This is a genomic window from Luteimonas galliterrae (genome assembly GCF_023374055.1).
Classification (GTDB): domain Bacteria; phylum Pseudomonadota; class Gammaproteobacteria; order Xanthomonadales; family Xanthomonadaceae; genus Luteimonas_C; species Luteimonas_C galliterrae.
The window spans coordinates 113234-170904 of sequence record NZ_JAMBEP010000001.1 but is presented as its reverse complement, the minus strand read 5'-3'; the positions used below and the strand labels follow the sequence as shown (position 1 = coordinate 170904).

At 67.0% G+C, this 57671-nt stretch carries 47 protein-coding genes (2 of these 47 running past the window's edge); 30 read left to right on the top strand and 17 right to left on the bottom strand.

Annotated features, from left to right (window positions below; translation table 11 throughout):
* Window positions 1-146, top strand: the 3' portion of a protein-coding gene (locus M2650_RS00740) for a thiopurine S-methyltransferase (protein ID WP_249469979.1). Its footprint begins 514 nt before the window's first position; only the last 146 of its 660 coding nucleotides appear in the window; its start codon lies beyond the left edge, outside the window; the stop codon is at window positions 144-146.
* Window positions 147-177: 31 nt separating this feature from the next.
* Window positions 178-2592: a penicillin acylase family protein gene (locus M2650_RS00735; protein ID WP_249469977.1), complete on the top strand. Its 2415-nt coding sequence runs from the start codon at window positions 178-180 to the stop codon at window positions 2590-2592.
* A gap of 94 nt (window positions 2593-2686) precedes the next feature.
* Here the strand turns inward: M2650_RS00735 and asnB are convergent, their stop codons facing one another.
* The 6 genes from asnB to map all read right to left on the bottom strand — a co-directional run bounded on the left by asnB (window position 2687) and on the right by map (window position 10655).
* On the bottom strand, window positions 2687-4375 hold the full coding sequence (asnB, locus tag M2650_RS00730) for an asparagine synthase B (RefSeq protein WP_249469975.1): 1689 nt from the start codon (window positions 4373-4375) through the stop codon (window positions 2687-2689).
* Between the two features lie 448 nt (window positions 4376-4823).
* Entirely contained in the window at window positions 4824-5951 is a 1128-nt protein-coding gene (gene dapE, locus M2650_RS00725) for a succinyl-diaminopimelate desuccinylase (RefSeq protein WP_249469973.1), read from the bottom strand.
* Window positions 5948-6307 (bottom strand): Spx/MgsR family RNA polymerase-binding regulatory protein, encoded by a 360-nt coding sequence (locus M2650_RS00720; RefSeq protein ID WP_249469971.1) that lies wholly within the window; start codon window positions 6305-6307, stop codon window positions 5948-5950. Before M2650_RS00720 ends, dapE begins: the two co-directional genes overlap by 4 nt.
* A 66-nt stretch (window positions 6308-6373) precedes the next feature.
* Window positions 6374-7252, bottom strand: coding sequence for a 2,3,4,5-tetrahydropyridine-2,6-dicarboxylate N-succinyltransferase (gene dapD, locus M2650_RS00715; protein WP_249469969.1), 879 nt, complete (start codon window positions 7250-7252; stop codon window positions 6374-6376).
* Window positions 7249-9882, bottom strand: a complete 2634-nt coding sequence (gene glnD, locus M2650_RS00710) for a [protein-PII] uridylyltransferase (protein WP_425602490.1) — start codon at window positions 9880-9882, stop codon at window positions 7249-7251. Before glnD ends, dapD begins: the two co-directional genes overlap by 4 nt.
* Entirely contained in the window at window positions 9879-10655 is a 777-nt protein-coding gene (gene map, locus M2650_RS00705; protein WP_249474103.1) for a type I methionyl aminopeptidase, read from the bottom strand. Before map ends, glnD begins: the two co-directional genes overlap by 4 nt.
* A 326-nt stretch (window positions 10656-10981) precedes the next feature.
* Here map and rpsB point away from each other — a divergent pair, with 326 nt between their 5' ends.
* Window positions 10982-11890, top strand: a complete 909-nt coding sequence (rpsB, locus tag M2650_RS00700) for a 30S ribosomal protein S2 (RefSeq protein WP_249469967.1) — start codon at window positions 10982-10984, stop codon at window positions 11888-11890.
* A gap of 167 nt (window positions 11891-12057) precedes the next feature.
* Window positions 12058-12930, top strand: coding sequence for a translation elongation factor Ts (gene tsf, locus M2650_RS00695; RefSeq protein WP_249469965.1), 873 nt, complete (start codon window positions 12058-12060; stop codon window positions 12928-12930).
* Window positions 12931-13754: 824 nt separating this feature from the next.
* Here the strand turns inward: tsf and M2650_RS00690 are convergent.
* Entirely contained in the window at window positions 13755-14450 is a 696-nt protein-coding gene (locus M2650_RS00690; protein ID WP_249469963.1) for an AIM24 family protein, read from the bottom strand.
* A gap of 115 nt (window positions 14451-14565) precedes the next feature.
* On the opposite strand from M2650_RS00690, the gene pyrH reads away from it, so the two are divergent.
* The 21 genes from pyrH (at window position 14566) to M2650_RS00585 (ending at window position 40698) form a co-directional block, all read left to right on the top strand.
* A complete protein-coding gene (gene pyrH, locus M2650_RS00685) occupies window positions 14566-15288 on the top strand; it encodes a UMP kinase (protein WP_249469960.1) in 723 nt (240 codons plus the stop codon).
* Between the two features lie 148 nt (window positions 15289-15436).
* Window positions 15437-16339: a cation diffusion facilitator family transporter gene (locus M2650_RS00680; protein WP_249469958.1), complete on the top strand. Its 903-nt coding sequence runs from the start codon at window positions 15437-15439 to the stop codon at window positions 16337-16339.
* A gap of 147 nt (window positions 16340-16486) precedes the next feature.
* A complete protein-coding gene (gene frr / locus M2650_RS00675; RefSeq protein WP_249469956.1) occupies window positions 16487-17044 on the top strand; it encodes a ribosome recycling factor in 558 nt (185 codons plus the stop codon).
* A 135-nt stretch (window positions 17045-17179) separates the two neighbouring features.
* Window positions 17180-17911: a polyprenyl diphosphate synthase gene (uppS, locus tag M2650_RS00670; RefSeq protein WP_425602523.1), complete on the top strand. Its 732-nt coding sequence runs from the start codon at window positions 17180-17182 to the stop codon at window positions 17909-17911.
* Window positions 17908-18744: a phosphatidate cytidylyltransferase gene (locus M2650_RS00665; RefSeq protein WP_249469954.1), complete on the top strand. Its 837-nt coding sequence runs from the start codon at window positions 17908-17910 to the stop codon at window positions 18742-18744. The genes uppS and M2650_RS00665 overlap by 4 nt, the downstream gene beginning before the upstream one ends.
* A gap of 9 nt (window positions 18745-18753) precedes the next feature.
* Window positions 18754-19950: a 1-deoxy-D-xylulose-5-phosphate reductoisomerase gene (locus M2650_RS00660; protein WP_249469952.1), complete on the top strand. Its 1197-nt coding sequence runs from the start codon at window positions 18754-18756 to the stop codon at window positions 19948-19950.
* Entirely contained in the window at window positions 19947-21305 is a 1359-nt protein-coding gene (rseP, locus tag M2650_RS00655; protein WP_249469950.1) for an RIP metalloprotease RseP, read from the top strand. Before M2650_RS00660 ends, rseP begins: the two co-directional genes overlap by 4 nt.
* A gap of 82 nt (window positions 21306-21387) precedes the next feature.
* On the top strand, window positions 21388-23817 hold the full coding sequence (gene bamA, locus M2650_RS00650) for an outer membrane protein assembly factor BamA (RefSeq protein WP_249469948.1): 2430 nt from the start codon (window positions 21388-21390) through the stop codon (window positions 23815-23817).
* 89 nt (window positions 23818-23906) lie between these two features.
* Window positions 23907-24923, top strand: a complete 1017-nt coding sequence (gene lpxD / locus M2650_RS00645; protein WP_249469946.1) for a UDP-3-O-(3-hydroxymyristoyl)glucosamine N-acyltransferase — start codon at window positions 23907-23909, stop codon at window positions 24921-24923.
* On the top strand, window positions 24920-25375 hold the full coding sequence (fabZ, locus tag M2650_RS00640) for a 3-hydroxyacyl-ACP dehydratase FabZ (protein ID WP_249469944.1): 456 nt from the start codon (window positions 24920-24922) through the stop codon (window positions 25373-25375). The genes lpxD and fabZ overlap by 4 nt, the downstream gene beginning before the upstream one ends.
* A 1-nt stretch (window position 25376) precedes the next feature.
* A complete protein-coding gene (lpxA, locus tag M2650_RS00635; protein WP_249469942.1) occupies window positions 25377-26162 on the top strand; it encodes an acyl-ACP--UDP-N-acetylglucosamine O-acyltransferase in 786 nt (261 codons plus the stop codon).
* Window positions 26163-26354: 192 nt separating this feature from the next.
* Window positions 26355-27587 carry a lipid-A-disaccharide synthase gene (gene lpxB, locus M2650_RS00630; RefSeq protein WP_249469940.1) on the top strand — a complete coding sequence of 411 codons (1233 nt, stop codon included), beginning with the start codon at window positions 26355-26357 and terminating at the stop codon, window positions 27585-27587.
* Complete coding sequence (locus M2650_RS00625; protein ID WP_249469938.1) at window positions 27584-28219, top strand: ribonuclease HII; 636 nt, start codon at window positions 27584-27586, stop codon at window positions 28217-28219. Before lpxB ends, M2650_RS00625 begins: the two co-directional genes overlap by 4 nt.
* A 161-nt stretch (window positions 28220-28380) precedes the next feature.
* Window positions 28381-29007, top strand: coding sequence for a YkvA family protein (locus tag M2650_RS00620; RefSeq protein ID WP_249469936.1), 627 nt, complete (start codon window positions 28381-28383; stop codon window positions 29005-29007).
* Window positions 29008-29253: 246 nt separating this feature from the next.
* The gene (gene dnaE / locus M2650_RS00615; RefSeq protein WP_249469933.1) at window positions 29254-32784 is read left to right on the top strand and encodes a DNA polymerase III subunit alpha; all 3531 of its coding nucleotides are present in this window, start codon (window positions 29254-29256) and stop codon (window positions 32782-32784) included.
* Window positions 32785-33054: 270 nt separating this feature from the next.
* Window positions 33055-34014, top strand: a complete 960-nt coding sequence (locus M2650_RS00610) for an acetyl-CoA carboxylase carboxyltransferase subunit alpha (RefSeq protein WP_249469931.1) — start codon at window positions 33055-33057, stop codon at window positions 34012-34014.
* An 80-nt stretch (window positions 34015-34094) separates the two neighbouring features.
* Entirely contained in the window at window positions 34095-35408 is a 1314-nt protein-coding gene (tilS, locus tag M2650_RS00605) for a tRNA lysidine(34) synthetase TilS (protein WP_249469928.1), read from the top strand.
* Window positions 35409-36327: 919 nt separating this feature from the next.
* Complete coding sequence (locus tag M2650_RS00600) at window positions 36328-36579, top strand: exodeoxyribonuclease VII small subunit (protein WP_249469926.1); 252 nt, start codon at window positions 36328-36330, stop codon at window positions 36577-36579.
* Window positions 36572-37450 (top strand): polyprenyl synthetase family protein, encoded by an 879-nt coding sequence (locus tag M2650_RS00595; RefSeq protein WP_249469923.1) that lies wholly within the window; start codon window positions 36572-36574, stop codon window positions 37448-37450. Before M2650_RS00600 ends, M2650_RS00595 begins: the two co-directional genes overlap by 8 nt.
* 90 nt (window positions 37451-37540) lie before the next feature.
* Complete coding sequence (locus M2650_RS00590) at window positions 37541-39367, top strand: CHASE2 domain-containing protein (RefSeq protein WP_249469921.1); 1827 nt, start codon at window positions 37541-37543, stop codon at window positions 39365-39367.
* 8 nt (window positions 39368-39375) lie between these two features.
* Window positions 39376-40698, top strand: coding sequence for a M48 family metalloprotease (locus M2650_RS00585; protein WP_249469919.1), 1323 nt, complete (start codon window positions 39376-39378; stop codon window positions 40696-40698).
* Between the two features lie 70 nt (window positions 40699-40768).
* On the opposite strand, the gene M2650_RS00580 is transcribed toward M2650_RS00585, so the two are convergent.
* The 5 genes from M2650_RS00580 to pmbA form a co-directional block, all read right to left on the bottom strand.
* Window positions 40769-41167: a DUF4870 domain-containing protein gene (locus M2650_RS00580; protein WP_249469915.1), complete on the bottom strand. Its 399-nt coding sequence runs from the start codon at window positions 41165-41167 to the stop codon at window positions 40769-40771.
* A gap of 265 nt (window positions 41168-41432) precedes the next feature.
* Window positions 41433-42581 carry a DUF1501 domain-containing protein gene (locus M2650_RS00575; protein WP_249469911.1) on the bottom strand — a complete coding sequence of 383 codons (1149 nt, stop codon included), beginning with the start codon at window positions 42579-42581 and terminating at the stop codon, window positions 41433-41435.
* A gap of 1 nt (window position 42582) precedes the next feature.
* Window positions 42583-44058 carry a DUF1800 domain-containing protein gene (locus M2650_RS00570; RefSeq protein WP_249469909.1) on the bottom strand — a complete coding sequence of 492 codons (1476 nt, stop codon included), beginning with the start codon at window positions 44056-44058 and terminating at the stop codon, window positions 42583-42585.
* Between the two features lie 100 nt (window positions 44059-44158).
* The gene (locus tag M2650_RS00565) at window positions 44159-44584 is read right to left on the bottom strand and encodes a DUF4870 domain-containing protein (protein ID WP_249469907.1); all 426 of its coding nucleotides are present in this window, start codon (window positions 44582-44584) and stop codon (window positions 44159-44161) included.
* 89 nt (window positions 44585-44673) lie between these two features.
* Window positions 44674-46035, bottom strand: coding sequence for a metalloprotease PmbA (gene pmbA, locus M2650_RS00560; RefSeq protein ID WP_249469903.1), 1362 nt, complete (start codon window positions 46033-46035; stop codon window positions 44674-44676).
* Window positions 46036-46052: 17 nt separating this feature from the next.
* Here pmbA and yjgA point away from each other — a divergent pair, with 17 nt between their 5' ends.
* A complete protein-coding gene (yjgA, locus tag M2650_RS00555) occupies window positions 46053-46601 on the top strand; it encodes a ribosome biogenesis factor YjgA (protein WP_249469899.1) in 549 nt (182 codons plus the stop codon).
* A gap of 158 nt (window positions 46602-46759) precedes the next feature.
* On the opposite strand, the gene tldD is transcribed toward yjgA, so the two are convergent.
* From tldD to M2650_RS00535, 4 genes are all read right to left on the bottom strand, one after another.
* Window positions 46760-48202 carry a metalloprotease TldD gene (tldD, locus tag M2650_RS00550; RefSeq protein WP_249469895.1) on the bottom strand — a complete coding sequence of 481 codons (1443 nt, stop codon included), beginning with the start codon at window positions 48200-48202 and terminating at the stop codon, window positions 46760-46762.
* A 133-nt stretch (window positions 48203-48335) separates the two neighbouring features.
* Window positions 48336-52175, bottom strand: coding sequence for a YhdP family protein (locus tag M2650_RS00545; RefSeq protein WP_249469886.1), 3840 nt, complete (start codon window positions 52173-52175; stop codon window positions 48336-48338).
* Between the two features lie 144 nt (window positions 52176-52319).
* Window positions 52320-53918: an Rne/Rng family ribonuclease gene (locus tag M2650_RS00540; RefSeq protein ID WP_249469883.1), complete on the bottom strand. Its 1599-nt coding sequence runs from the start codon at window positions 53916-53918 to the stop codon at window positions 52320-52322.
* An 82-nt stretch (window positions 53919-54000) separates the two neighbouring features.
* A complete protein-coding gene (locus tag M2650_RS00535; RefSeq protein WP_249469881.1) occupies window positions 54001-54603 on the bottom strand; it encodes a Maf family protein in 603 nt (200 codons plus the stop codon).
* 112 nt (window positions 54604-54715) lie between these two features.
* Here M2650_RS00535 and M2650_RS00530 point away from each other — a divergent pair, with 112 nt between their 5' ends.
* The 3 genes from M2650_RS00530 to M2650_RS00520 all read left to right on the top strand — a co-directional run bounded on the left by M2650_RS00530 (window position 54716) and on the right by M2650_RS00520 (window position 56856).
* Window positions 54716-55465 carry an SIMPL domain-containing protein gene (locus M2650_RS00530; RefSeq protein WP_249469876.1) on the top strand — a complete coding sequence of 250 codons (750 nt, stop codon included), beginning with the start codon at window positions 54716-54718 and terminating at the stop codon, window positions 55463-55465.
* Window positions 55465-55653, top strand: coding sequence for a hypothetical protein (locus tag M2650_RS00525; protein WP_249469874.1), 189 nt, complete (start codon window positions 55465-55467; stop codon window positions 55651-55653). The genes M2650_RS00530 and M2650_RS00525 overlap by 1 nt, the downstream gene beginning before the upstream one ends.
* Window positions 55654-56169: 516 nt before the next feature.
* Window positions 56170-56856, top strand: a complete 687-nt coding sequence (locus tag M2650_RS00520; RefSeq protein WP_249469872.1) for an energy transducer TonB — start codon at window positions 56170-56172, stop codon at window positions 56854-56856.
* Window positions 56857-56969: 113 nt separating this feature from the next.
* On the opposite strand, the gene rlmH is transcribed toward M2650_RS00520, so the two are convergent.
* Window positions 56970-57440 carry a 23S rRNA (pseudouridine(1915)-N(3))-methyltransferase RlmH gene (gene rlmH, locus M2650_RS00515; RefSeq protein WP_249469870.1) on the bottom strand — a complete coding sequence of 157 codons (471 nt, stop codon included), beginning with the start codon at window positions 57438-57440 and terminating at the stop codon, window positions 56970-56972.
* A gap of 199 nt (window positions 57441-57639) precedes the next feature.
* Between rlmH and M2650_RS00510 the strand changes: the two genes are divergently transcribed.
* On the top strand, window positions 57640-57671 hold the beginning of the coding sequence (locus tag M2650_RS00510) for an alkaline phosphatase PhoX (protein WP_249469868.1). The gene runs 1522 nt beyond the window's last position; only the first 32 of its 1554 coding nucleotides appear in the window; its start codon is at window positions 57640-57642; its stop codon lies beyond the right edge, outside the window.

Below are 57671 nucleotides of genomic sequence, written 5' to 3'. Positions count from 1 at the left end.
AGGACGAGGTGCGCGCCCTCTACCAACCTGATTGGGGTGTCGAAACGCTCGAGCGCCGCGATATCCTCGCAGCGCAGCCGAGCTTCGTCGCCGAGGGCGTGACGGCTCTGCACACCTCGGTTTACCGGATCGTCCGAAAGACCTGACCGCGGCACCACGACATCGCAGGGGAGAACCATGGCGAAGTGGCTCAAACGCATCGGCTTGATGCTGCTCGTCCTGATCCTGTTGAGCGCGCTCGTCGCTTGGTGGCTGTTGCGCGGCAGCTTGCCGAAACTCGACGGCGAACTCGCATTGCGCGGCCTCTCCGCACCGGCGACGATCCGGCGCGATGAGCTCGGCGTCGTCACCATCGACGCCGCCAACGAAATGGACGCCATGCGCGCGCTCGGCTACGTGCATGCGCAAGAGCGCTATTTCGAGATGGATCTGCTGCGGCGCACCGCCGCAGGCGAACTGTCCGAGCTGTTCGGGCCGATCGCGATCGAAACCGACAAACGCCATCGCCTGCACCGGTTCCGCGCTCGTCTGAAGGAACACCTGGATGCCTTCGCCGGCAACAAAGCGCCGGTGCTGCAGGCGTACACGGACGGCGTCAACGCCGGCCTGCAAGACCTGGATGCGCGCCCGTGGCCCTATCTGCTGCTCGGCCAGGAACCCAAGCCGTGGACTCCGTCGGATTCCGCGCTCACCGGTTACGCCATGTACTTCGACCTGCAGGAATCGGACGGCAAGCGCGAAATGGCGCGCTGGCGCATCAAGCAATACGTTCCGGACGCGTTGTACGGGCTGATCTTTCGCGAAGGCACTTCCTGGGACGCGCCGCTCGTGGGCGAACCGCGAGGCGATGCCGTGCTGCCGCCGGCGACGGAGATCGACCTGCGCAAGCTGCCGGCGCCACGACGCACGCGCGATTTCGTCACCGACGAAAAGCCTTTCGACGGCAGCAACAATTTCGCCGTTTCCGGCAAGCTGACCGCGGATGGACGCGCGATCGTCGCCGACGACATGCACCTGGGCCTGCGCGCGCCCGGCATCTGGTTCCGCGCACGGCTGCGTTACGCCGATCCGCGCGCCGCGGGCGGCAAGGTCGACGTGTCGGGCTTCACGCTGCCTGGATTGCCGGCCGTCGTCGTCGGCAGCAACGGCCACGTGGCTTGGGCATTCACCAACAGCTACACGCGCACGTCGGCGGTCGCGCGATTGAGGGCCTGCGACAAGATCGGGCCTGAGGCGGGCTTGCTGGCGCCGCCCGCTTGCGCCACGTCCCACGCGGAGACAGAAACCATCCTCGTTGCCGGTGCGGACCCGGTTCGTTTCCGGGTCGAAGAAACCCAATGGGGCCCGGTTTTCTTCCGCACCGCCAGCGGCACCCGCTTCGCCCTGAAATGGACCGCGCACGAGCCCGGCAATCTCAACATGCATCTGTCGGAATTGGCGACTGCGACCGATGCGGCGGACGCCACGAGAATCGCATCGCGCGCCCGCATCCCGGCGCAGAATTTCGTGGTCGGCGACCGCAGCGGCAACATCGCATGGACACTGATCGGACGTCCCTTGCAGGCCGATTTCCTCTCTGGGCAACCCGCATTGGACTATCCGCTGTTCTATCGCGAGGCACGCATCGCCCACACATCGAGCACGGATTTCTCGGTCAGCGGGGCGATCATGGCCGACGATCCCGCCCTGCAACCGATCGTGCAGGATCGCCTTTGGACCGCCAACGCCAGGACCCTCGACGGCGAACTCCTCGCGCAAGCCGGAGACGGCGGCTACGACCTCGGCGCCCGCGCGAAACAGATACGCGACGGCCTGTTCGCCAAGGACCGCTTCACCGAGCGCGATCTGCTGGCGATCCAGCTCGACGACCGCGCGCTCTTTCTGCAACGTTGGCACGCACTGCTGCAGGCGCAATCGGCTCGCGCACGCACGCCCGCATTGCGCGAACTCGCCGCCGCCGCCGCGCAATGGCAGGGCCGGGCCAGTGCGGATTCGGCGAGCTATCGTATCGTCCGCGCCTGGCGCCTGGCCGTGCTGGCGCGCATCGCCGACGGCCTGACCGCGCCTGCTCAGGCTGCGTTGGGCGATCTGTTCGAGATGCCTTCGATGCCGCAGCTCGAAGGCACGGCGTGGCCGCTGGTCACGCAGCGCCCGGTTCATTTGCTGTCGCGCCGATATGCGTCGTGGGATGCCTTGCTCGAAGATGCAGCCAAGGAAGTCCGCGATGGGCTGCAGGCGCAGGGGCCGCTTTCCGGACGCACGTGGGGCGAACGCAATACCGCGGCGATCTGTCACCCGCTAGCCAGAGCGATTCCGTTGCTCGGCGAGAAGTTGTTGTGCATGCCACCCGACCCGCTGCCCGGCGACAGCGCGATGCCGCGCGTGCAGGGCCCGACGTTCGGCGCCTCGGAACGGATGGTGGTGTCGCCCGGGCACGAAGCGGATGGCATCGTGCACATGCCGGGCGGCCAGAGCGGACATTTTCTGTCGCCGTTCTGGGGGGCAGGCCATGAGAACTGGGTGCATGGGCGGCCGACGCCGTTCTTGCCGGGCGAGGCGGAATACACGTTGAAACTCGAACCTGCGCGCTGATCCCTCCCCTGTCATCCCGAACCGAAGGTGAGGGATCTGCTTTCCGTGAGAGTAGATCCCTCACTGTGTTCGGGATGACAGCCCAAAAGAAAACTCAGAGCGCGGCGTTGTGCACGCCGGCTATCGCGCGCCCGGATGGATCTGCCGCAGCGGCGAAACTCGCGTCCCAAGCAATCGCAGCCGGCGACGAGCAAGCGATCGACTTGCCGCCCGGCACCGTCTCCGCGCAAGCCGTGCCGGGAAACGCCTGATCGAACAGGCTGCGGTAGTAGTAGGCTTCCTTGGTCTGCGGCGGATTGATCGGAAAGCGCTTGTCGGCGGCTGCGAGCTCGCGATCGCTCACCTGTTTTTCCGCATGCGCCTTCAAGCCGTCGATCCAGCCGTAGCCGACGCCGTCGCTGAACTGCTCTTTTTGCCGCCACAGGATCGAATCGGGCAAATAGCCTTCGAAGGCTTCGCGCAACACGGCCTTTTCTATGCCTCGTTTGCCCGGGCTGGCCTTGTCTACCATCTTCGCCTGCGCATCCATCCTCATCGCCACATCGAGGAATTCCACGTCCAGGAACGGCACTCGCGGTTCCACGCCCCAGGCCATCATCGACTTGTTGGCGCGCAGGCAGTCGTAGTTGTGGAGCGCATCGAGCTTGCGCACCAGTTCCTCGTGGAATTCGCGCGCGTTCGGCGCCTTGTGGAAGTAGAGGTAGCCGCCGAAGATCTCGTCCGAACCCTCCCCCGACAGCACCATCTTCACGCCCATCGCCTTGATCCGCCGCGCCAGCAGATACATCGGCGTGGAAGCGCGGATGGTGGTGACGTCGTAGGTTTCGATGTGGCGGATCACTTCCGGCAACGCGTCCAGGCCTTCGTCGAAACTGTACTTGAAGCCGTGGTGAACGGTTCCGAGCGCCGCCGCGGCGACTTCGGCCGCCGCCAGGTCGGGCGAGCCTTCCAGTCCGATCGCGAACGAATGCAGCCGCGGCCACCAGGCTTCGGACACGTCGTCCTCTTCCACGCGATTGCGCGCGAAACGCGCGGCGCAAGCGGCGACCAGCGACGAGTCCAAGCCGCCCGACAGCAGCACGCCGTAGGGCACATCGGTCATCAGTTGCCGGTGCACGGCGCGCTCGAAGGCCTCGCGCAATTCCTGTGCCGACACCTGCACGCCCCGGGTGGCGTCGTAATCGCGCCACGGCTTCACGTAGTACTTCTGCAGCTTGCCGCTGGCGCTGTCGTACCAGTGGCCGGGCGGGAATTGGGCGACGTCGGCGCAGATGCCGGACAGGGCTTTCATTTCCGATGCGACGCACAACCGCCCTTCGCGGTCGTGGCCCCAGTACAGCGGGCAGACGCCGATCGGGTCGCGCGCGACGACCACCCGCTGCCGCGCCCTATCCCACAGCGCGAACGCGAAGATGCCGTTGAGGCGGTTGAGGAAGGACCCCGGCTCGTCCTCGCGATACAACGCGTTGATCACTTCGCAATCAGAGCCGGTCTGGAAGGCATACGGCTGCGCCAGTTCCTTCTTCAGCTCGCGGTGGTTGTAGATCTCGCCGTTGACCGCCAGCACCAGCTCGCCGTCGGACGAACGCAACGGCTGCGAACCGCCGGCGGGATCGACGATGGCCAGGCGCTCGTGCACCAGGATCGCGCCCTCGTCCAGATGGACGCCGCTCCAGTCCGGGCCGCGGTGGCGCTGTTTCTGCGAAAGCTCCAGCGCCTGCCGGCGCAGCGCGCCGACGTCGTCGCCCGGCTGCAGGCCGAAGATACCGAGGATGGAACACATGTCTGACTCCTGATTTCGCGAAAGTTCGGGATGGCCTGCCGGTTTGTTCTCTGACGCTGTTCGCAACAAAAAAACCCGCGCTTGCGGCGCGGGTTTTGGACGTTGGGCTTGGTGTTGCCTTGCCTAGTCGCAGACCCGCAGCGGCCGCGCACGATTATTCGCGCGCAGATTATTGCGGTTATTGGAATTGCGGTCGGCGTTGGCGGACGGACGATGCATGGCTGCAACCTAACCTGTTTCCCCGCGGGCTGGCAAGCCCTGTTTTCTGTCCAACGCAGACCGGCCCCAGATCCGGCCATGCAGCCTTCTTCCTCCTTGAAAAAGGGACCGAGGTTGCTCTTGATCCGCTTTTCGTAGGAGCGGCTTTAGCCGCGAGCTCTTGCTTTCGCCAAGATCAAGAGCTCGCGGCTAAAGCCCCTCCTACGAAAGCTCAGGGCAAACCCCGCTGCTAAAGCAGCAAACGCTCGACCAAGGCCAGGTAAAGGTCCGGCAAGGCTTCCAGGTCGGCCACCGCCACATGTTCGTCCACTTTATGGATGCTGGCATTGACCGGGCCGATCTCGACGCACTGCGCGCCCAGTGGCGCGATGAAGCGCGCGTCGGACGTGCCGCCGCCGGTGCTTTCCTCGGGCGGACCGCCTGCGAACCGCGCCAGCACGTCGCGGGCGGCCGCGCGCAACGGGCCTTCGGGCGTATAGAACGGCTCGCCGCCACGGTGCCAATGCACGGCGTACTCGAGCTCGTGCGCGCGCAGCACCGCTTCGCACTTCTGCTCGAGCTGCTCGGCGCGCCAGTGCGGGTTGTAGCGCAGGTTGAACAGCACCTGCAGCTCGCCCGGGATCACGTTGTTGGCGCCGGTGCCGGCATGCACGTTGCTGATCTGCAGGCTGGTGGGCGGGAAAGTTTCGTACCCCTCGTCCCAGCGTTGCGCGGCGAGTTCGGCCAGGGCCGGCATCGCCTGATGGATGGGGTTTCGCGCTTTTTCCGGATAAGCGACGTGGCCTTGCACGCCCTTGACGGTCAATGTCGCGGACAGGGTGCCGCGGCGGCCGACGCGGAGCAGATCGCCGAGCTTCCGTTGCGACGAGGGCTCGCCGGTAATGCACCAGTCGATCTTCTGTCCGCGTTCGCGAAAAACGTCGGCGACGCGGCGCACGCCGTCGATGGCATCGCCCTCTTCGTCCGAAGTCAGCAGCAGCGCCACCGTGCCGGCGTGGCCGGGGTGCGCGGCGACGAAGCGTTCCAGCGCGACCACGAACGCGGCGACGCTGCCCTTCATGTCGGCCGCACCGCGTCCGTACAGCACGCCGTCGCGGATTTCGGGAACGAACGGGTCGCTGGACCAGTTTTCGCGCGGACCCGCGGGCACCACGTCGGTATGGCCTAGCAGCGCGAGCACGGGGCCGCCGTTGCCGTGTGTGGCCCAGAGATTGTCGACGTCGCCGAAACGCAGGCTTTCGCACGCGAAACCGGCGCGCTGCAGGCGTTCGGCGACCAGCGACTGGCAGCCGGCGTCGTCCGGCGTCACCGACGGACGCATCAGCAATTCCTTCGTCAGCTCGACGACTTCCTTCACTTGCCGGCTCCGAAGCGCTGCTTGAAACCGTTGTCGCTGAAGCCTTGCGTCACCACGCCGTCGTCGGTGACGACGACCGGCCGGCGGATCAGCTGCGGGTATTCTTTCAGCAGCAGTTTCCATTCCGCATCGGAACTGGGCGTCTTGCGGTTCGGCGGCAGATTGCGCCAAGTAGTCGAGGACTTGTTGACGAGCGCGTCCCAGCCGCCGGCTTGCTTGGCCCACTCGGCCAGTGTTTCTGCGGATTGGCGTTCGTCGCGATAGTCGACGAACGCGTGCGCGACGCCGAAGCGGTCGAGCCACTTGCGGGCTTTCTTGCAGGTATCGCAGTTCGATAGGCCGTACAGAGTTGTCATGTCCCGCCTTTGCCTTTAGCCGTCATTCCCGCGAAGGCGGGGAATGACGGCTTTAAAGATTACGAATCAATCGGCCATACCGCGCAACAAATCGTTGATCGAAGTCTTGGCGCGCGTCTTCGCGTCCACCTGCTTCACGATCACTGCGCAGTACAGCGAATGCGTTCCGTCCTTGGCCGGCAGCGAGCCCGACACCACCACGCTGCCCGGCGGCACGAAGCCGTAGGAGATTTCGCCAGTGGCGCGGTTGTAGATGCGGGTGGACTGGCCGATGAACACGCCCATGCCGATCACGCTGTGGTGGCCGACCACCACGCCCTCGACCACTTCCGAACGCGCGCCGATGAAGCAATGGTCCTCGATGATGGTCGGACTGGCCTGCAGCGGCTCCAGCACGCCGCCGATGCCGGCGCCGCCGGAAATGTGGCAGTGCTTGCCGATTTGCGCGCAGGAACCCACCGTCGCCCAGGTATCGACCATCGTGCCGGCGCCGACGTACGCGCCGATGTTGACGAAGCTGGGCGTCAGCACCACGTCCTTGCCGATATAGGTGCCGCGCCGCACCACCGCGCCGGGCACCACGCGCGCGCCCAGCTTGCGGAACGCGGCCTCGTCGAAGTCGGCGAAACGCATCGGGATCTTGTCCCAGTACGGCGACGGGTAGGACTCCATCAGCTCCATGTCCTGCACCCGGAAATACAGCAGCACCGCCTTCTTCAGCCATTCGTTGACCGCCCAGCCGCCCTTGCCGTCCGGTTCGGCGACGCGGAATTCGCCGCTCTCCAGGCCCTCGATCACGCGTTCCACCGCCGGCCGCGTGGAGCCTTCCATTTCCTCGGGCGTGAGCATCGTGCGCCGTTCCCAGGCGCTGTCGATCATGAACCTGATCTCCTCGATGCCGGGGCCGGCCGGAACCTTCTTCTTGGCGGTCTTGCGTGGGGTCATGCGTCGTTTTCTCCATCGATGCGGGCCAGCAGCGCGTCGCGCAGGGCCTGTTGTTGGGTGTCGTCGAGCGCCTGGTCGTTGGCGTCGCCGATCAGGAAGACGTCTTCGGCGCGCTCGCCGAACGTGGCGATGCGCGCGTCGTGGACGCGCAGGCGTTGCTTGCGCAGCACGTGCGCGAGGTCGGCCAGCAGGCCCGGGCGGTCGGTGCAGACCACGCTGAGCATGCTGCGCCGGCCGTCTGGGCTGGCATCGAACGCGACTTGCGGCGCGATCCGGAAATGGCGCAGGTGGCGCGGCTGGGTGCGGCGCGATGGCCGGATACTTTCCAGCGGACCGGACAACGCGGCGGCCAGGCTGCGCTCGATTTGCGCCGCGCCGGGCGCGTAGCGCGGGTCGGCGTTGACCACTTCGAAGCTGTCGAAGATCGTGCCGCCAGGGCCGTCGAGCGCGCGCGCCTGCTGGATCGCCAGCCCCAGCAGGCGGTCCAGGGTGATGACGATCGATGCGAACAGGCCGTCGCGATCGGGCGAATGCACGAACACCTCGAACGCACCGGCATGTCCGGCGAGCTCGCGCACGCGCACCACCGTGGCGCCCGGCTCGGTGCCGCGCAGCGACATCGCCTGCCACGCCAGTTGTTCGGCGCGTTCGCGCAGGAAGCTCTCCGCGGGCATGCGCGCGAACAGCGCATCGCTTTCGGCCGCATCCACGCCCTGCGCGATCAGCAGGTCGGTGGCCGCGTCGCGGTTCTCGGCGATGCGTTCTGCGGCCGCGACCGGATGCTCCAGCCCGCGGCGAAGGGCCAGGCGCGTGGCCGTGTACAGGTCGGCGAGCAGCCGGTCCTTCCATGCGTTCCACAGCTTGGGCGAGGTGCCGGCGATATCCGCGCAGGTCAGCAGATACAGGTAATCCAGCCGCACGCGGTCGGCGACGATCGCAGCGAAGCGGTGGATCACCTCGGGATCGGCGATGTCCTGCTTCTGCGCGGTCACCGACATCAGCAGGTGCTTCTCCACCAGCCACGCGACCAGTTCGCCGTCGGCTTCGCTCAGGTCGTGCGCGGCGCAGAACTCGCGCGCGTCGACCGCACCGAGTTCGGAATGGTCGCCTCCGCGGCCTTTGGCGATGTCGTGGAACAAGCCCGCCAGCAACAGCAGCTCCGGCTTGCGCAGGCGCGGCCAGACCTCGTGCGCCATCGCGAAGCGCTCGTCCGCCGTGCCGGAAGCGAAGATGGCCAGGTTGCGCAGCACCGCGAGCGTGTGCTGGTCGACGGTATAGACGTGGAACAGGTCGAACTGCATGCGCCCGGATACCTGCGCGAAGGCGGGCAGCCAGCGGCCGAGCACGCCCAGGCGGGCCATGCGTTCCAGCGTTTTCACCGGCTGCGGGCCGCGCAGCAACGCCATGAAGCGCTCGCGCAGCTCCGGCGTCGCCGAGGCGTAGGCCGGCAACGACGGCAACGCCTCGGCCAGCGCCCGCGCCGTGTGCGAATGCAGGCCGCGCGCTTGCGGCTGCGCCGCCCACATCGCGAACAGCGCGAACACTTCGGCGATATCGGCATGCGGCCATGCGTTGTCGCGCGCGGCCAGGTAGCCGCGGCGCAATTCGAAGCGCCCGTCCAGCGGCTCGGGCGTCGCGGCGCCGTCGAACTGCTCCTCGAAGCGCTGCAGCAGGCGATCGTTGATCCGCCGCACGATCGCCGCGCTGCGATAGAAGCCTTGCATCATCTGTTCGACGCCCAGGTTCTGCGCGTCGTCGGCATAGCCCAGCCGCTGCGCCAGGGTTTTCTGGTGGTCGAAGCGCAGCCGCTCTTCGCCGCGGCCGGCGACCAGATGCAGACCGTAGCGCAGCTTGACCAGTACACGCCGCTCGCGCTCGAGCGCGGCGGCTTCGTCGGCGCCGAGGTGGCCCAGGCCGATCAGCGGCTGCAGCTCGCGCACGCCGAACGCGCGCAAGGCCATCCATGCCAGCGTGTGCAAGTCGCGCAGGCCGCCGGGGCCTTCCTTGAGGTTGGGTTCGAGATTGTCCGAGGTGTCGCCGAAACGCGCATGGCGCGCGCGTTGCTCTTCGCTTTTGGCGACGAAATAATCGCGCGCCGGCCAGACCTTGTCCGTGGCGATGGCGACGGCCAGGGCCGCCTGCGCGCGCTCGTCGGCCATCAATGGGCGCGCTTCGAGCATGGCGGTCAGCGCGGTCAGGTCGGCGGCGGCTTCGGTGCATTGCACCGGCGAACGCACCGCGTGGCTGGCGCGCAGGCCCGCATCCCACAACATCGCGAACAGCCGCGCCAGGGCGTCGTGACTCGCCTCTTGCGCGTCCGGCTCGGCCAGCACCAGCAGATCGATGTCCGAATGCGGGAACAATTCGCCGCGGCCGTAGCCGCCGACGGCGAACAGCGCCAGCGGCGCACCGGCGGGAACGCAACGCGTCCAGGCGGCTTTCAGCAGGTGATCGACCGACCGCGCGCGCAACGCGAGGAGACGGTCGACGTCCTCGCCCTGGTCGAAGCGCTTGGCCAGGCGCGCATCGGATTGCGCCAGCGCCGTGCGCGCTTCGGCCGACCAGGCCGCATCGTCCGCCGCGTCGTTCAGCGGCGCCGCGATCGGATCGGCGGCACCCGGATCGCTCACGGGTGCGGGTCTGCGCCCGGCAATTGCGTCAGAACTTCGTAACCGTCGTCGGTGACGGCGATGGTGTGTTCCCACTGCGCCGACAGCTTGCGGTCCTTGGTGACCACGGTCCAACCGTCCGGCAGCACTTTGGTGTGGCGCGCGCCTTCGTTGATCATCGGTTCGATGGTGAAGGTCATGCCTTTCTGCAGCACCAGTCCTTCGCCCGGACGGCCGTAATGCAGCACCTGCGGGTCTTCGTGATAGACGCGGCCGATGCCGTGGCCGCAATACTCGCGCACCACGCTGAAGCGTTCGGATTCGGCCAAGCCCTGGATGGCGGCGCCGATGTCGCCCAGCGTCGCGCCCGGCTTCACCATCCGGATCCCGCGCCACATCGCTTCGTACGTGGTTTCCACCAGGCGCTTCGCCATCACCGACGGCGCGCCGACGTAATACATGCGGCTGGTGTCGCCGTGCCAGCCGTCCTTGATCACGGTGACGTCGATATTGACGATGTCGCCGTCCTTCAGGACCTTGGATTCGCTGGGGATGCCGTGGCAGATCACGTTGTTCACCGACGTGCACACGGTCTTGGGGAAGCCGCGGTAGCCGACGTTGGCCGGCACGGCCTGCTGCACGTTGACGATGTGGTCGTGCGCGATGCGGTCCAGCTGCTCGGTAGTCACGCCGGGTTTGACGTGCGGCACCAGGATTTCCAGCACTTCGGCGGCCAAACGGCCGGCGATGCGCATCTTTTCGATGTCTTCGGGGGTTTTGATGGTCATGCCCATCCAGTCATTATCGCCCATTCCCCGGCGCGCCTGAACGGCCCCAAGGCGCCTTTCGGGACCCGGCGCGCGGTTTGCCAGCAAACACCATCCTCCGCTATAATTCCGCGGCTTTGCTGGGCTAGGCCCTGCGAGACCGCCCACGACGGGCGTCACCGTCGAATCCACACCCGCTGCAACCATCCGTGCCGGGGTGTCCCGAAGTCCGCAAGGACGAGGGATCTGGCCACGGAGCAGCGGGGAGGCCCAACCCCGGAACCTCTCGTCCCTCGCCGGACGAGCCGCCATCACTATCCCCGGCGGCCGGTTCCCCATTCGGAGTTTTAGCGATGTCCCAGATCACCATGCGCCAGATGCTGGAAGCCGGCGTGCACTTCGGCCACCAGACCCGCTACTGGAATCCCAAGATGGGCCCGTACATCTTCGGCGCCCGCGGCAAGATCCACATCATCAACCTCGAGAAGACGCTGCCGCTGTTCGTCGATGCGATGAATTTCATCTCGGCGATCGCGCAGAAGCGCGGCACCGTGCTGTTCGTCGGCACCAAGCGCAGCGCGCGCGACTCGATCAAGGAAGAAGCCACCCGTTGCGGCATGCCGTACATGACCCAGCGCTGGCTGGGCGGAACGCTGACCAACTTCCGCACCGTGAAGGCCTCGGTCTCGCGCCTGAAGGAGCTGGAAGCCGGCGAAACCGACGGCACCTTCCAGAAGCTGGTCAAGCACGAAGTGCTGGGCCTGCGCCGCGAGCGCGACAAGCTGGAAGCCTCGCTGGGCGGCATCAAGGAAATGAACCGCCTGCCCGACGCGCTGTTCGTGATCGACATCGGCCATGAAGACATCGCCATCAAGGAAGCCAAGAAGCTCGGCATCCCGGTGATCGCGGTGGTCGACACCAATTACGACCCGGCCCTGGTCGACTACGCCATCCCGGGCAACGACGACGCCATCCGCGCCGTGCAGCTGTACGCCCGCGCCGCCGCCGACGCCGTGCTGGAAGGCAAGGCCGCAGCGCCCGCCGCCGGCGTGCGCGAAGACGAGTTCGTCGAGCTCGACGCCGAAGGCAACCCGGTCACCGACAAGCGCGGTCCGCGCGGTCGCGGCGCGCCGGCCAAGAAGGCCGCGCCGGCCAAGAAGGGCGCGGCTCCGAAGGCTGACGGCGCTGCCGACGAAGGCGTCGCCAATGCCGAAGCCGAAGTGGCCGAGAACGAAGCCGTCGAAGCCAAGGCTGCCGAGTAATTTTCGCGTCACGCAGCCGCGCCATGCTGCGCGGCTGCTTTTAGCCGTCATTCCCGCGAAGGCGGGAATCCAGTGACTTGGTTCTTCGCACGGTTGCAAGCGTCCTAGCCTGGATCCCGGCTTTCGCCGGGATGACGATACTTTTTGAGATCACCGAGGTAACACCCATGGCAGAAATCACCGCATCCCTGGTCAAGGAACTGCGCGAGCGCACCGGCGCCGGCATGATGGAGTGCAAGAAGGCGCTCACCGAAAACAACGGCGACATCGAAGCCGCCGCCGACTGGCTGCGCAAGACCGGCCTGGCCAAGGCCGACAAGAAGGCCGACCGCGTCGCCGCCGAAGGCCGCATCGCGATGGCCCAGGCCGACGGCAAGGCCGTGCTGGCCGAGATCAATTCCGAAACCGACTTCGTCGCCAAGGACGCCAACTTCCTGGCCTTCACCGACGCCGTGGCCCAGGCCGCGCTGAACGCGAAGGACGTCGAGGCGTTGAAGACCGCGACGATCGTTTCGGGCGAGACCGTGGATGCCGCCCGCACCGCGCTGATCGCCAAGGTCGGCGAGAACGTGCAGGTGCGCCGCATGGCGCGCATGGAAAGCGCGAACACCATCGGCGCCTACGTGCATGGCGGCCGCATCGGCGTGCTGGTCGAGGTCAAGGGCGGCAATGCCGACCTCGCCCGCGGCCTGGCGATGCACATCGCGGCGATGAATCCGCCGCACATCTCGCCGGCGCACGTGCCGGCCGAGTTCGTCGCGCGCGAGAAGGAAATCGCGTTGGCCCAGGTCAAGGATTCGGGCAAGCCTGCCGAGATCCTCGAAAAAATGATCTCGGGCAAAGTCGCCAAGACCATCAGCGAGATCACCCTGACCGGCCAGCCGTATGTGCTGAACACCGATCAGACTGTCGAGGCCGCGCTAAAAGCCGCCGGCAACGCCGAAGTGTTGAGCTTCGTGCGCCTGGCCGTGGGCGAAGGCATCGAGAAGAAGGAAGACGACTTCGCCGCCGAAGTGATGAAGCAGGCGGGTCTGGCGTAATTCTCTCTTCACCGGAAGCCATGAAAAAGCCGCGGCCAACCGCGGCTTTTTCTTTTTAACGGATCGCTTTCAAGCCGATGCCTGCGATTTGTCTCCGGCCCTGTAAAGCGGGGCTTGCCCCGCTGCTCGCTGCTCTTGCCCCTCAGCCGTCATCCCGGCGAAGGCCGGGATCCAGGCCCGCGACCTGGCCAGTGGCGCTGCGACTCGCGCCATGGAAAAAAGCTTCCGGGCTGCGCCCGGGTCACTTTCTTTGCTGGCCCAAAGAAAGTAACCCAAGAAAGGGCCTGAACTGCGGTGCGATGCGTCGCACCTGAAGTCCGCCAGCGGCCTAAGCTTTCGTCGTGGGTGACCTTCTTACGCAGGTACTAGATTTTGATTCGTAGCCTATGGGTGACGTGGCTTTTGCGGAGTTGCGCTAAGGAGGCGTTCTGATCGATCGCCCCGAATCTGAATGTCGAAGCGACGGAGGAATCCCGAGGGCCGGCGAGCGGTGGCCAAGCACACGGGGTAACCCCATCGCCGGGATCCCTTCCAAAGGCCCTTTTTCTTTGGTTACTTCTCTTTTTGGGCCCCACAATAAAGAAAGTAACTCGGCCGCGTTTTTAGCGGACGAAACCCCGGCCTGAAAGGCCGGCAGAGCCGACAAACCCAACCGCAAAGGCAGCGGAGCAAGCTCCGCTTTACAAGAGCAAGTGCAAATCTCCACCGACCCCTCATTTTTCAAGAGGGGAGACATGCCAAAGCGCTGGATCCCGGCTTTCGCCGGGATGACGGCTTCAAGGCAACAGCAGGGCTAGCCCCGCTCTACGAAGCCAAAAAGCGGGCTATTCCTTCGCCTGCAGCACGACTTCCTCATAAGGCTGCACCACTACCCAACCCTCGCCGGCGAACTTGAGCTGGATGCTCTCGCCCGAACCGCGCCCCAGCAGCGTGCCGAACGAAATGTCGGTCACGATTTCCGGCGACAGCCCGCCCGACCAGGCGACGGTGGCGTTCGGATCGGTGAACACCGGCCCGCTCTGCGCGTTCACCGGCAGGGTGAGCGGCTGGTAGTGCGAGGTGATCGCGACGATGCCGCTGCCGCTGAGGCGCACGTTGAACAAGCCGCCGGACAGCATGCCGGCCGCCTTGCGCATCATCGTGATTTTGTTCTCGATGCCCGCCTCGAACGCCAGCACATCGTTGCCGTTGACGAAGATCGACTCGCCGGCCAGGCGCAGCAGCGTGATTTTCTTGCCCTCGTCGGCCAGATAGACGCGGCCCTGGCCTTCCATCTTCATCAGCTGCATGCCCTCGCCGCTCACCGCTTTCTTCAGCAGATTGCCCAGGCCCTGCTCCAGCACGCCCTGGCGGGTGAACTTCACGCCGCCCTTGCGTGCCACCATCGCCCCGCTCTTGGCCCAGACCAAGCCGTCGACGCGTACTTCGAGGAGATGCGGATTCTCGAGCTCGAACGCCTCCGAGCTCACGTCCTTTTCCTTGGACGCCGCCAGGAATTCCTGCAGGGACTGCACCGCCATTGCCGACTCCTCCGATGGATGAGGCGCGATGGTATACCGGCGCCGCTGCGCGGAAATGACGGTCGACGGCGCCGATTCGGCTAGAATCGACGCGTTTGCATGCCCGGAGCCGCCCATGTCGCCACTCGCCTATCGCCGCGTCTTGTTGAAACTGTCCGGCGAGGCCCTGATGGGCGACGAGGATTACGGCATCGACCCCAAAGTGATCGGGCGCCTGGCGCGCGAAGTGATCGAAGCGCGCGAGGCCGGGGCCGAGATCGCGCTGGTGATCGGCGGCGGCAACATCTTCCGCGGCGCCGGTTTGGCCGCCGCCGGCATGGACCGCGTCACCGGCGACCAGATGGGCATGCTGGCCACCGTGATCAACGCGCTGGCCATGCAGGATGCGCTGGAGAAGCTCGGCGCCAAAGTGCGGGTGATGAGCGCGATCAAGATCAACGACGTCTGCGAGGACTACATCCGCCGCCGCGCGATCCGGCACCTGGAGAAAGGCCGCATCGCGATCTTCGCGGCGGGCACCGGCAACCCGTTCTTCACCACCGACTCGGGTGCCGCGCTGCGCGCGATCGAAATTGGCGCCGACCTGCTGCTGAAAGCAACCAAGGTGGACGGCGTGTACGACGCCGATCCGAAGAAGAACCCGAACGCCAAGCGCTTCGACAGCCTCACCTACGACCAGGTGATCTCGCGCGACCTCAACGTGATGGATACCGCCGCCTTCGCGCTGTGCCGCGACAGCGACCTGCCGCTGCGCATCTTCGACATGGGCCAGCCAGGCGTGCTGCTGCGGGTGCTGCGCGGCGAGCAGATCGGCACGCTGGTGCAAGGCCGCGACTGACCCGTTTTTTGTAGAGCGGCTTTAGCCGCGAGCTCTTCCGATACGCTCGCGCGAACGTGCGGGAAAGAGCTCGCGGCTAAAGCCGCTCCTACGAAGAGCAAATGCGGGTGAAATAGTGTCCGCATCCGGCCGATGGCAGGATAAGCACATGCATTCACACGGCCACTCGCACGACTCCAGCACCCGCGCCTTCGCTGCGGTCACGCTGATCAACCTGGCGTACACGGCGCTGGAAGCCGGTTACGGCTTCGCCACCAATTCGCTGGCGCTGCTGTCCGACGCGTTGCACAACCTGGGCGACGTGCTCGGCCTGGGCCTGGCCTGGGGTGCGGCGGTCATCGCCAAGAGGCCGCCGACCGAACGCCATACCTACGGCTATCGACGCGCCACGTTGTTATCGCCGCTGGCCAATGCGCTGCTGCTGGTCGCCTTCGCCGGCGCGCTGAGCTGGGAGGCGGTGCGGCGCTTCAGCGCGCCGCCGCAGATCCCGGCGCTGCCGGTGGTGGTGGTGGCGGCGATCGGCATCGCAGTCAATCTTGGCGCCGCATGGTTCGTGCGCGACGGACACGCCCAGGACCTGAATCGCCGCGGCGCCTTTCTGCACCTGATCGCCGACGCCGCAGTGTCGCTGGCCGCGGTGCTGGCCGGCATCGGCATGCTCGCCCTGGGCTGGGCCTGGCTGGATCCGCTGACCGCGCTGCTGGTCGGCGCGGTGGTCGCCGCGGGCGCTTTCGGCCTGCTGCGCGACGCTTTCAACGCGGCCATGGACGCGGTGCCGCGCGACATCGACCACGCCGAGGTCAGCGCCTTCCTGGCCTCGCAGCCCGGCGTTAGTGCGGTGCATCATCTGCATATCTGGTCGCTGGGCGCCGGCGAGATCGCCATGACGGCGCATCTGGTGCGCCCGGACGACGGCGACCACGACGGCTTCATCGACCGCCTCAACCATGCCCTGGACCACCGTTTCGGGATCAACCACCCGACCCTCCAGATCGAGCACGGCAAGGCCTGCGAACACGACCTGCACGACCGCGCCCCGCACGCCCATTAAGGCTCTTGTGGGAGCGGCTTCAGCCGCGAGCTTTCGCCCGAACGCCATAATTTTGACAAAGAGCTCGCGGCTGAAGCCGCTCCCACAAGGGCCAGAGGCCGGCCATCGCCTATAATCTCGCGATTAGGCAATCGCTACGGAGCCGGCATGATCAACGACATCAAGAAGGACACGCAGGCCCGTATGGCCAAGAGCGTCGAGGCCCTGCGCCACGACCTGACCAAGGTCCGCACCGGCCGCGCCTCGGCCGCGCTGGTCGACCATCTGAAGGTCAACTATTACGGCTCGGACACCCCCTTGTCGCAGGTCGCCAGCATCGCCGTCAGCGATGCGCGCACGCTGACCATCAGCCCGTACGAAAAGCAGATGGTGGGCCCGGTGGAAAAGGCCATCCTCGCTTCCGATCTGGGCCTGACGCCCAATACCGCCGGCACGACGATCCGCATCAACCTGCCGGCGCTCACCGAGGAGCGCCGCAGGGATCTGTCCAAGCACGTCCACGCCGAGGGCGAGAACGCCAAGGTGGCGATCCGCAACATCCGCCGCGACGCCAACCAGCAAGTCAAGGACCTGTTGAAAGACAAGAAGATCACCGAGGACGACGAACGCCGCAGCGAGGACGAGATCCAGAAGCTGACCGACAAGGCGATCAAGGATGTCGACGAGGTGGTCAAGGCCAAGGAACAGGAGCTGATGGCGGTTTGAAGGGCCGGGATTGGAGATTAGAGATTAGGGATTCGATCCAGCAACCTTCGACGCGACCCGATGCAGCCTACTGAACCGCCAAACCCGGTCGGATCCGCTTTTCCGAATCCCGAATCCCGAATCCCGAATCCCGGCCTGCCGCGCCACCTCGCCGTGATCATGGACGGCAACGGCCGCTGGGCCGAGCGTCGCAAGCGGCCGCGCGTAATCGGCCACCGCGCCGGCGCCCGTTCCGTGAACCTGTGCATCGACTTCTGCCTGGACCATGGCATCGAGGCGCTGACGCTGTTCGCGTTCTCCAGCGAGAACTGGGGCCGGCCCGAAGAAGAAGTCGGCGCGCTGATGAAACTCTTCCTCAACGCGCTCGAGCGCGAAGTGGAGGAATTGGGGCGTCGCGGCGTGCGCATCCGCTTCATCGGCGAACGCGAGCGCTTCGCGCCGGCGATCCAGGACAAGATGGCGGCGGCCGAAGCGTCCACCCGCAGCAACCGCCGGTTGACGCTGTCGATCGCGGCCAGCTACGGCGGCCGCCAGGACATCGCCGCCGCAGCGCGTGCCCTGGCCCAGGATGTGGCCGACGGCAAGCTGCGCCCGCAGGATATCGACGAGGCCGCCATGGCCGCCCGGGTGGCGCTGGCCGACCTGCCGCTGCCGGACTTGTTCATCCGTACCGGCGGGGATCACCGCATCAGCAATTTCCTGCTCTGGCAACTGGCCTATACCGAGCTGTGGTTCACCGAGACGTTGTGGCCAGAGCTGGATGCGGCGACACTGCGCCGCGCGCTGGACGATTACGCCCAACGCGAGCGCCGTTTCGGCCTGACCGGGGCGCAAGTGGCAGCCCCTTCCGACCCGAGCGCCGAATGACCAAAGTCCGCACCTTGACCGCCCTGATCCTGACCCCGCTGGCGGTCGCTGCGATCTTGCTGCTGCAGACCCCCTGGCTGGTCGCGCTGACCGCGGTGGTGTTCCTGGCCGGCCTGTGGGAATGGTTCCGCCTGGCCGAGATCGACGACACGCTGTCGCGCACCGTGCTGCTGCTGGTCAACCTGCTCTTGATGGTGGCCTTGGTCTGGGCTTCGCGCTCGTCGACGGGCGGCTCGCTGGTCCTGTTCCAACTGGCCACCGTGGTCGGCGTGATCTGGTGGCTGCTGGCCGCGCTATGGCTGAAGCATTATTCGTTCGCCTCCGACCACGACACGCATGCGCGCATGTTCAAGCTGGCCGCAGGCACGCTGGCGGTGGTGCCGGCCTGGTGCGCGCTGGCGCTGATCCACGCCGGCCAGCCCAACGGCCACCGTTGGCTGCTGGTCGCGCTGGTGGTCGTGTGGGCCGCCGACAGCGGCGCTTATTTCGTCGGCCGCCAGTTCGGCAAGCGCAAGCTCAGCCCGCGCATCAGCCCGAACAAAACGGTCGAAGGCCTGTTCGGCGGCTTGGCCGCCGGCCTGGCGGTCGGCATCGCCGGCGCGCTGTTCGCCGGCGCGCAAGTCGCGCAATTGCCGGCGGTGGCGCTGATCGTCGTGCTGGCCATCGGCGCTTCGGTGATCGGCGATCTGTACGAAAGCCTGCTCAAGCGCCACGTCGGCGCCAAAGACTCCAGCAACCTGCTGCCCGGGCATGGCGGCATCCTCGACCGCCTCGACGGCGTGTTGGCGGCCCTGCCCGTATTCGCGCTGGGGAAGGCCTGGCTGGGCTTCTGAGTCGACGCGATGTTCAACGACTCCACTGCCCTGCGCAACGTCGCCGTCCTCGGCGCCACCGGTTCCATCGGCACTTCGGCGCTGGACGTGATCGCACGCCACCCCGACCGCCTGCGCGCCACCGTGCTCGCCGGCGGCAGCAACGTGGACGCGCTGCTCGCGCTGTGCGTGCGCCATCGTCCCACGCATGCGGTGATCGCCGAAACGTCGCGCTACGCCGCGCTGCGCGACGGCCTGAGCGCGGCCGGACTGGACACGCAGGCCCACGCAGGCAACGAAGCCATCGACGCGCTGGCCGCGGGCGACGACTGCGACACGGTGATCGCCGCGATCGTCGGCGCAGCCGGGCTGTCGTCGACGCTCGCCGCCGCGCGCGCCGGCAAGCGCCTGCTGCTGGCCAACAAGGAATCGCTGGTGCTCGCCGGCGAGCTTTTGATGCGGGCGGCGCGCGAATCCGGCGCGCGCATCATCCCGATCGACAGCGAGCACAACGCGATCTTCCAATGCCTGCCCGACGAGGCGAACCGGGAAACGTTGCGGCGCATCGTGCTGACCGCCTCGGGCGGCCCATTCCGCGGCTGGTGCCGCGAGGACCTGGCGGCGGTCACGCCGGCGCAGGCGGTGGCGCATCCGCGCTGGTCGATGGGCCCTAAGATTTCCGCCGATTCGGCCACGCTGATGAACAAGGGCCTGGAGGTGATCGAAGCGCATCACCTGTTCGGCATGCCGCCGGACCGCATCGAGGTGCTGGTGCATCCGCAGAGCCTGGTGCATTCGCTGGTCGAATTCGTCGACGGCTCCACGCTGGCTCAGCTGGGCCTGCCCGACATGCGCACCGCGCTCGCGGTCGGCCTGGCCTGGCCGCAGCGGATCGAATCGGGCGTCGAGCGGTTGGACCTGCTGACGCAGCGACGGCTGGATTTCGAGGCGCCGGACCTGGACGCCTTCCCCTGCCTGGCGCTGGCGTTTCGCGCATTGCGCGCCGGCGGCACCGCGCCGGCGGTGCTGAACGCCGCCAACGAAATCGCCGTTTCAGCCTTTCTTCAGGGCCGGGTGGGTTTCCTAGCCATACCTGCGCTGGTCGAGGAGGTTCTCGCCGCGCTCCCTCCGCAAACCGCCGATACGCTGGACACGCTGCTGGATGCCGATGCGCAAGCGCGGCGGATCGCGTCGAAGGTGGCGGCCACGATGACGATCGGCGCATGAGCGACTTGCTGGGCTCGGTTTGGTGGTTGATCGTCAGCATCGGCGTGCTGGTGACCTTCCATGAGTTCGGCCACTTCTGGGTGGCGCGCCGCTGCGGCGTGAAAGTGCTGCGGTTCTCGGTGGGCTTCGGCAACGCGCTATGGTCGCGCTACGGCCGCGACGGCACCGAATACCGGATCGCGGCGATACCGCTCGGCGGCTACGTCAAGATGCTCGACGAACGCGAAGCCGATGTGCCCGCGGCCGACCTGGACGGCGCGTTCAACCGCAAGAACGTGTGGCAGCGGATCGCGATCGTCGCAGCGGGACCGCTCGCCAATCTGCTGCTTTGCGTTGCGTTGCTCTGGGCGATGTTCGTGATCGGCCGCAACGACTACTCACCCACTTTGGGCTTCGTGGAAGGCATCGCAGCGCAATCGGGTTTCCGCGCCGGCGACACGCTGCTGAAGGTCGGCGAGCGCGATACGCCGACCTGGAGCGAGGCGGCGATGGCGCTGACCACCGCGGCGCTGGACCGCGCGCCGGTCGACGTGCAGGTGCGCGAGGCCGACGGCGATCAAGTCGTGCGCAAGCTCGACCTGTCCAAGCTGCCCGCTTCGTTCGAAGAACCGCGGGCCGTGCAATTGGCAGGAATGACGCCGCGCCATCGTCTGATGCCACCCGTCGTCGGCCAGATCGCGCCCGGCACGCCGGCCTATGGCGTGCTCGCCGAGGGCGATCGCCTGACCGCTATCGACGGCACGGCGATCGTCGCTTTCGACGACATCCGTCCGCTGGTGCAGAAACTGGGCGACCGCGGCGGCACGGGCATGGTCGAGGTGCAGCGCGACGGCGAACGGCTCGCGCTGGAACTCAAGCCTGCGCGAAGCACCGATCCCGACGGCAAGGCCTACTGGGCCCTGGGTGTCGCGCCGCCGAAAACGCAGCAGATGCCGGCCTACGACGCCAAGCTCCGCTACGGCCCGCTGGCGGCCATACCGGCGGCGTTCAGCGAGACCTGGAAACTGACCACGGACTCCTTCGCAATGATCGGCCGTCTGCTCGGCGGCCGCGCCTCGGTCGAAAACGTATCCGGCCCGATCACCATCGCCCGCTACGCCAACGCGTCCGCGCAACTGGGGCCGGCCTGGTTTTTGAACTTTCTGGCCCTGTTGTCGCTCAGTCTGGCCATCATCAACCTGCTGCCGATCCCGGTTTTGGACGGCGGGCACCTGCTGTATTACCTTATAGAGTTGGTCAAGGGCAGTCCGCTAAGCGAACGCGCCATGGCCGCCGGCCAGTACGTCGGCCTGGCCTTGCTGGCCAGCCTGATGGGACTGGCGTTCTACAATGACATTCTGGGTCTGGTGCGCTGATGGCCGTTATCCGCGTTTTCGTAGCGAATAACCGCCGTCGCACTGGCCATCCGGCCCTTCGATCCCCTCAACGGACGTAACGATGACGCGAAGCCCCACTCGCCGCCTGCTTGCCCTCGCCCTCGCCTCGGCGCTGTCCGCGCCCGCCTGGGCGCAATTCTCCGCGACGCCGCAAACGTCGCCGGTCCCGCAGAGCGCAGACGCCTTCACCGTCACCGACATCCGCATCGACGGCCTGCAGCGCATTTCGGCCGGCACCGTGTTCACCTACCTGCCGATCGAACGCGGCGACACCATCGACCAGGCGCGCAGCGCCGCGGCGATCCGCGCCCTGTACAAGACCGGCTTCTTCGAAGACGTCAGCCTCGGCCGCCAGGACGGCATCCTGGTGGTGACCGTGGTCGAGCGCCCGGCGATCAACAAGTTGACCTTCACCGGCAACAAGGACATCAAGACCGAAGACCTGATGAAGGGCCTGAAGGACATCGGCCTGGCCGAAGGCGAAACCTTCGACCGCATGGACCTGGACGGCGTCACCAAGGAGCTGGTGCGGCAGTACAACAACCGCGGCAAGTACAACGTCGAAGTCACCCCCACGGTCAGCAAGCTCGACCGCAACCGCGTCGACGTGACCGTGGCGATCAAGGAAGGCAAGGCCGCCAAGATCCGCCACATCAACCTGATCGGCAACGAGCTGTTCCCCGAAGAGGACATCCGCGAGAGCTGGGAATCGCGCGAGCACAACTGGCTGAGCTGGTACAAGCGCGACGACCAGTATTCGCGCGAAAAGCTCGACGGCGATTTCGAGAAGCTCGACCAGTGGTACCTGGACCGCGGCTACGTCGATTTCAGCCGCGATTCGGCGCAGGTGTCGATCAGCCCGGACAAGCGCGACATGTTCGTCACCGCCGGCATCACCGAAGGCGAGCAGTACAAGATTTCCGACGTGAAGGTCAGCGGCGACACCGTGCTGCCGCGCGAGCAGATCGACAAGATGGTGTACGTCAAGCCCGGCCAGATCTTCTCGCGGCGCGTGCTGCAGGCCACTACCGATTCCATCACCTCGGTGCTCGGCAACATCGGCTACGCGTTCGCGCAGGTCAATCCGGTGCCGGACGTGAACCGTGAGAACCGCACCGTCGGCATCGACATGCAGATCGTGCCCGGCCCGCGCGTCAACGTGCGCCGCATCGTGTTCAAGGGCAACACCCGCACCGCCGACGAAGTGCTGCGCCGGCAGATGCGCCAGTTCGAAGGCGCCTGGTATTCGCAGGCCGCGATCGACCGCTCCAAGATCCGCCTGCAGCAGCTCGGCTACTTCGAGACCGTGGACATCGAGACGCCCGAAGTGCCTGGCAGCAGCGACCAGGTCGACGTGGTCGTCAACGTCAAGGAAACCACCTCGGGCAGTTTCCTGTTCGGCGTGGGCTATTCGCAGTTGAGCGGCATCACCACCTCGATCCAATTGACCGAAAGCAACTTCCTGGGCAACGGCAACCGGGTGTCGGTGGCCGCGCAGCGCAGCTCCTACCAGGACCGCTACGACTTCTCGTTCATGAACCCGTACTTCAGCGACAACGGCATGGCGCTGGGCTACAACCTGTGGTGGCGCGAATTCGACTACTCCGACTTCAACGTCGCGCAGTATTCGTCCAAGAGCGGCGCCGCTCAGGCGATCGTCAGCCTGCCGATCACAGAATACGATTCGGTGTCCGGGCTGCTGGGCATCGACAGCAACGAAATCCTGGTGGACAGGGTCTTCGGCAGCACGCCGCAGGAAATCATCGACTACGTGGACGCGGTCGGCCATAGCACCTTCCACGCCTGGCGCGCGCAGATCGGATTCGCCCGCGACACGCGCAACAACGCGATCTTCCCCAGCTCGGGCACATCGCAGCGGATCGTGCTGGAAGCCACGCTGCCGGGTTCGACGGTCGAGTACTACAAGATCGAGTACGACTTCTCCAAGTTCTGGCCGATCAGCCAATCGCTGATCCTCAATACCCGCCTGGACCTGGGCTACGGCGACAGCTACGGCGACGACTTCACCCGTACCCTGCCCGGCGGGCGCGTGGTCACGGCCACCGGCCTGCCGTTCTTCGAGAACTTCTACGCAGGCGGCGTGAGCTCGCAAGGCCGCGTGCGCGGCTATACCGACAACACCTTGGGCCCGCGCGCGCGCAGCTTCTTCGGCACGGGCTTTCCGCAGCCGATCGGCGGTTCGGTGAAGACCGTCGGCTCGCTCGAGCTGTATTTCCCGAAGCTGTTCGACAGCAACGCGGCGCGCATCTCCGCGTTCCTCGACTTCGGCAACGTGTACCGCGACGTCGACAGTTTCGACGCCAGCGAGTTGCGCGCATCGACGGGCATCGCGCTGTTGTGGCGCTCGCCGATGGGCCCGATCTCGATCAGCTACGCGTTCCCGCTGCGCGACAAGCCCGCCGATCCGATCACCGGCTTCCCGGCCGACGAAACCGAACGTCTGCAGTTCACCTTCTCGGGCGGCCTGTAAGCGTTTTTCGCGCCGTTCGTGGTGCCGATTCCCGCCCCGCAGGCACGTGAAAACGTGCCTGCTCCGGCGGGCTCTGGCAACATAGCCGGATGAACAGCTATACCGTCGCCAACCTGGCCGAACGTTTCGGGCTGCGCCTGCAGGGCGACGGCGCGACGCGCATCGACGGCGTGGCCACGCTGGCCGGCGGCGGCGCGGGCAAACTCGCCTTCCTGGCCAATCCGCGCTACCGCCCGATGCTGGCCGGCACACCGGCCGCGGCCGTGGTCCTGCGCGAGGCCGATGCGGCCGGCAGCCCGGTGACGGCCCTGATCGCCGACGATCCTTACGCCGCCTTCGTCAAGATCGCCTCCTTGTTCGAAACGCGCCGCGCCGCGGCGCCCGGCATCCATCCCAGCGCCAGCATCGATCCTTCGGCCACGATCGATCCGGGGGCTTCGGTGGGCGCGTTCGTGTCGATCGGCGCACGCAGCACCGTCGCCGCAGGCGCCGTCGTCGGCTCCGGGTGCGTGATCGGCGAGGACTGCCATATCGGCGCCGACTGCGAGCTGGTCGCGCGCGTCACGCTGGTGGTCCGGGTGAAACTGGGCAAACGCGTGCTGGTGCACCCGGGCGCGGTGCTCGGCGCCGACGGCTTCGGCCTGGCGATGGAACACGGCCATTGGATGAAGGTCCCGCAGTTGGGCGGGGTGGACATCGGCGACGACTGCGAGATCGGGGCCAATACCACCATCGATCGCGGCGCCATCGACGATACCGTGCTCGAAGAAGACGTGCGCCTGGACAACCAGATCCAGATCGGCCACAACGTCCGCATCGGCGCTCACACCGCCATGGCCGGCTGCGCGGCGGTCGCCGGCAGCGCCACCATCGGCCGCTACTGCCTGATCGGCGGCGCCGCGGGCATCCTCGGACACCTGGAAATATGCGACCGGGTGATGGTGACCGCAATGAGCCTGGTCACCCACTCGATCCGCGAACCGGGCGAATACTCGTCCGGCACGCCGTTGATGGACAATCGCAGCTGGCGCAAGAACGCGGCGCGTTTCAAGCAACTCGATTCGATCGCCCGGCAGGTCCAGGCAAGCAACAAGGAAAAAGGATGAGCGCTTCCCCCGCCCTGCCCCTCGACGCCGTCGGCATCCAGAAGCTGCTGCCGCATCGCTACCCGTTCCTGCTGGTCGACCGAGTGGTCGAACTGGAACCGTTCAAACGCGTGCTGGCGTACAAGAGCGTGACCATGAACGAGCCTTTCTTCCAAGGCCATTTCCCGGGCCATCCGGTGATGCCGGGCGTATTGGTGATCGAGGCGCTGGCGCAAGCCGGCGGACTGCTCTCGCAGCTGTCGCACGGCACCAGCGCGGACGGAAAGTTGTTCTATCTGGTCAAGATCGACAACGCCAAGTTCTCCAAGATGGTGGTGCCCGGCGACCGCCTGGAACTGGAAGTCACGCTCAAGCGCACGATCCGCAACATGGCCATGTACCAGGGCATCGCGCGCGTGGACGGCGAACAGGCCGCCTGCGCCGAGATCCTCTGCGCCGAGGTCAAGGACTGACGTGGCCGACGCTTCCATCCACCCCAGCGCCGCGGTCGATCCCGGCGCACGCATCGGCCGCGACGTCAGCATCGGCGCCTTCACCGTCATCGGCCCTGAAGTGGAGATAGGCGACGGCACGCGTATCGGACCGCACTGCAGCGTGCACGGGCCGACGCGGATCGGTCGCGACAACCGCATCGTCGGCCACGCCGCGATCGGCGGCGAGCCGCAGGACAAGAAGTTCAAGGGCGAACGCACCGAACTGATCGTCGGCGACCGCAACACCATCCGCGAATTCGTCACCCTCAACCGCGGCACCGGCGACGGCGGCGGCACGACCCGGATCGGCGACGACAACTGGATACTGGCCTACAGCCACGTCGCCCACGACTGCATCGTCGGCAACTTCTGCATCTTCTCCAACAATTCCACGCTGGCCGGCCACGTCGAAATCGGCGATTACGTGATCCTCAGCGGCTTCGCCGGCATCCACCAGTTCTGCCGCATCGGCGCGCACGCCTTCATCGGCATGGGCGCACTGGTGAACGGCGACGTGCCGCCGTTCGTGATGGTGGCCGCGGACGAGTACGGCCGGCCGCGCGGCATCAACAGCGAGGGCCTCAAGCGCCGCGGCTTCGACGGCGAGCGGATCGCGGCGATCAAGCGCGCCTACCGCACCTTGTACATGTCCGGCGCCAATCTGGCCGATGCGCGCAAGCAGTTGGCCGACATGGCGCGAGAGAGCGAAGACGTACGCGCGTTTTCGGAGTTCATCGAGCGAGGCGAGCGACCGTTGCTGCGCTGATCCGCTCCAATCTCCGTAAGAGCGGCTTCAGCCGCGAGCTCTTGGCCAGCCCTGTCGTGCGTGGAAAAGCTCGCGGCTGAAGCCGCTCTTACGAAGATCGAGAGCAAGAGCAAATCTCCGCCAACCCCTCTTTTTTCAAAGAGGGGGGCAAATGCGGCAAACTAATGTTTCGCCGCCCGCACCGAGAGCGCCTTGCCAAGTTCAGAGCCAACAAGCCCTATTCATGGCGGAAAGCGTTTCGCCCTGGTCGCCGGCGAAGCCTCCGGCGACCTGCTCGGCGCCGGCCTGATCGAACAACTGCGCGCGCGCTATCCGGACGCGGAATTCGCCGGCGTGGGCGGCGACGCGATGCGCGCAGCCGGATTGGACGCCTGGTACGACGCGCAGGAGCTGGCGGTGATGGGCCTGGCCGAAGTGCTGCGCCATCTACCGCGATTGATGAAACTGCGCCGCGAATTGCGCGAACGCCTGCTCGCATGGAAACCCGACGTTTTCGTCGGCATCGATGCGCCCGACTTCAACCTCGGCCTCGAACGCTGGCTCAAACAGCGCGGCGTGCGCACCGTGCATTACGTCAGCCCGTCGGTCTGGGCTTGGCGCGAAAAGCGTGCGGAAAAGATCGGTCGCAGCGCCGATCGCGTGCTCTGCCTGTTCCCGATGGAACCGGCGATCTACGCGCGCCACGGCGTCGACGCGCGCTTCGTCGGCCACCCGCTGGCGGACGAAATGCCGCTCGACCCCGATCGCCACGCCGCCCGCGACGCGCTGGCGCTGACCGCGGACACGCCGATGCTGGCGCTGTTGCCGGGCTCGCGCCTGGGCGAGATCCATCGGCTCAGCGGCGACTTCCTGTCGGCCGCCTTGCTGACGCTGCGCTCGCAGCCGAACCTGCGCATCGTCGCGCCGATGGCGAACGCGGCGGCGCGCGCCGCCTTCGAGCGCGAGCTCGAAGCCCACCCCGATGCGGCGGCGCTGAAGCCGGCATTGCGCATCACCGAAGGCAACGCGCGCACGGCGATGACCGCCGCCGACGTGGTGCTATTGGCCTCGGGCACCGCGACTTTGGAAGGCATGCTGGCCAAGCGGCCGATGGTGGTGGCCTACAAGATCGCGCCGCTCACCTATTCGATCGTCAAGGGCCTGCGCATGCTAAAGGTCGACCACTATTCGTTGCCCAACGTGCTGGCCAACGAAGCGCTGGTGCCGGAGCTGATGCAGTACGACTGCACGCCGGAAAACCTGGCCGCGGCGATCTCCAGCTGGCTGCGCAACCCGACTTCGATGGCGGCGCTGCCGCTGCGCTTCCGCGAGCTGCACCAAGCGCTGCGGCGCAACGCGTCGTTGCGCGCCGCAGAGGCCGTGGCAGAATTGGCGGAACAGCCGAGATTCGGGATTCGGGATTCGGGATTCGCAGCCAAGCCATGAACCTAGCCATCGAATCCCGAATCCCGAATCCCGAATCCCGGCTCCTGGTCGCCGGCGTCGACGAAGCCGGCCGCGGACCGCTGGCCGGACCGCTCGTGGTGGCCGCGGTGGTGTTCGATCCGTCCCGACCGCGCATCAACGGCCTCGACGATTCCAAGCAGCTCGCCGCCGCGCGCCGCGAAACGCTGTATGCGCGGATCGTGGAACGCGCGCTGGCCTGGCAGGTCGTATTCATCGAAGTCGAAGAGATCGACCGCATCAACATCTTCCAGGCCACGATGCGCGGCATGCGCCTGGCGCTGGAAGGCGTATCGCATGCGGCCGGCATCGCCCGCATCGACGGCAACCACTTGCCGCCGGCATTGCCCTGTCCTGCCGAAGCGTGGATCGGCGGCGATGCGCGCGACCGTTCGATCATGGCCGCATCGATCCTGGCCAAAGTCTCGCGCGACCGCGCGATGCTGGAACTGCACGAAACCCATCCCCAATACGGCTTCGACGAGCACAAGGGCTATTCCACGCCCGCGCACTTGGCCGCCCTGCGCGCGCACGGGCCTTGCACGCACCATCGCCGCAGCTTCGCGCCGGTGGCGCAGGCTTTCGAACGCCAGTTGGAACTGCCGCAAATCTGATCGAAGGCTGAATTAGGCCCAAGGTCACTCCCACTTCCGCCTCACGACAAATCGATCGCAACCCCGCAAGCTTTTCGCGCATCCATAGAAAGGCATGGTCGCGCGACTGCCGGCCGATCCCGCGACTTCCCTTCGCAGGCCGGACTGGCAGGAGGTGCGCGATGCGTCCGCAATCCATATATCCGACCGACCGACCGTTGCCGCGCCCCAATGGCGCCGATGGCCGCAGCCACCTTTCCGACAGCCTGAATATCGACGCTGCGCAATTCGCGGCGTTCGATGCGCTACTGCGCGACATCTACCCCGAGGCCGAGCAGGTGGACGCCGCACGCGTGTCGCAACTCGCCGCCTGGCTGCTGTCGCTGCCCGAGGCCGAAGCGCGCGACGTGCTGGACGAACGCCTGTCGCGCATCGAGGAACTGCGCGCCATGGTCGAAGATCCCGACTGGGACTGCGCCGAGGCGGACTGCGCCAGCGTGCGCAAACTGCTGCGTTACCTGGACCAGCCCGACGACCTGATCACCGACACGATCCCGCTATTGGGACAGCTGGACGATGTATTGCTGCTGGAACTGGCTTGGCCGGCGGTTGCCGCCGAGGCCGAGGAGTACCGCGACTTCAGGCTGTACCGCGATACGCTGCATCCGGACGGCGACGGCGCCCAGCGGCGCGCCGCCTGGATCGGGGATCGCATGGCCGCGATCTCGATCCTGCACCGGCGGATGCGGCCCAACGACGGGCTGCATCTGGACGATAGGCAGCGCGGGCAGCGTTTCCGGGTCGCGTAGCAGTGCCTTTCCCTTCTCCCACCGGGAGAAGGTGGCGCATAGCGCCGGATGAGGGTTCGGTGAAACCACGGACGGCCCGACAGCAGCATCGGACTCAAGCCGGCGGCTTCATCGGAATCCTGAACTGCCTCGCTTCGCCGAACCCTCACCCCAACCCCTCTCCCGACGAGAGAGGGGCTTAAACTGTCAAGCCTTGTCCCTGCCCCCGCAGCGGCCTAACCTGCGGGTTCGCCCGCCGGCCCGCCGATGTCCGCACGTTTCGCCCACCTCCACCTGCACAGCGAGTATTCGCTTGCCGATTCGACGATCCGCGTGCCGGAGCTCGTCGCGCGCTGCGTCGCCCTGCAGCAGCCGGCGGTGGCCATCACCGACCGCAACAACCTGTTCGCGCTGGTCAAGTTCTACAAGGCCGCCGAAGCCGCCGGGGTGAAACCCATCGCCGGCGCCGACATCAGCATCGCCGAGGGCGACGAGGCGCCCTCGCGCCTCACCCTGCTGTGCCGCGATCGCGCCGGCTACCTGGCCCTGTCGCGGCTGCTCAGCCGGGCCTGGCTCGAAGGCCATCGCCACGACGGCGTCGTGGTGCGCCCGGATTGGCTGCGCGAAGAAGAATGCACCGGCCTGTTCGCGCTGGCCGGGCGCCACAGCCAGGCCGGACGCCTGGTGGCCGCGCACCGCCAGGACCACGCCGAGCAATGGCTGGCCGATGCGCAACGGCTGTTCCCCGACCGGCTGCATCTTGAACTGACCCGCTGCGATCTCGACGGCGAAGCCGCGTTCAACGAATTCGCGCTGTACGCGGCCGCTGCGCGCGGCATTCCTGTCGTGGCCAGCAACGACGCGCGCTTCCTCGACGCGGAAGGCTTCGAAGCGCACGAGGCGCGCGTTTGCATCGCTTCCGGCCGCGTGCTGGACGATCCCAAGCGCCCGCGCGACTACAGCCGCGAGCAATACCTCAAATCCAGCGAACAGATGGCCGAACTGTTCGCCGACGCGCCCGACGCGATCGACAACGCCATCGATCTGGCGCGGCGCTGCAATTTCGAACTCAGCCTGGGCAAATACTACCTGCCCGCCTTCCCGGTGCCCGACGATCACACCCTGGAAAGCTGGATCCGCACGCAGGCGCGCGAAGGCCTCGCGCAGCGCCTGGAGAAGACGCCGCTGGCCGAAGGCAAGACGCGCGCGGACTACGAGGCGCGGCTGGAACTGGAACTGGACGTCATCATCAAGATGGGGTTCCCGGGCTACTTCCTGATCGTGGCCGACTTCATCAACTGGGCCAAGCAGCACGACATTCCGGTCGGGCCCGGGCGCGGTTCGGGCGCGGGTTCGCTGGTGGCCTGGGCCTTGGGCATCACCGACCTGGATCCGATTCCGTACGACCTGCTGTTCGAGCGCTTCCTCAATCCCGAACGCGTGTCGATGCCGGACTTCGACATCGACTTCTGCATGGACCGGCGCGACGAAGTGATCGATTACGTCGCCGCCAAATACGGCCGCGACCGGGTCAGCCAGATCATCACCTACGGCACGATGGCGGCGAAGGCCGTGTTGCGCGACGCCGGCCGCGTGCTCGGCTTCCCGTACGGCTTCGTCGATGGTTTGGCGAAGCTGATCCCGCTGCAGCCGACCGACCCGATGACGCTGGAAGACGCCATCGGCCGCGGCGAGCGCGCGCGCAAGGATCCGGGCCGCATCGTCGCCGAATTCAAGGAGCGCTACGAGGCGGAGGACGACGTGCGCGACCTCGTCGATCTCGCGCTGGAGCTGGAAGACCTCACCCGCAACGCCGGCAAGCACGCCGGCGGCGTGGTGATCGCGCCCGCGCCGCTGTCCGAGTTCTGCCCGCTGTTCGCCGAACACGACGGCCACGGTCTGGGCCGCAGCCCGGTGACGCAGTTCGACAAGGACGACGTCGAAGCGATCGGCCTGGTCAAGTTCGACTTCCTCGGCCTGCGCACGCTGACCATCATCGACTGGGCGGTGAAGGCGATCAACGCGCGCCGCGCAGCCGCGGGCGAAGCACCGCTGGATATTTCGGCGCTGCCGCTGGACGATGCGAAATCCTACGAACTGTTCGCGCGCGGCGAAACGGTCGCAGTGTTCCAGTTCGAATCGCGCGGCATGCGCGAACTGGTCAAGCGCGCGCGGCCGGACAGGTTCGAAGACATCATCGCGCTGGCGGCGCTGTTCCGCCCCGGCCCGCTCGGTTCGGGCATGGACCGCGACTGGGTGGACCGCAAGCACGGCAACGCCGAAGTCAGCTATCCGCATCCTTCGCTGGAACCGGTGCTGTCGCCGACCTACGGCGTGATCGTGTACCAGGAACAGGTGATGCAGATCGCCCAGGTGCTGGCCGGCTATTCGCTGGGCGGCGCCGACCTGCTGCGCCGCGCGATGGGCAAGAAGAAGCCCGAGGAAATGGCCAAGGAGCGCGCCAAGTTCGAAGCCGGAGCCGCCGAGCGCGGCGTCGATCCGCGCCGCGCCACGCAGATCTTCGACTTGATGGAGAAATTCGCCGAGTACGGCTTCAACAAGTCGCACTCGGCCGCCTATGCGCTGGTCGCCTACCAGACCGCGTGGCTGAAGGCGCACTACCCGGCCGAATTCATGGCCGCGGTGCTGTCCAGCGACATGGACAACACCGACAAGGTGGTCGGCTTCCTCGACGAGGCGCGCGCGCTCAAGCTCAGCGTGCTGCCGCCGGACGTCAACGCGTCCAACTACATGTTCGAGGCGATCGACGATCGCACGGTGCGCTACGGCCTGGGCGCGGTGAAAGGGGTCGGCCGCGGCGCCTGCGAGGCGATCTCGCACGAGCGGCTGCGCGGCGGGGTGTATGCGGACCTGCTCGATTTCTGCAAACGGATCGACTCGACCAAGTTGAACAAGCGCGTGCTGGAAGCGCTGGTGCATTCCGGCGCGCTCGACGCGCTGGGCAGCAACCGCGCCTCGCTGATGCTGCAACTGCCCGAGGTGCTCAAGGCCACCGAACAGCTGGCGCGCGAGCGCGAAGCCGGACAGGTATCGCTGTTCGGCGGCGCCAGCGCCGAACCGCACATCGACGTGGCATTGCCCAATGTCGAAGATTGGCCGCTGACGCAGAAGCTCAACGGCGAACGCGAAACGCTGGGCCATTACCTCAGCGGCCATCCGCTGGATCCGTACCGCGACGAGCTGCGCAGCCTGGTCGGTTACGACCTGGGCGAGCTCGACCGGATCTGGAGCGAGCGCCCGGACGAAGACCGCCGCAGCTGGCGCCCGGAAAAAACCGTGGTGATCGCCGGTCAGGTCGTCGCCCTGCGCAAGAAAGGCGACAGCCAGGCCTTCGTCCAGATCGACGACGGCCGCGGCCGGCTGGAATGCGCCTTCTTCGCCGAAACCTATCTCGAATTCGCGCAACTGCTGACCCGCGACCGCATCCTGGTGATCGAAGGCGGCTTGCGCGAGGACGAATTCAGCGGCGGCTTCTCGCTGCGCGCGCGGCGTTGCTGGGATTTCCAGCAGATCTGCCCGCAAGTGGCGCAACGGCTGTCGCTGCGCCTGGATCTGCGCGTGCCCGGCGCCTTCGAACGTATCGATGCGCTGCTGGCGCGGCACCGGCCCGGCGCTACGCCGATCCGTTTCGACCTGTTGCGCGACGGCGCCGCCGGCACGCTGGACCTCAACGGCAGCCAAGGCGTGCGCGTCGACGCGGACCTGCCTTCCGCGCTGCGCGAGCAGCCGGGCGTGCGGACGGTGAAGCTCACCATGTCGCGGCCCTGGGCGGGCTGAGCTTCAAACCCCTGTCCTGCCGTCTTTAGCCCTCTCCCGCTTGCGGGAGAGGGTTGGGTGAGGGCGCGCGCCAAAGCATCTACGACGAATACTGCTATCGGGACGAATCAACACGCTAAGCATTTTTTGACGCGATCTGGAACTTCGCGCGCCCTCACCCCAGCCCTCTCCCGCAAGCGGGAGAGGGGGGTGAAGCAATGCCGTCCCTTCCACACGGCTGAGTATGGCCCGCTCAGGTAGACTGCCCGCCTCGCCGTTCCATCCGTACCGATGAATCCCAACTACCTCGACTTCGAACAGCCGATCGCCGACCTGGAAGCCAAGATCCAGGAAATGCGGCATGCCAGCACCGGCCCCGCGGTCAACGTCGATGCCGAAGTGCACGCGCTGCAGGACAAATTGCGCCTGCGCACCGCGCAGATCTTCCGCGATCTGACGCCATGGCAGGTGTCGCAACTGGCGCGCCATCCGGCGCGGCCGTACACGCTCGACTACCTGCGCGTGATCTGCGACGAATTCCAGGAACTCGCAGGCGATCGCGCCTTCGCCAACGACAACGCCATCGTCGGCGGCCTGGCGCGCATCGACGGCCGCAGCGTGGTGGTGATCGGCCACGAAAAGGGCCGCGACACCAAGGCCAAGATCCGCCGCAATTTCGGCATGCCCAAGCCCGAAGGCTATCGCAAGGCGCTGCGGCTGATGAAACTGGCCGAGCGCTTCAAACTGCCGCTGCTCACGTTCATCGACACCGCCGGCGCCTGGCCGGGCATCGATGCCGAGGAGCGGGGCCAATCCGAAGCGATCGCGCGCAACCTGCTGGAAATGGCGGAGCTGAAGATTCCCGTCATCTGCACCGTGATCGGCGAAGGCGGCAGCGGCGGCGCGCTGGCGATCGGCGTCGGCGACCGCACCCTGATGCTGGAATACAGCACGTATTCCGTCATCACCCCGGAAGGTTGCGCCTCGATCCTGTGGAAAACCGCGGAGAAAGCCAAGGATGCCGCCGAGCAGCTCGGCCTGACCGCCAAGCGCCTGCACGAGCTGGGCCTGATCGACAAGGTGATCCGCGAACCGATCGGCGGCGCGCACCGCAATCCCAAGCAGATGGCGACGCGCCTGAAAGCGGTATTGCTCAACGAACTGGATGCGCTCGAGCAAATACCGGTGGAACAGCTGCTGCAGCGGCGTTATCAGCGCTTGCGCGGCTACGGCGCCTACGAAGCCGCCTGAGCCCCGGCTTTTGTAGGAGCGGCTTCAGCCGCGAGCTTTTCCCGCAAGAAAAAAATGTGCGGCCGTGGCACCATCCACGCATGCCTTCCCCGCTGCGCACGCACCTCGAACACGCCTTGCGCGGCATGCCGCCGCGGCCGCTGCACATCGGCTTCAGCGGCGGCGTCGATTCGACCGCATTGCTGCACCTGCTCTCCGGCATCGCCGCCGCCCGCGACGCCGGCCTGCGCGCGATCCACGTGCACCACGGTCTGAGCCCGCAGGCGGACGCCTGGGCCGCGCATTGCCGGCGCGTCTGCGATGCGCTCGCCATTCCGCTGACGGTGCTGCGGGTGGAGGTGGCGCGCGACGGCGGCGAAGGCCCCGAGGCCGCGGCGCGCAAAGCACGCCATGCCGCGTTCGGCAGCGTGTTGGGCGAGGACGAAGTGCTGGTCACCGCGCACCATCGCGACGACCAGGCCGAGACTTTCCTGCTGCGCGCATTGCGCGCATCCGGACCCGACGGCCTGGGCGCGATGCGGCCGCTGCGCAAGTTCGGCCGCTGCTGGCTGTGGCGTCCGCTGCTCGGCATTCCGCGTTCCGCTTTGTCCGCTTACGCACGGGAACAGGACCTGAGCTGGATCGAAGACGCCAGCAACGACGACGTATCGCTCGACCGCAACTACCTGCGTCACCGTGTGCTGCCGCTGCTGCGCGAACGCTGGCCGCATGCCGATCCGGCATTCGCGCTAAGCGCGGCGCTGTGCGCGGAATCGAGCGCGCTCTTGGCCGACGGCGACGTCGCGGCGCTCGCCGATGTGCGCAGCCTCGACCCGAACGCATTGGACGCGGAGAGGCTCGAGCGTATCCCGATGGCGCGCCGCGCGCGCGTGTTGCGGCATTGGATCGAAGAACTCGCATTGCCGCCGCTGCCCGCGCAGGGTATCGCTGCGATCGAACAAGACCTTATCGAAGCGGAACCGGATGCGGAAGCCGCCTTCGCCTGGTCCGGCGCCGTCGTCCGGCGCTGGCGCGGCCTTCTTCATGCCGACTGGCAACGCCCCGCATTGCCTGTGGACTGGTCGACCGAATGGGACGGCCGCACGCCGTTGACCTTGCCGGATGGCGGCGAGTTGGCGCTGGAAGGCGCGGATAGGTTCGACCGACCGCTGCGGGCACACGCGCGCCAAGGCGGCGAACGCATCGCCCTGCCCGGCCGCGATCACAGCCATGCGCTGAAGCATGTCCTGCAGGACCTGGGCGTGCCGCCATGGGAACGCACGCGCCTGCCGCTGTTATCGGATGGCGTCGATGTGTTCGCCGCCGGCGACCTGGTCTATTCGGCCGCCTTCGACACCTGGTTGCGCGAGCGCGGCGCACGCCTGGTCTGGCGCATCGCTGCGTCTTCTCTATAACGCGAATTCGCCTCACTGCTTTTGCTCTTGCTTTCATGCCGCCGTCCCCGCGAAGACGGTCATCCAGCGCCTTTGCTTGTTCCCCCTCTTTGAAAGTAGGGGCCGGAGGAGATTTGCTCTTGCTCTGTAGAGCGGAGCTTGCTCCGCTGCCTTTGCTGTTGGGTTCTGGCGATCTGCCGGCCTTCCAGGCCGGCGTTTCGTCCGCTAAAACCGCGGCCGAGTTACTTTCTTTTTGTGGGGCCCAAAAAGAGAAGTAACCAAAGAAAAGGGGCCTTTGGAAGGGATTACGGCGATGGGCTACCCCCGTGTTCTTGGCCACCGCTCGCCAGCCCTCGGGATTCCTCCGTCGCTTCGACATTCAGATGCGAGGCGATCGATCAGAACGACTCCTTAGCGCAAATCCGCAAAAGCCACGTCACCCATACGCTGCGAATCAAAATCTAGTACCTGCGTAAGAAGGTCACCCACGACGAAAGCAGGTCCGCTGGCGAACTTTCAGGTGCGACCCATCGCACCGCAGTTCAGGCCCTTTCTTGGGTTACTTTCTTTGGGCCAGCAAAGAAAGTGACCCGCGCGCAGCGCGGAAGCCTTTTCCCATGGTGCGAGTCGCAGCGCACCCGCAAGGACGCCGGCCTGGATCCCGGCCTTCGCCGGGATGACGGCTTTAAGGGGCAAGAGCGAAAGCAACATGGGTCCCAGCGTTCGCTGGGATGACGGCTTAAGAGCGAACGGCATAAGAGCGAAGAGCAGCGGAGCAATCTCCGCTCTACAGAGCCGGAGCAAGAGTGGCAGAGCTGCGGGGCAGGCCCCGCTCCACAAAGGCGGAGCGAAGGCAGCGGGCGATCCGTGCTTCGCGGACCTGAAAGCGCTCGGACAGCGGCCCGTTCCTGCGGGCCGTTACATGGCTTAAACTGCCCCCATGGCCCGCAAACCCGCCGCCGAAATTTCGCCCGTCGCCGATTTCGAAAGTTCACTCGACGCGCTCGAGCAACTGGTCGAGAGAATGGAGCACGGCGAGATGAGCCTGGAAGAATCGCTGGCCGCCTACGAACGCGGCGTCGGCCTCTACCGCCGCTGCCAGCAAGCCCTCGAACAAGCCGAACTACGCGTGCGCCTGCTCAGCGACCCGGCCGATCCGGCTTCGGCGGAACCTTTTCAGCCGGATGCCTGAGTCCGATTACGCCGCCTGGCGCGCGCGGGTCGAAAGCGCGCTGGACCGCGCATTGCCTGGCGCCGACGAAGCCCCGCAACGCCTCCACGCCGCCATGCGCCACGCCGCGCTCGACGGCGGCAAACGCATGCGGCCGCTGCTGGTCTACGCCTCCGGCACCGCTTTCGGCGCCGACGCCGCGGCGCTGGACGTGCCCGCCGCCGCAGTCGAACTGATCCATGCCTATTCGCTGGTGCACGACGACCTGCCGGCGATGGACGACGACGCGCTGCGCCGCGGCAAACCCACCGTGCACGTCGCCTTCGACGAAGCCACCGCGATCCTGGCCGGCGACGCGCTGCAATCGCTGGCCTTCGAATTGCTGGCCGACGCGCCTTTCGCCGATGGCGTGCGCGTCGCGCTGCTGCGCGAGCTGTCGATCGCCGCCGGCGCGCGCGGCATGTGCGGCGGACAGGCGCTGGACATCGACGCCACGGGCGGAAAATCCGTATCGCTCGCCGATCTCGAAAGGCTGCATGCGATGAAAACCGGGGCCTTGCTGCGCGCCTCGGTGCGGATGGGCGCGATCGCAGCCGCCGCCGACGCCGGGCAACGCGCGCAACTCGATCGCTATGCCGATGCGCTCGGCCTGGCCTTCCAGATCCGCGACGACCTGCTCGACATCGAAAGCGACAGCGCCACACTGGGCAAGACCGCAGGCAAGGACGCGGCCCAGGCCAAGGCGACCTTCCCTGCGCTGCTGGGCATCGACGGCTCGCGCGCGCGGCTGCAGGCGCTGGCCACGGCCATGGCGGATGCGCTGGCGCCGTTCGGCGAACGCACCGCGCGCCTGGCGGCGCTCGGCCGCGAAGCGATCGAGCGCCGCCGCTGATCCCAGGCGGCAAGCCTGACCCGGACGGCACGCTTTTCGCGTTGATCCGTCGATGGGACCGGAATCGCGCATGGAAGAGGACAGGGGCTGATGCGGATCTTTCGGCGGCTGCTGGCGTGGGTCGACGCCGCGATGGCCAAGTCGGCGATCCTGTTCATGGACAACTGGTCCAGGGTCGAGCGCGCCTACCGCCGCCCGTTCTCGCGGCTCAGCTTCCGGCTGAAATTCGCTTACTACCCGCTGCTGGCCTGCGCCGCGCTCGGCTGGCTGGCGTGGGATTGGACGCATACGCGCTCGCTCGACGCGGCCGAAGACGCGATCTTCGACAAAGTCGTGCGCTGGCGGCCATGGGAACCGGCGCCGTCGGGCCGCGTGATCGTGGTCGAGATCGACGAATGCTCGATCGACCATTTCCGTTCGCGCGGAGAAGGCGGCTGGCCATGGAGCCGGCAACGCCACGCCGACCTGCTCGATGCGCTCGACCGCGGCGGCATCGCCGCGGTCGGTTACGACGTACTGTTCGTCGATCCATCGCCCGACGACCCGCAGGGCGATGCGATGCTCGATGCGATGGCCGAAGGCGGCGCCGGCCGCTTCGTGTTCGCATCGGACCGGTTGCATCGCGATTACGACGAAGCCGCGTTGCTGCGCATGATCGATGCGCCATCGGCTTTCGCGGTGGTGCGCCCGCCGCGCGACAACCCGCAAGTGGCGATGCAGTTGCCTTACGGCAAGAACATGCGCCGCTACAGCGCATTGGCCAACGTCACCCGCAACCAGGACGGCGTGCTGCGCGACATACCGCTGCGCGAGGACGTCGGCGACTGGGCGCTGGCGTCGCTGCCGCTGCAGACCGCGATCGCCGCCCGCAAGCGCATCGCGCAGCCGCCTGCCGCCACGGTGCGCCCCAACTGGCGCCGCGACAGCCGTTTGCCGCACGTCAGCGCCGCGGACCTGCTCACGGGCGAGGCGATCTGCCGCGAAAAGGACCGCCCGGCGCTGCCGCTGCGCGGCAGGATCGCGATGGTGGGCTACACCGCGTCGGGGCTCAACGACGCCAAGCCGACGCCGGTGGATCCGATCATGCCCGGCGTCGACGTGCTCGCCGAAGCCACCGAAGCGCTGGTCGCCGGCAGCGCCATCCGCATGCCGCCGACCTGGCTGAAATACCTGCTGGCGGGCGTGCTGGTGGTGCTGACCGCATTCGCGTTCTGGCGCGGCGAGCCGCACGAAGACGTCGACTCGGTGTTCGTGGCCACCAACCTGTTGCTGCTGCTGATCGCCTTCGTCGGGTTGAGTTTCTTCGGCGCCTTCTTCGATATTTTCGCCAGCCTGGGCTTCGTCAGCCTGAACTTCGGCTTGTGCCGGCTGTACGCCGGCGTGCAGCGCGGCCGCGCGGTCGGCAACGCCGACTACCTGCCCGAATACGACGCCGGCGACTATCCATGGTTGGCGATGGCGCGGTTGCGCTTCGTACCCGATCCGCGGCTCGACGGCCGCGCCGCCAAGCGCAGGCGCCGCGAATACCGCCGCCGCCTGCGCCGGTTCCTGTACGCGGGCTGCGATGCGGTGATGATCGAAGGCGTGGTCGAACGCAAGAGCTGGCTGCACGACATTCTCGACGACCTGATGCTGCTGGTTTGGAAGGGCCGCGACCGGGCCCAGGCGTTCGCGCTCGCGCAGCGCGATCTGGACGCGCTCTACAGGCACTTCAACGAGCAGGACGAAAGGCTCGACGACGACGGCAGCGTGCTGATCTGCGTGGTCGCCGCCGAGATCGACGACGGCCGCGACGACAGCCAACGCGGCGAGCGCATGCGCCTGCGCGAGCTGCTCGGCCAGGACCTGAACGAGCCGCTGGAATGGCCGTTGTCGGCCTCGAATACGTTCTTCAAGACAGAGCCCCAGCCACGATGAGAGAGCCCATGCGCTACGTCCTGATCCTGTTCGCCTGCTGCGGCGTGGCCACGGCCGCAGGCCAAAATGCCGAGATCGCCGCGGTCGTCAGCAAACCCAACATCGACGTCTATAGCGGTCCGGATTTTTCGGCGGCGCGCGTCGCCAAGCTCAAGCGCAACGCACCGGTGCGGATTTCCTCGCAGAAAGGGTTGTGGTACCAGCTCAAGCTAGCCGACAAGCCCGGCTACGTGCGCGTCAACGACGTGCGCATGGCCTCGGCGGGCGTCGACAACGCCGGCGCCGGGGTGCTGTTCGCCGGCAAGTCCGGCGCCGGCCGCGCCAGCGAGACCGCGGGCGTGCGCGGCCTGGACGAGAACGATCTGCGCACCGCTTACGCCAACAACGCGCAGCTGTCCAAGATGGAGTCGTATCGCACGACGCCTGCGGCGGCCGCGAGCTACGCCCGTTCGCAGAACCTCGCCGATACGGTCGTGCCTTACGCCACCGAAGCCAGGCCCGCAGCCGGCAAGGGCGGCGCCACGCAGGCGCAGAAGCGGTCCGGGTTGTCGCTGGCGCGCGGCCTGCTGTCGCAGCTCGGCGGCGGCCTGGGAGGCAAAGTCGACAGTGCGGCAGAGGTCGCCGACGCGTCCATCGGCAAATCGGAAGCCGAGCAGTCGGCCGAAGAATTGGCGTTGGGCCCGCTGCTGGCCGCGCGCATTCTCGGCGCGCGGCCGTTGTGGCAAGACGATGCCGCGCAGCGCCGCGTCAACACGATCGGACGCTGGGTCGCTTCGCACAGCAGCCGGCCCGAATTGCCGTGGACTTTCGGCGTGATCGATTCCACCGACGTCAACGCTTTCGCCGCACCCGGCGGCTATGTGCTGGTCACGCGGGGCCTGTACCAACTGCTCGACAGCGACGCCGAAGTGGCCGCCGTGCTAGGCCATGAGATCAGCCACATCGTCCAGCGCGACCACTACAACGTGATCCACAAGCAGGAAATGGCCACCGCCGGCAAGAACGTCGCGCTGCGCCAAGTGAACACCGGCGGCGGCATCGCCGGCAGCTACGCGCGCGATTTCGTCGAGAGGAACGGCGCGGCGATCATGTTGACCAGCCTGGATCGCGGCGCCGAATACCGTTCCGACGAAGCGGCGCAGATTTATCTGGCGCGTTCGGGCTACAACCCGCTGGCCTTGTATTCGGTGCTACAGAAGATGGCGTCGCTGGGCACGCAGTCGTCGCGCATGGCGCAGTTGTACAAGACGCATCCGGCCTTGGGCGACCGGCTGGATCAGATCGACCGCCGCGGCTACGGCGCGCTCGAGAATTACACCGAGCGGCAATGAGGGGGAGGCGGCGGATGCGGGCGGCGAATTCGCCGTCCGCATCCGGGGGACCGCTTCCAACCGACGGCGCTTATCGGAACAGGCGGATCGTCAGCGGGTAACGGTAATGCTGCCCGTCGTAAGCCTTGAACGCCGCGATCAAGCTGCATATCAGCCACATCAGGGCCAGAACCAGCCACACCGGCAGCGCGACGATGACGCCGATGCCGAGCGTGAAGATCACCAGCAATACCGCGATGGCCGCATACAGGAACATGCTCAGGTTGAAGTTGAGCGCTTCCTTGGCGTGCTCGGCGGCGAACTCGGATTTGTCGCGCACCAGCATCCACACCGCCAGGGCGCCGAGCGCGCCGGCGATGCCCACGACCCAGCTGGTGAGCAATGCGAGGGTCAACGCAGCCACATGCGCGCCTGCCGCCCATTGGCGATCGCTCAGGCTGGGGATGACGGTCTGTACGTTGCTGTTCATGATCGACTCCCGCCGGAAACGCTCCGGTCTGAGACCAATAATGGGGTCGCCACCCTCGCGCGCAAGCCAACTTTCGACACCCCTGGCGTCGTCTGCAGTAGGAGCCGGCTGTTGAGCTTTAGCCGCGAGCTTTTCCCTGATCGCGGCTGGCTCTGCCCTTGTAGGTGCGAATTTATTCGCACGCTTTTCCCCCACAAATCAAGAGCGTGCGAATAAATTCGCACCTACTTTAGGAGCGGCGGAACAGCCCGCTCTGCAAAGCCGGTCAAGAGAACAGGCCGTCGAACGGCTTCACGCCGCGGCTGTCGGGAAATACGCGCGTATCCAGCGCGGATTCCGACAACCGCAACTGCGTCGCCAGCACGCCCTTGAACACGGCACGCAAATCGCCGGTAGCGCGCAAATCGCGGCCTTCGTTGAGGTCGCCCGCACCCAGACCCGGCCAGTCACCGGCGACGCGGCCGCCGCGCACGTTGCCGCCGGCCAGGAAGGCCACGCCGCCGGTGCCGTGATCGGTGCCGCCGGTGCCGTTGACCGCGGCGGTGCGGCCGAACTCGGTGACGATCAGTACCGCGGTACGGTTCCATTGCGCGCCCATGCCGTCGCGATAGGCGCGCAAGGCATTGTCCAATTCCGCCAGCTTGCGCATCAGCACGCCGGCCTGATTGCCGTGCGTATCCCAACCGGAATCCTCGACGAAGCCGATGCGCGGACCATCGGATTTGCCCATGATGCGCGCCGCCGCAGCCATGGTTTGGGGCAGTTGCGGACCCGCGCGTTTGCCGCCCTTGCCCATCGCAACTTCGTTCGTTCCCTCGGTCTGGATGGCGCGCGAGAACGCCTCCGCCAACGCTGGATCGGCCGCGTACAGCGGCTGCAACTTCTGCAGCAGGATCGGATTCACTTCCTGCGGCAGCGGCGGCGACCAAGTCGTGGCTGCGCCATCGCCACGCAGGATCAGCGGCATCACCGTGGCGATCGCCAGGCCTTCGCTGCCTGGCATCGCCGCTACGCAGCGATTGAGCCAACCGTTGTGGCCGCCGGGTTTCGCGGTGCCGTTCTCCAGGCAGTCCTGCGCGTCGAAATGCGACCGTTGCCGGTACGGCGGCGCCACTGCGACGATCGGCAGCAACTGTTTCTCGCCGTACAGTTCGCGCATGAACTTGAGCGAAGGATGCAGGGCGAAACTGCCGTCGAGCTTGAGCGGATCGTTGGGCGCCAGCGCGCCGCGCAGCCGTGCGTAAGCCGGATCGGCGACCGGCGGCAACGCATGCAGGCCATCGAGTCCGCCGCGCAACAGCACCACCAGCAGGCGCGTGTCCTCGCCGGAAGCGACAGCGTTCGCGCGCGGCCACAGCGTCAACAGGGATCCGGCGCCCAGCGCGGAAACGAATTGGCGTCTGCTCAGCGGCATGTCAGGTCCTCCATTGGAAGGCAGGGCTGGCGAACAGCAGCGCAACGCCATCGCGCACGGTTTCGGCACGGGCGAGCGCAGTGCGGGTGTCGGCATCGAGCGCGCTTCCGAGCGTGTCCTGCGCGACTTGCAGCGGCTGCAGCCGCTGCGGCGGTACGCGCTGCGCCAGGGCTTGCGCGGCCTGCACGCGCTTCCAGAGCGCATCCGGGCCGGTCCAATCGGCGGCGGTATCGGCGAAACCGGCCGGCGAGCGCGGCGTGAAAGGCGGCTGGCCGAGCTGGCGCAGCAATGCGACGACGCCTTCCGGGCGCGCGCCGGCGTCGATGCCGCCGGCACGCAGCGCCGACACCAGGAAATCGTCGGGCGTCTTGAATTTGCGCGCGTCCGCGGCCCAGGCGAGATCGCTTTCGATCATGGCGCGATACACGTCGCGCAAATCGCCGCCGTTGCGCAGGTATGCCGCCGTCATCCGCTCGACCAGCGCCTTGGGCGGATCGTCGGCGACGAAGTGGCGCGCCAGCTTCAACGACAGCTGCCTGGCCGTGGCCGGATGCCGGGCGAGATCCGTCAGCACGGCACGGCCCTGTTCGACGCCGCCCTCGGCGTATCGTTTCCCCAGCACCGTGCGCGCGCCGGGTTCGTGCGCGGCGGCACGGAACGCGAACGCAGCGTCGACGCCCTGCTCGGCATCGAAATCGCGCGCCAACGGCGTACCCCAACCGGTGATGGCGCGCGCAAGTTCGGTCACGTCGGCCTGCGTATAGCCGGCGTTTACGCCCAGCGTATGCAGCTCCAGGATCTCGCGCGCCAGGTTTTCGTTGAGACCGAGTTTGCGCGGCGGCATTCCGTCGCCCGAGCCACGCCGCAAGCGGCGCGCGCCTCGCGCCGCGAACATCGAGCTTTCGCCGACCGATTGCGCGTTGTCGAGATAGCGCAGCATGCCCGGATGCGTTTCCGCGGCCAGCAGCAAGTCTTCGAAACGGCCGAAAACGTGCGGCCTGATCGCTTCGCGTTCCATCGGCGCGGCGTACAGCGAAGCCTGCCGCTTGTCGACCGAAACGGCGAAATGGTTGGACCAGAAATGCGCCAGACGCTCGGCGAAACCGGCCTCGGCAATGGCGGCGAGGCGGTACCGCGCGCCGATCTCGGCGAGCATGTCTTGTCCGAAGGTTTTGCGGAAGCTTGTCTTGAATTTCTCGATGGCGTCGCCGTCAGCGCCGGGCTTTTTCGCATCCCCGCGCAAGGGGCCGTTGCGCTGCGCGCGACGCTCGGCCAAGCGTTCGCGGTTGTAGGCGAACTCGCGTTGCAGGTAGTCGCGGCTGCTCGGCAGCGCGGAGAAAACATCCGGCGACGATGCGCTGCGCGCCGTCAGCTGCGACAGCAGCCACTCGCGGGGTTCGCCGAGCGCCCGCAGCTGGCCGGGCTTGGCGCCCAGCCCGAACCGGTTGAGTGCGGATGCGGCTTGCTGCAGGGACATGCGGCGCTCCGGAACGTCGGGACCGAACCCGTTAACGCCCCGGAACGCGCAAGGTTGACGCGGGCCCGCCATCGGCGGGCCGCGCGTTGTCGATAGAGCCTTACTTCACCAGCCGCAGCGCGAACGGATAGCGGTACGCCGTGCCTTCGTTGGCCTTGATCGCCGCGATGATCGTGAACACCAGCCAGGCGATGCCCAGGATCACGTACAGCGGGATGCTGATCAGCGCGCCCAAGCCCAGCGTGGCCACGGTCAGCACGAACAGGATCGCGAAGATGATGGCCAGGGTGATGTTGAAGTTCAGCGCTTCCTTGGCCTGATCGGCGACGAAGGGCATCGTGTCTTTCTTCACCAGCCAGATGATCAACGGCCCGAGAAAGCAGCCGATGCTGAAAGCCCAACCGCCGGTGATGATGGCGCCGACCAGTGCGGACAGGTGCGCGAACATCGCCCATTGCCGCTCTTCCGCGCTCGGCGTGCCGGTGGGCGCCGGCGGAGGCGTCACTGCTTCGTTGAAATCGGTCATGCTCATTCCCCCAATTAGGATGGCTCGGGCGGCGTGGCGCCGCCCGTCTGAGCAGGATACGTCAAATGCCGCGCCGTCCGGTCAGCCGGTCAATCCGACCCGGCCGCGGTCATCCGCCCGATCAGGATCGAGCCTGTGCGGATATGCGAACGCGGGTCGACATCGCTGCCCACCGCTTCGATGCCCGCGAACATGGTCTTGAGATTGCCGGCGATGGTGATGCCGTCGACCGGATAAGCGATGGCGCCGTTTTCCACCCAGAACCCCGCCGCGCCGCGCGAGTAATCGCCGGTGACGTTGTTCACGCCCTGCCCCATCAGTTCGGTGACCAGCAGGCCGCGGCCCATGCCGCGCAGCATCTCGTCGAAGCCGCCCGCGTTCGCCGATACGGCGAGGTTGTGCACGCCGCCGGCATTGGCGGTGGTCTGCAGCCCGAGCTTGCGCGCCGAATAGCTGCCCAGCACGTAGCGCTGCAGCACGCCGTCGCGCACCAGCGGCGATTCGCGCGTGGCCACGCCTTCCGAATCGTAAGAAGAGGAACGGAAGCCGCGGCGCAGGAACGGCTGCTCTTCTATCGACAGCCACGACGGGAACAGCTGCGTGCCGACGCTGTCGAGCAGGAAACTGGCGCGCCGGTACAAGGCGCCGCCGGACACCGCACCGAGCAGGTGGCCGATCAGCGAACGCGCGATCTCCGCGGAAAACAGCACCGGATAGGCGCCGGTGGCGATTTGCCGCGGCGCCAGCCGCGCGACCGCGCGCTCGGCGGCGCTGCGGCCGATGGCGACCGCCGATTCGAGATCCTCGGCCGCCAACGCGGTGCTGTACCAGCCGTCGCGCTGCATCGCATCGCCGCGGCCGGCGATCAGCGCGCAGCCGATCGTGTGCTGGGTATCGCGGTCGCGGCCGACGAAACCGTGCGAATTGGCGTAAACGCTCAGGCTGGCGCTGCTGCCGACCGAGGCGCCGTCCGAATTTTCGATGCGCGCGTCCACATCGCGGCCGGCCGCTTCGCAAGCCAGCGCCAGGTCGAGCGCCTGGTCCGCGTCGATGCCCCACGGGTGCCAGGTGTCGAAATAGCCATGCTCGCGGGCCATCAGTTCGGCATCGGCCAGTCCCGCCGCCGGGTCGTCTTCGGTATAGCGGGCGATCGCACAGGCCTGCGCCACGGTCGATTCCAGACTCTCTTCGCGCAGGTCCGCGGTGCTGGCGCTGCCCTTGCGCTGGCCGAAATAGACGGTGACGCCGATGCCGCGGTCGTGGTTGGACTCCACGGTTTCGACGGCGCCCATGCGCACGTTGACGTTGAGCCCGCGCTCTTCGCTGCAGCTGACTTCGGCCTGGCTGGCGCCGTTGGCGCGGCAGCGATCAAGCAGGCGCTGCGAAATGGCGGCCAAGGCGTCCAGGCGCGCCTGGCTGTCGTCTTCGAGATGGGGAATGACTGCGTTCAATGGCTTATCCTAGTGTCATGCGCGGACGCGACGAAGAAACCGGCGAATTCCTGGGCCCCAGCCGCACCCAGCAGCGGCAGGCCGCGCTGGACGTGCTCGCCTTGAGCCATCAACTGGCGGCGCTGAGCGCCGCGCAGCTCGACAAGCTGCCGATTCCGGAAGGGCTGCGGCCGCATATCGCCGATACCCAGCGCATCACCTCGCCGATCGCGCGCAAGCGGCAGATGGCGTTCCTGGCCAAGCAGATGCGGCGCGAGGACGATGCCACGCTGGATGCGATCCGCGACGCGCTGGACGCCGGCGGCGAAGCTTCGCGGCGCGAGACCGCGATGCTGCATCGGGTCGAGTCTTGGCGCGAGCGGCTGCTGGCCGATGGCGATGCGGCGCTGGCCGAATTGCTGGCCGAGCATCCGAATGCCGACCGGCAGCGCTTGCGGCAACTGGTGCGCAACGCCGGCGAAGAAAGGGCGAAGAACAAGCCGCCGCACAGCTATCGCGAATTGTTCCGCGAGTTGCGCGAGTTGCTTGCGCAAGCTTCCGACGAAGGCAGCGCTGAGCTGGAATAGCGGCGCTGCTTGCTGTTCCTTCTCCCGCCGGGAGAAGGTGCCCGAAGGGCGGATGAGGGTTCGGTGTGTGGCCGAGGCACCGCGCTCGCACCGAACCCTCATCCGGCGCTGCCGCGCCACCTTCTCCCGATGGGAGAAGGAAAAAGCATGCATTCGCATCACGCGCTGGTACCACCCACCGTCAACTGATCGATCAGCAACGACGGCTGCCCCACGCCCACCGGCACGCTCTGCCCGTCCTTGCCGCAGACGCCGACGCCGTCGTCCAGGCGCATGTCGTGTCCGATCATCTTCACCCGCTGCATCGTTTCCGGTCCGTTGCCGATCAGGGTGGCGCCCTTCACCGGCGCGGTGATCCTGCCGTCTTCGATCAGATACGCCTCGGTCGCGGAGAACACGTATTTGCCGTTGGTGATGTCGACCTGGCCGCCGCCGAAATTGACCGCGTAAAGGCCTTTCTTCACCGACTTGATCATCTCTTCCGGATCGTGCTGCCCGGCCAGCATGTAGGTATTGGTCATCCGCGGCATCACCAGGTGCGCGAATGATTCGCGGCGGCCGTTTCCGGTGGGCTTTGCGCCCATCAGCCGCGCGTTGAGCGTGTCCTGCATGTAGCCGACCAGCACGCCGTCCTCGATCAGCGTATTGCACTGCGTCGGCGTGCCTTCGTCGTCGATGTTGAGCGAACCGCGGCGACCCGGCAGCGTGCCGTCGTCGACGATGGTGACGCCGGGCGATGCCACGCGCTGGCCCATGCGGCCGGCGTAGGTCGAAGTGCCTTTGCGGTTGAAATCGCCTTCCAGGCCGTGTCCGACCGCCTCGTGCAGCAGCACGCCGGGCCAGCCCGCGCCGAGCACCACCGGCATCACGCCGGCCGGTGCGTCGATCGCCTCCAGGTTCACCAGCGCCTGGCGCAGCGCTTCGCGCGCGAATTTTTCCGGCTTGCCGTCGGCGAGCAGCTCTGCGTACGAATAACGCCCGCCGTAGCCGGCGAAACCGGTTTCGCGGCGTCCGTTCTGCTCCACGATCACCTGGATGTTGAGCCGCACCAGCGGCCGCACGTCGCCGGCCAGAACGCCGTCGCTGCGCGCGACCAGAATCGTGTCCACTCCGCCGGACAAGCTGACCATCACCTGCTGCACGCGCGGATCCGCGGCGCGCAGCAGCTTGTCGACGCGGCGCAACGCTTCCACTTTCTCGGCGTTGTCGAGCACGTCGATAGGATCCTGCGGCGCGTACAACTCGCGGCTTTGCCCGCGCACCAGCGCATGCGCCGGATGTTCGCTGCCGTCGCGCGCGATCGCGCGCGCCGAATGCGCCGCGGACAGCAGCGCCTGGGCGTTGATGTCGTCGGAATAGGCGAAGCCGGTCTTCTCGCCGCTGATCGCGCGCACGCCGACGCCCTGTTCGATCGAATGCGCGCCGTCCTTGACGATGCCGTCCTCCACGCTCCAGCTCTCGCGCCGGGTGTGCTGGAAATAAAGGTCGCCGAAATCGATGCCCGGCCCGAGCAGCGTGCCGAAGGCGCGGTCGAGGCCGCGGCTGTCGAGGCCTGCGGGCAGCAGCAGACGGGATTCGGCGATGGCGAGAGGTTGGGTCATCGATAGAAATTCCTGGTCGCTTTTGTGGGAGCGGCTTCAGCCGCGAGCTTTTCGAGCCGCACCGAACATTGTTGGAAGAGCTCGCGGCTGAAGCCGCTCCCACAAGCCAACATGCGGCCTCAGAGCGCGCGAATCAACCGGCCGGCGGCGGCGGCTGCCGGGACGCCCGCCCCTGCTCGCGCCCGATCACTTCGACCTTGGGCTCTTTCCACGGCCCGGTCACGCGGTAAGTTTTGGCGGCCATCTGCCCCAGCGGCTTCTTCAGCACCGCATTGGCCGCCGCGCCGATCGCCGCGCCTACCGGACCGCCGGCCAGGGCGCCGGCCACGGTCAGCAGGTTGCCGGCGCGCGGCAGCACCTCGATGGTCTGGTCGAATCGCTGCGCGCGCAGGTCCGCGACGCCGCGGATGCGGATTTCCGCAGCGGGGCCGTCGATCACCAGATCGTCGCTGCGCGCGTGGCCGGCAGCGAAATCGATCTCTCCGGTGATCTTGTTGAACGCGAAGCCCTTGGAGAAGAAATCGCGGAAATCGAGCATCAACCGACGCGGCAACTGCGCCAGGCTCAGCAGGCCGAGCACGCGGCCCGCGCCCGGTTCCACTTCCAGCAAGCGCCCGTCGTTGGCGGACAAGGCGAGCTTGCCCTGTAGCGCGTCGAGCTTGAACGCCGACGGCGCGCCCGGCCATTGCGCGTCGAAACGTATCCGGCCCTTGCCGCCGTCCACCTGCTTGCCGAAGCCGGCGCCGGCCAGCAACGCGCCCATGTCCTCGCTGTCGACGGTGACGCCGAGCCGGGTGCGTGCGCCAGCGCCGCGTCCGAACCAATCGCCGTCCAAGTCGATGCGCTGCTTCGGCGCGCGCGTCTGCAACCGCTCGATGCGCATGCCGGCGGCCACGGGCCGCGTGCGCAGCGTGGCCGTGCCGAACTGGCCTTCGTTGAGGCGCAGGTCGGCGATATCGAACGACAAGGGCGGCACTTTCGCCGGATCGATATCCGCGCCAGGCTTGTTCGGCTCGGCGCGCGCGGCCGCATTCGCCGCGGGCGCGGCGCCGGACTTGGCGAAGCGCCAGTACACGCGCTCGAAATCGCCGGTGAGCGGCGCGCCTTCCGCCGCCGGCGACAACAGCGTGCCGGCCAGGGCGGGACCGTCGATGCGGATACGGGTGCCTCCGGTCGCGGGCGTCACTTGCAGGCGCGTATTCGCGAAAGCCGAGCCGAACAGTTGCAGGCGGTTGGCGGTCACGTCCGCCTGTTGCAGTTTCAAGCCTTCGCCGCCACTGCCGCTGTCGGCCTGCGCCAGCGACAGCCATTCGATCGCATCCAGCGTGTTCGCGCGGCCGCTGACGACCAGGCCCGACGCCGGCGGCGCTTCGGTAACGGCGTCCGCGCCGAGCACGATCCTCACGCCAGTGCGGCCGCCCGCGCTGCGCGCGCGCGAGGCGAGCAGGTTGCCCAGCGTCACCCGGACCTCGCCGCTGTCCAGCGGCAGCGCGGCGTCGATCGAGGCCGCCAACGGCACGGCCGCCGCCTTGGCCAGCGGCGCCGGCAGATCGAGCGCGGTGCCGACCAGGTTGGAGCGCAACTGCAGCCGCGTGGGCGCGGGATTCTTCTGTCCGGCGGCGGTGCGCGGTATCGCGACCGCCACCGTCCATTGCGAGCGGCCATCGAGATAGGGCTTGAGCCAGGCGAGCGACTTGTCGCGGTCGAGCAAATCGTCGCTGGCGACATGCGATTGCAGTTCGGCCTCGAACGCCTGCCGCGCATCCCGGACGAAACCGCCTGCGCGCAGCGTGAGCTTGCCGGGCTGGCCGCCCTGCGTCACGTCGAGCTTGTCGGCATCGAAACCTGCGTCGCCGTAGCGGGCGCGGCCGCGCACGTCGTCGAAGGCCAGCTGCCAGCGCTTCTCCGACAGTTTCGCGCCGGCGAGCTCGACCGTGCCCTCGATCTTCTTGGCGCCTTTGGCCTCGCGATGCATCGGCAGCCATAGCCCGAAAGTGAGATTGGCCGGACCGCTGGCGGCCACGTTGTCCAGCGTTTCGCCGTGCTCCTTGCGCAACGGGCTTTGCCGCAGCAGGTCCAGCAGCTTGGAAGCGTCGTCGCCGCCTTCGGCTTGCACAGTTAGTTCGGCCTTGCCGAAACGGGGAATGCCGGCATGCAGTTTGCGAATGCCGACGCCGGCGATGGTCACCTTGCCGTCGACGGTGAATCCGTCGGCGACGAAGCTGACCTTGCCGTCCATCGCTTCCGCCGCGGGCCAGTCAGGTTGGAATTTCAGCGTCGCGCCGGCCAGATCGGCATCGGCCTGGAACAAGCCGTTGCGGTCGCGGAAGGGCCAGTCGTCGAGATCGCCGGAGACCACCGCATTGCCGTTGCGCACCGTGCCGGCGACGAGCGCGGCATCGAGCCATTTCACCGTCGCCGGCGACATCTGGTGTTTGATCCAGAAGCCTTTCGCCGCCGGCACGGGAGATTCGTCCAGTTGCGCGGCGATGTCGATCCAGGGGCGCGTGCCGTCGCCCTGGAACCACAAGCCGCCGCGCATGCGCGCGCCGAAATCGCTGCCGCGCGCATACAGGTCGCCGCTGCCGACGCGCCAACCCGCGCCTTCGCGCCAACCGCTCAAGGTGCCTTGCAGTTTCGCCGGATGCGGCACGCCGAAGCCGCGCGGCCAGTCGAATACGAAGTCCGATCGCGGATCCAGTCGCAACGCGAAGCCATCGGCGTCGCCGATGAAGTCGCCCGACAATCCGCTCAGGCCGGGCGCATCGCCTACCGGCGCGAAGGCCAGGCCCGCGATGCGTCCTTGCGCGCGCATCGCGCCGCCGCGCACCCCGGCCACTTCCACCCGCTCGAGCGTAGCCGCGGGTTTCGCCGCCAGCAGCCAGCGCCGCAATCCCGGATCGAGGCGATCGCTCAAGGCGGCGACCGACAGCAGCGGTGCGATCTGCACGCGCCCGGCGACCACGGCATAGCGCTGCCCGCCGGCCAGCACCAGATCGTCCAGCGACTGTTGCGCCTTGCCGCTGCCGATGCGCAGGCGCGGCGCGTCCAAGCGCCAGCCGCCCGACGCCACGCGCCAGCGCGCGCGCGCTTCGAGACGGTCGAACTGCAGCCGCGGCGCCTGCGCGCCTGCCGCAGCCGCCCCGCGCAAAGCCAACCGGTTGATGGCGGCATCGACCGTCACCGTCATGACACGATGGCCGCGAAGTTCCGCCCAAGCCTGGGCCTGGCCGTTGCCGCCTTCCACGCTGGCGCCGGCATAACGCAGCAGCGGCGACCACGCCGCGAGATCGGCCTGTCTGGCCGCGAAGTAGATGCGGCCGTCGCCGTTCTTGCGGTCGAAGTCGATCACCGCGTCGACGGGCGCGGCGGGATGACGTGCGTATGCACGCGCGCCGGCGCGCACGCGATTGCCGTCCACGCGCACGCGCATGTCGACTTTGGGCAGGCGCGCATCGATGCCCAGCGACGGCGCCACCAGCGCCAGCTTGGCGTCGATCACCTGCAGCTCGCCCAGGTTTTCCAGGGTCCTCAGCGGATCTCCGCCTTCACGCTGCTGCCCGGGCAGGCCGCGTATCGACCAGCGTCCGTCGTTAGCGCGTTGCAACACCAATTCCAACCCGCGCACCCGCAATTCCGTGAACGAGCGCCCCGGCAGCAAACCGGCGTATTGAGCGACCAGGATTTCGGCCTCGCCGATCTGCACGGCATCGGCGCCGTCGCCGATGCGCAAGCCGTCCAGGCGTAGCAGCGGTCCACGCCGCGTCCATTCGGTTTCGACGTGATCGAAGGCGACGCGGCGCTGTGCACGCTCGCTCAGCCATCCGGCGATCTTGTCCGGATGCCGCTCGGCCAGCGGCAGCAACTGGCTGGTGACGCCCGCAACCAGCGCCATCAGCACCAGCGCGGCGGCGAGCGCGTACCACACGCCTCTGCGCAACAGACGGAGGCGGTGGCGCCAGGGCGTCGGCATCAGGTGGCTCCGCGTTCCGCGGAGCGGGATTGGGGATTGGGGATTAGGGATTCGGAAAGAACATTCGCTGCGCTGAAAATGCGCGCACGCCACAGCGAGACTCGGCTTTTACGAATCCCCAATCCCAAATCCCGGATCCCGGCGTCAGAGCAGCACGACATCGAACTGCTCCTGCAGGTACTGCTCGTCGGGCTGGAAGCGGATCGATTTGCCCAGGAATTCTTCGAGTTCGGCCACCGCGGCCGACTCCTCTTCGGTGATCCGCGCGACCACTTTGGGCGAGGCGATCACCAGCAGCCGCGCCGCCTCGAACTGGCGCACCGCGCGGGTGATCTCGCGGAATATCTCGTAGGTCACCGTCTCGCTGGTCTTGAGCATGCCGCGGCCGCCGCATTCGTGGCAGGGCTCGCACAGCTGCCGTTCCAGGCTTTCGACGGTGCGCTTGCGGGTCATCTCCACCAGGCCCAGCGGCGAGAAATCGTAGACCGTGGTCTTGGCGTGGTCCTTGACCAGCGATTTCTCCAACGTGCGCAGCACCTGGCGGCGATGTTCGGCGTCGACCATGTCGATGAAGTCGATGATGATGATCCCGCCCAGGTTGCGCAGCCGCAGTTGCCGCGCGACCGCCTGCGCCGCTTCGAGGTTGGTCCTGTAAACGGTCTCCTCCAGGTTGCGTTGACCCAGGAACGAGCCCGTGTTGACGTCGACCGTGGTCATCGCCTCGGTCTGGTCGATCACCAGATAGCCGCCGGACTTGAGCGGAACCTCTTTTTCCAGCGCATGCTGGATCTCGTCCTCGACGCCGTACAGGTCGAAGATCGGCCGCGCGCCGCCGTAGTGCTCGATTTTATCGGCCAGGCCCGGCATGTACTGGGCCGCGAACTCGCGCAGCTTGTCGCAGGTTTCCCGCGAATCGACCTTCACTTTTTCGACATCGCGCCGCATCAGGTCGCGCACCGCGCGCAACGGCAGGCTCAGGTCCTCGTACACGGCCGCGCCGACGCGCGCCTCGCGCGAACGCCGCTCGACCAGCGCCCAGGCGCGGCTCAGATAGGCGATGTCTTCGGCGAGCGCCTCGGCGGGTTGGCCTTCGGCGTTGGTGCGGACGATGTAACCCTGGTCCGGACGCTTTCCGGAAGCCGCGATCGCCGTGCGCACCATGTCCGCGACCGAGGCGTCTTCCGCGGGCTCGCCCGCTGCGCCATCCAGCGCGACCACGACTTCGGACGGCTTGGCGATGCCTGCGAATTCGGACACCAGCGACTTGAGCCGCGCGCGCTCTGCCTCGTCCTCGATCCGCGCCGACACGCCGACCACGCGCGACTGCGGCAGCAGCACCAGGTAGCGCGACGGGATGCTCAATTGCGTGGTCAACCGAGCGCCCTTGCTGCCGATCGGGTCCTTGACCACCTGCACGATCACTTCCTGGCCCTCGCGCACCAGTTCGGTGATCGGCTTGGGCGGCGACGGCGGCAGCGGCGCTTCGTCGTCGCCCTCGCCCTGGACGACCGGCGCCGGCCGCACGATGTCGTTGGCGTGCAGGAAGGCCGCCCGATCCAGGCCGATCTCGATGAAGGCCGCCTGCATGCCGGGCATCACCCGCTGCACCCGGCCTTTGTAGATGTTGCCGACCACGCCGCGGCGCCAGCCGCGCTCGATGTGCAGTTCCTGCAGCATGCCGTTCTCGACCACGGCCACACGCGTCTCGCGCGGGGTGACGTTGACCAGAATCTCCTCGGTCATGCCGACGGCCTCGCAACAGCTTTTCGGCACGGATCAAATCCGATAAAGGCGGATGAATGGTTCGAAAGGCTTTTATCCGCGTTCATCCGATTTGATCCGTGCCCGAAATTTTTCCTTTTCCCGACACGCCGAATTCGCGCAACAAGCGCGCGGTTTCGTATAGCGGCAGGCCCATCACGCCCGAATAGCTTCCCGACAAATGCGAAATGAAAGTTTGCGCCCGTCCCTGGATGGCGTAAGCGCCGGCCCGCCCTTCCCATTCGCCGGTGGCGAGATAACCCGCGATATCGGCGTCGCCGAGTTCGGCGAAGGTCACCTCGGACAGCGACACCGCCTGCGCCTCGCGCGAGGCCGACACCAGCGACAGCGCCGAAATCACGCGGTGGCTTCGCCCGGACAGGCGCCGCAGCATGGCCGCCGCATCGTCCGCGTCGCGCGGCTTGCCGAAGACATCGTCGTCGAGCACGACCTCGGTGTCCGCGCCCAGCACCACCGCGCCAGCCACGCCTACCACGTGCAGCAAACCCGCACCCGCCTTCTCGCGGGCGACGCGGCGCACGTACTCCTCGGCGGGTTCGCCGGGAGCGCGGTGTTCGGGGACGTCGTTGTCCAGTAGCCCGAAATCCAGGCCCAGGCGGGCCAGCAGCTCGGAACGGCGGGGCGATTTCGAGGCGAGATACAGCATCGACGAAGAATAACCCGCGCTGACCGGGTCGAGCCCGCCTAACCCCTCCGCGGCTCACGGACCGTTAACTGGTTCCCGAACACCCTGTCGCACATTCCCAAGGAGATACTCCATGCGCTTCGCTGGATTGCGCCCCCTGTTGCTTGCCACCGCCCTCGCCACGAGCTTGCTGATGACCTCTGCCTGCGCCCAGACCGCCGCCCCGGGCGGCTACGCCATACCCGCCGACGGCACCCTGCTCTCGGTTTCGGCCCAGGCCGATTCCAAGCGCGTGCCGGACGTAGCCACGATTTCCGCCGGCGTCGTCACCCAGGCCGCCGACGCCAACGCGGCCATGCGCCAGAACGCGGAGCAGATGGCCAAGGTGGTGGCCGCCATCAAGGCCGCGGGCATCGCCGAGCGCGATGTGCAGACCAGCGGCATCAGCATCAATCCGCAGTACAAATACGTCGAGAACCAGGCGCCGGAGATCACCGGCTACCAGGCCAGCAACACCGTCAGCCTGAAGGTGCGCGATATCGCCAAGCTCGGCAAGGTGCTGGACACGCTGGTCGCGCAAGGCGCCAACCAGGTCAACGGCCCCAACTTCGAGGTCGACAAGCCCGACGAGGCCTACGACGAGGCGCGCCGCGCGGCGCTGGACAAGGCCCAGGCGCGCGCCGAGATGTACGCCAAGACGATGGGTCTGAAGGTGCGCCGTGTGGTCAGCATCTCCGAGAACGGCGGCAGCTTCCCACGGCCGCCGATGCCGATGATGGCGATGTCGCGTTCCAAGGAAGCCTACGCGGCCGATACGTCGGTGTCGCCGGGCGAAACCACGTTGTCGATGACGCTCGACGTGGTGTTCGAACTGGGCCGCTGATGGCCAAGCGCGGCAAATCGGCGCCGCCGGCGCCCGATCCCAAGCCCGGGCGCAACCCGGGCTATGCGGAGCCGCATCCCCGCGACCACGAGGATGCGCATACGCCCAAGAAGCCGCCGCGTCCGGCGCAGCCCGACGAGCGCGATCTGCAGCGCGACCCGGAAGCGGATGGCGGCGGGGACGGTTGAGATAGAGAACTGAGAATGCGACGAATGGGCTCCCTCTCCCGCTTGCGGGGCGATGCTGCACACGCTTGCGCGGTACCGCCGCGCGTGCAGCTGAGCGCCCGCACGCGAGTGCGGGCTGGGGCGCGGAGCGGGGCTGGGGTGAGGGCGCGCGCGATTGCAGATTGCCCCGACTGCAATCTTCGCAGCGGCTTTCATCTGAAACCAATACGCGACGCTATCTGATATTTCGCGCGCCCTCACCCAACCCTCTCCCGCAAGCGGGAGAGGGCTAAAGCATGCGCAACCGGGGGTTATGGCGGATGCGTTGCTTCGGTTTCAACCGAAACGAATTCACTGGATCGATTCGATTCGAAACGAATCTTTTCGCACTTCCGCCCATCACTTGACGTGCACACCCGAGCAGCGCAATTTGGAGTCGCAGTCGGGTAGCGCGCCGGTCAGGGGTCGGTAGCTTCAACCCCACCTTCTCCGTCGGTGCGTTAGGGATCACGCAGGCGACAACCTTGGAGGTGGGTCATGGTCCTTTCGCAAAACCGCGGTCTCCGTTTTTCGCTGTCCGGCGCGGACGCCGACAAGGCGCCCAATCCGTTGCGCATCGCCGCGACCAGCACTGCGATCGCATTGCACGTGGTTGCGCTGCTGGTGCTCGTGGCGCCCGTAGCCGTGCCGCCGATCGTCGACGAACCGCCTGTTGTCAGGGTCGTGCCCTTGGCGCCCAAGGACGAAACCAAGCCGCCCGATCCGCCGCCGCCGATTCCGGTCGAGATCGTCCGCCCGCAGCCGACGGATACGCCCGTGCAACGGCCGGTGCAGCAGGCAGTAGCCGAAGATGTGCCGATCGTGAGCGATGAAGGCTCCGTGGCTTATGTGCCGCCCGTCGTCGATGCGGGTCCAGTCGCGACGCCCAGTATCGATCCGGCGCCCGCCGCGGTGCGCCTGGAATATGCCAACGCACCGCCGCCGGTGTATCCGGTGGATGCCAAGCGCGACGGACGCCAGGGCGTGGTGATGCTGCAGGTGACCGTCGGCGTCGACGGCAAGCCGATCGCGGTCGAAGTCGTGCAAAGCAGCGGCCACCGAGATTTGGACCTCGCCGCGCGCATGCAGGTGCTCAAGCGCTGGCGCTTCCGCGCGGCGATGAAGGATGGCGTGGCCGTGCAGGCGATCGGCATGGTGCCGATCAATTTCACGTTGAGCCACTGAGCCCTCGCGGCGGGCGACCCCTCGCCCGCCGCTCTCCGTAGGTGCGAATTCATTCGCACGCTGTTGCTCTTGAAAGATAAAAAACGTGCGAATGAATTCGCACCTGCGAAAAGCTAGGCGCGGTGGTACGGATGGTTGGCCAGCACGGCCGCCGCGCGATAAAGCTGCTCGGCCACCAACAGCCGCACCAGCATGTGCGGCAGGGTCAGCGGCCCCAGCGACCAGCTTTCGTCGGCGCGCGACAACACCTCCGCGGCGTGGCCCTCGGGCCCGCCGATCAGCAAGGCCAAGTCGCGGCCCGATCCCCGCCAATGCTCCAGCCGCTGCGCCAATTGTTCCGACGAGTAAGGCTTGCCGCGGCCGTCCAACGCGACCGCTTGCGCGTTCTTGGGCAGCGCGGCAAGCACGCGCGCGCCTTCGTCCTGGGTAGCGCGGGCGGCGTCGCGACCCTTGCCGCGCAAACCCGGTTCGATTTCGGCCAGCTCCAACGGCAGCCAATGCGACAGGCGTTTCTGGTATTCGGCGAAACCCTGCGCCACCCATACCGGTGCGCGTTCCCCGACCGCGATCAATTTCGCCTTCATCCGCGCATGGTAGCCCGGTAATCCCGGACTTGATCCGGGCACCCGGGAGATGTCGGGGTCTTTTCAATGCGTCCCGAACGCATCGATTGATGGCCGGCCAGCGGTCGCCCTCGCATTTCCGCCGACGGAAACCGAAATGTCATCTACCGGTTACCGCCGCCGCCTAGTGTCTTGACTCCCCCGCTAGCTGGAGTCGCATATGCAACCCGTCGATCACTCCCGCCGCCAGGT

Bases quoted from the DNA above. Each gene is read 5' to 3' on its own strand.
- M2650_RS00540 (WP_249469883.1), bottom strand. From the start codon at position 53,918: ATGACCGAGGAGATTCTGGTCAACGTCACCCCGCGCGAGACGCGTGTG.
- M2650_RS00545 (WP_249469886.1), bottom strand. From the start codon at position 52,175: ATGCCGACGCCCTGGCGCCACCGCCTCCGTCTGTTGCGCAGAGGCGTG.
- M2650_RS00535 (WP_249469881.1), bottom strand. From the start codon at position 54,603: ATGCTGTATCTCGCCTCGAAATCGCCCCGCCGTTCCGAGCTGCTGGCC.
- M2650_RS00600 (WP_249469926.1), top strand. From the start codon at position 36,328: ATGGCCCGCAAACCCGCCGCCGAAATTTCGCCCGTCGCCGATTTCGAA.
- M2650_RS00720 (WP_249469971.1), bottom strand. From the start codon at position 6,307: ATGACAACTCTGTACGGCCTATCGAACTGCGATACCTGCAAGAAAGCC.
- M2650_RS00665 (WP_249469954.1), top strand. From the start codon at position 17,908: ATGACCAAAGTCCGCACCTTGACCGCCCTGATCCTGACCCCGCTGGCG.
- lpxD (WP_249469946.1), top strand. From the start codon at position 23,907: ATGAACAGCTATACCGTCGCCAACCTGGCCGAACGTTTCGGGCTGCGC.
- M2650_RS00735 (WP_249469977.1), top strand. From the start codon at position 178: ATGGCGAAGTGGCTCAAACGCATCGGCTTGATGCTGCTCGTCCTGATC.
- rseP (WP_249469950.1), top strand. From the start codon at position 19,947: ATGAGCGACTTGCTGGGCTCGGTTTGGTGGTTGATCGTCAGCATCGGC.
- yjgA (WP_249469899.1), top strand. From the start codon at position 46,053: ATGCGCGGACGCGACGAAGAAACCGGCGAATTCCTGGGCCCCAGCCGC.
- M2650_RS00625 (WP_249469938.1), top strand. From the start codon at position 27,584: ATGAACCTAGCCATCGAATCCCGAATCCCGAATCCCGAATCCCGGCTC.
- M2650_RS00575 (WP_249469911.1), bottom strand. From the start codon at position 42,581: ATGCCGCTGAGCAGACGCCAATTCGTTTCCGCGCTGGGCGCCGGATCC.
- pyrH (WP_249469960.1), top strand. From the start codon at position 14,566: ATGTCGCCACTCGCCTATCGCCGCGTCTTGTTGAAACTGTCCGGCGAG.
- M2650_RS00570 (WP_249469909.1), bottom strand. From the start codon at position 44,058: ATGTCCCTGCAGCAAGCCGCATCCGCACTCAACCGGTTCGGGCTGGGC.
- tilS (WP_249469928.1), top strand. From the start codon at position 34,095: ATGCCTTCCCCGCTGCGCACGCACCTCGAACACGCCTTGCGCGGCATG.
- M2650_RS00690 (WP_249469963.1), bottom strand. From the start codon at position 14,450: ATGGCGGTGCAGTCCCTGCAGGAATTCCTGGCGGCGTCCAAGGAAAAG.
- M2650_RS00660 (WP_249469952.1), top strand. From the start codon at position 18,754: ATGTTCAACGACTCCACTGCCCTGCGCAACGTCGCCGTCCTCGGCGCC.
- dapD (WP_249469969.1), bottom strand. From the start codon at position 7,252: ATGACCCCACGCAAGACCGCCAAGAAGAAGGTTCCGGCCGGCCCCGGC.
- dnaE (WP_249469933.1), top strand. From the start codon at position 29,254: ATGTCCGCACGTTTCGCCCACCTCCACCTGCACAGCGAGTATTCGCTT.
- rpsB (WP_249469967.1), top strand. From the start codon at position 10,982: ATGTCCCAGATCACCATGCGCCAGATGCTGGAAGCCGGCGTGCACTTC.
- M2650_RS00595 (WP_249469923.1), top strand. From the start codon at position 36,572: ATGCCTGAGTCCGATTACGCCGCCTGGCGCGCGCGGGTCGAAAGCGCG.
- M2650_RS00585 (WP_249469919.1), top strand. From the start codon at position 39,376: ATGCGCTACGTCCTGATCCTGTTCGCCTGCTGCGGCGTGGCCACGGCC.
- fabZ (WP_249469944.1), top strand. From the start codon at position 24,920: ATGAGCGCTTCCCCCGCCCTGCCCCTCGACGCCGTCGGCATCCAGAAG.
- M2650_RS00520 (WP_249469872.1), top strand. From the start codon at position 56,170: ATGGTCCTTTCGCAAAACCGCGGTCTCCGTTTTTCGCTGTCCGGCGCG.
- M2650_RS00530 (WP_249469876.1), top strand. From the start codon at position 54,716: ATGCGCTTCGCTGGATTGCGCCCCCTGTTGCTTGCCACCGCCCTCGCC.
- bamA (WP_249469948.1), top strand. From the start codon at position 21,388: ATGACGCGAAGCCCCACTCGCCGCCTGCTTGCCCTCGCCCTCGCCTCG.
- M2650_RS00590 (WP_249469921.1), top strand. From the start codon at position 37,541: ATGCGGATCTTTCGGCGGCTGCTGGCGTGGGTCGACGCCGCGATGGCC.
- M2650_RS00525 (WP_249469874.1), top strand. From the start codon at position 55,465: ATGGCCAAGCGCGGCAAATCGGCGCCGCCGGCGCCCGATCCCAAGCCC.
- frr (WP_249469956.1), top strand. From the start codon at position 16,487: ATGATCAACGACATCAAGAAGGACACGCAGGCCCGTATGGCCAAGAGC.
- map (WP_249474103.1), bottom strand. From the start codon at position 10,655: ATGGGCATGACCATCAAAACCCCCGAAGACATCGAAAAGATGCGCATC.
- asnB (WP_249469975.1), bottom strand. From the start codon at position 4,375: ATGTGTTCCATCCTCGGTATCTTCGGCCTGCAGCCGGGCGACGACGTC.
- M2650_RS00610 (WP_249469931.1), top strand. From the start codon at position 33,055: ATGAATCCCAACTACCTCGACTTCGAACAGCCGATCGCCGACCTGGAA.
- tsf (WP_249469965.1), top strand. From the start codon at position 12,058: ATGGCAGAAATCACCGCATCCCTGGTCAAGGAACTGCGCGAGCGCACC.
- rlmH (WP_249469870.1), bottom strand. From the start codon at position 57,440: ATGAAGGCGAAATTGATCGCGGTCGGGGAACGCGCACCGGTATGGGTG.
- M2650_RS00620 (WP_249469936.1), top strand. From the start codon at position 28,381: ATGCGTCCGCAATCCATATATCCGACCGACCGACCGTTGCCGCGCCCC.
- M2650_RS00565 (WP_249469907.1), bottom strand. From the start codon at position 44,584: ATGACCGATTTCAACGAAGCAGTGACGCCTCCGCCGGCGCCCACCGGC.
- tldD (WP_249469895.1), bottom strand. From the start codon at position 48,202: ATGACCCAACCTCTCGCCATCGCCGAATCCCGTCTGCTGCTGCCCGCA.
- M2650_RS00680 (WP_249469958.1), top strand. From the start codon at position 15,437: ATGCATTCACACGGCCACTCGCACGACTCCAGCACCCGCGCCTTCGCT.
- M2650_RS00580 (WP_249469915.1), bottom strand. From the start codon at position 41,167: ATGAACAGCAACGTACAGACCGTCATCCCCAGCCTGAGCGATCGCCAA.